Below are 57,671 nucleotides of genomic sequence, written 5' to 3' on the forward strand. Positions count from 1 at the left end.
CTAACCTGTACTAATTGCCCGTGAGGCTTAACCATACAACACCCAAGGGGTTTTAGCGGACTCCACATACGCTTGAATGTAAGCGCGAGAATAACTAGTTACTTTCCAAGATTGTATCTTCCGTCAATGACGTAAGATAAACGAATTTGCTTGGCGACCATAGCATTATGGACCCACCTGATCCCATGCCGAACTCAGTAGTGAAACGTAATAGCGCCGATGGTAGTGTGGGGTCTCCCCATGTGAGAGTAGGACATCGCCAGGCTTCCAATTTAGTGCGGAGTGGTAGTTCAGTTGGTTAGAATACCGGCCTGTCACGCCGGGGGTCGCGGGTTCGAGTCCCGTCCACTCCGCCAGTCATACTAAGCCCGAGTCGAAAGACTCGGGCTTTTTTACGTCTTTAAGATATGTTCGCCCTGCGGGCGAATGAGTCCCGCTTGTGCGCAAGCCCGGCCGCTCCGCCACTTATTAAGAAGCCTCGTCGAAAGACGGGGCTTTTTTCATATCTGAAGGTTATGTTCGCCCTTCGCTCGAACAGTCCAACGATATAATCTGCAATACCTTTCTATATTTCTTACCATACCAACGGTTTTACTGTACAGGTTATAGAGCTTAAGGAATATAATGGGCAAAAAGCTGCACAAGATATAACACCCTATTTTTCAATGAGTTATATGTATTGATTGGAGTTTAAAATCCGAAAGATCAAAATGAGCAGCTTTTGGGTTACCATGTTACTTAAAGTTGTACAGCAAAACGCAGGTTGCAGCTCGCACCAGAGAGGGCTTCAGGGTAAGATCCCGGTATGGTTAAAGCATGCAGAGCATGAAGGGAAAGGTGATGACAGTAACCACCAATGACAATACACATGTTGATAGCGATCTGCTGACGGAGATTGCCATTGCTTACTATCAGGACGGAGCGACGCAGGAGGAGATCTCGAAAAAGTTCGGGATGTCTCGTGCTAAGGTCGGACGTTTACTGCGAAGGGCCCGTGATGAAGGGGTGGTTGAGATCACCGTTAAGTACCACCCAGTTTTCAGCGAAAAGCTTGAGCAGCAGCTGATAGAAAGGTTCAACCTTAAGCGTGCTCTGATTGCTTTGGATCAGCCGGACGATGAAACCCAGCGTCAGCAAGTCGCGAGTTTAGTTTCTAGCTATTTGGCATCCACTCTGACTGATGACATGGTTGTGACGGTGGGACAGGGCAGGAACATTGCCACGATTGCCAACCATGTTGGGGTTGTGCCGCATCGCAAATGTCGTTTTGTGTGTGGGATTGGTGGTACTCACCGCTCGGGAAATGCCATTAATGCCGACCATATCTGTCGCCAACTCGCCAAGAAGTATGATGGCATCAGTGAAACCTTGTATGCGCCAGCGTATGTTGAAGACATCAAGGTAAAAGAAGCTTTCATGAAAAACGGTACGGTTAAGGAAACACTAGACCGTGCCCGCCGTGCTGATGTTGCTTTGGTCGGGGTGGGGGATATGAACGAGAACAGCCATATGGTTAAGCTGGGCTGGTTCACACCACAGGAGATTGTTGAGGCCCGTATTCGCCGGGGTGTTGTCGGTGATATTGCAGGTTATGACTTCTTTGATAGCCAGGGACAGAAAGCCGACACCATGATGAGTGATCGTGTGATTGGTTTGAGTATGGAAGAGCTGCGCCATATTCCGACGGTCGTCGTTACTGCCGCTGAAAACAGTAAGGCGCTGGCCTTGCTGGGCGCATTGCGTTCCGGGGTTGTGGATGTACTGGCAACCAGTGTGAGTAACGCACTAACAATTCTGAACCTTGATCAGCAGATGAAGTAATTTCAGGGTAATCCGTTGTTTTGCCAAAGGCTGCATTATTGCAGCCTTTGTTGTTTAGGCGTGGCTGAAAATTGGTTGCTATGCTTTTCTAATGGCATGAGGCTAGCTTTTTCCACCTTTTCTAGTTCAAGGGTATCGCGTTGAGAATTGCATGGTTATTGTTGCTGTGGTTGTTGCCACTTCAATTTGTTGTGGCTAGCCCGTGGGAGAGTATCAGCTCCCCTAGTACGGGTAAGTCGGAATCTATTGGTACCTATAATAACGGTTGCCTGGCAGGTGGCGAAAACCTGCCGTTGCAGGGAGATGGCTATCAGGTCATGCGCTCTCATCGCGGGCGTTATTACGGCCATCAGGACATGATTCAGTTTCTTCATGATCTTTCGAAAAAAACACGTCAGCTTGAACTCGGCCAGTTACTGGTGGGAGATATCGCCATGCCACGTGGTGGGCGTTTTTCCTCTGGTCACGCGAGCCATCAAACTGGTCTGGATGCAGATATCTGGCTCAAGCTGAGTGACGGGCCTTTATCTGAAGAGCAGCTCATTGATGTTCAGCCGCTGCCGATGGTTCATATCAAGGACTATAAAATTAACCAGGACAACTGGGGGCAAGAACAGGCCATGCTGGTTCAACTGGCCGCCGTCGATGAACGGGTTGCGCGAATATTCGTCCACCCGGTCATCAAGGAGCAACTTTGTAAACGAGAATGGACTGATCGAGGCTGGTTGCGAAAAGTGCGCCCCTGGTGGGGACATTACTACCATTTTCATGTCAGATTACACTGCCCGGATGGTGACACGAATTGTAAGCCGCAAAAAGCGCCACCTGCCGGTGATGGTTGTGGTGCAGAGTTGGCTTCGTGGAAACCTAAGCCTGAGCCAGACAAGGCAAAAAAGAAGAAGGAAGCCAAGAAGAAAAAACAGCCACCTAAACCACCTGATCAATGTCTGGCTCTGCTGAGAAAGTAGCTGCTCTGAGATAATTGTTGGTTCTGAAAAACAAAAAAGCGCCGTATGGCGCTTTTCTATATTGCTTACCTGAGTGGTTAAGCAAGACCTTGCAGAGTGACAAACTTTTCGAGCAGTTCGTCATCGGTCTCGACATGCTCCGGATCGGTAATAATGCAGTTGGTGATCGGGCAAACTGACTGGCAAGTCGGTTTGTCGTAGTGCCCTTTACATTCAGTGCATCGATCTGGGTCGATCTCGTAGATCTCTGCGCCCATGGTGATCGCCTCGTTAGGGCACTCGGGATCACACATGTCGCAGTTAATGCACTTACTGGTAATAAGTAGTGCCATAACGATTACTTACTGTCTTTTGGTGCGTGAGGGTTACGGGTATTCTCACCGGTATTGAGGTTGCGCATTAGCAGACCGTAATCCAGATCCATATCCTGAGGTACCGGGATAAAGACGAAGTGACCGTTGCCTTTCGCATCATCAATCGACTCAGACTTGCGGTTTTCCATCATCTCAAGGTTGAAGATCACGTTGCCTTTCGGTGTCATGACTTCAAGACTGTCACCGACAACGAACTTGTTCTTCACTTCGACTTCGGCCAGATCGCCGCGACGTTTACCGGTGAACTCACCAACAAACTGCTGGGAGTCAGAGATAGAATAACCGTAGTCATAGTTTTGGTAAGTATCATGAGTGTGGCGACGTAGGAAGCCTTCGGTGTAACCACGGTGCGCCAGGCTTTCCAGCGTACCCAACAGGCTCTCGTCAAACTCTTTGCCAGCAACGGCATCGTCGATCGCTTTACGGTACACCTGTGCCGTACGGGCACAGTAGTAGAACGACTTGGTACGGCCTTCGATTTTCAGGGAGTGAACACCCATCTTAGTCAAACGCTCAACGTGCTGCACCGCGCGAAGATCTTTTGAGTTCATGATGTAAGTGCCGTGCTCGTCTTCGAAAGCCGCCATTTTTTCTTCTGGGCGGTGAGCTTCGCTCAGCAATACGACTTCGTCTGTCGGTTTACCCAGACCAAGCGTATTGTCAGGACGCTCATCAACTTCCTGAACCTGTACCGCAGCAGCATCTTGAACTTCAACAATCTGGCCCGCATCGTTTTCGGTCGCTTTTTCGGTTTTGTATTCCCAGCGGCAAGCGTTAGTACAAGTACCCTGGTTCGGGTCACGCTTGTTGATGTAGCCAGATAGCAGGCAACGGCCGGAGTAAGCCATGCATAGCGCGCCGTGTACAAAGATTTCCAGCTCAGTCTCCGGGCAATGCTCACGGATTTCTTCGATTTCTTCCAGAGAAAGCTCACGAGACAGAATAACGCGCTCAACACCTTGGGTTGACCAGAATTTTACGGTTGCCCAGTTAACGGCATTGGCCTGTACAGACAGGTGAATTGGCATTTCCGGGAAGTTTTCACGCACCATCATGATAAGACCTGGGTCTGACATGATCAGGGCATCAGGGCCCATGTCGACGATAGGTTTCAGGTCACGAATGAAGGTTTTAAGCTTAGAGTTATGCGGCTGAATGTTACAGACCACGTAAAGCTTTTTGCCTTGTGCGTGGGCTTCATCGATACCGATTTTCAGGTTTTCGTGGTTGAACTCGTTGTTACGTACACGAAGGCTGTAACGAGGCTGGCCAGCGTAGACAGCATCTGCGCCATATGCGAATGCATAACGCATGTTTTTCAGGCTGCCGGCAGGCGATAACAATTCAGGTTTAAACATAGCTCTTATATTCCAGTGTCTGATTCCAAATCAGGCCGTATCAGTAGGGGATACGGATGTGAGGCGGGATTTTACTGTGATCACTACCACAAAGGCAACGAAAACGGATTAAAGAGGCGAGTTTAAAGTGTCGAGAGGCGAGAATGAATATCGAGAAGCGAGTAGGAAGTGGCGAGTTTCGAGAGAATGGCCCTCGGAACTCGCCTATACCATCTCGTTTTTTAATCTTTTGCTTCCAGGCCGCCCAGTACATCGAAAACATTTGGTAGGAAGGCCGAGAATTCACCACACATCAATGATAAATCGGCATCGATACGTGCAGCGACTTCTTCGCGGTCAATATCTTCATTCTGATCTTTAATTTCATCAGAGAATTTCAGGCGCTTGATACCAAGATCCGCTTCCAGGACGAAGTCGATACGATCTTGCCAGTTTAGGGCCAGTTTAGTGACTAGCTTATCGGCTTCGATGTGCGCCAGAATTTCATCACAGCTTAGGTCTTGCTGTTTGCAGCGGATCACGCCACCGTCTTCCAAAATGGCTTTAAGTTCAGCTTCTTCACCCATGGTAAAGCCGTCTGGTGAGGTGTTTGAACGTACCCATTCTGTCATGGTCAGTTCAGCTGGCTTTTCTGGCGTGACAGGGACAACTGGCAGAGAACCAATTGATTTACGTAGTAGGGCCAATAAGTCTTCCGCTTTTTTGTAGCTACCCGCGTCAACGATGATGAAACCTTCTTTCGGCATGATCAACGCATAGGTTTGCGAGTGGCGGCTGAATGCGCGAGGCAGTAAGTCCATTACGATTTCATCTTTGATGGTGTCTTTTTCGCTTTTCTTCAGCTTGCGACCCTGCTCTTGTTCCTGCATTTCAACCTTGGCATTAAGGGATTCCTTGATGACCGATGCAGGCAGCATTTTTTCTTCTTTACGTACGCAGACAAGGATGTTGTCGCCTACTACGTGTGTAAACATATCACCATGCTTACCCAGCGCGTGTACCCAACCAAACTTTTGGACATCTTGGCTACCACAAGGGGTAAAGCGGAACTCTTCCAGTTGCTTTTCAATCTGATCAGGGTTGAGGTCGATCTCTCGGGTAAAGCGGTAGGTCAGTATGTTTTTAAACCACATCATGGTAGTTACAAATCCTAGGTTGTGCATTTGGCTGACAATCTTATTGCATTGCACTGTCTTTGTCGCAATTTTTCTATCAGCGATTGGGTGGGGCGAGGTGAAAATTGCGATACAATCAATCCAGTTTTCCTGACTGGCATATACACCAATAATGAAGATCCTCCACACCTCCGACTGGCACCTTGGCCATCAGCTGCATGGCTATAGCCGTGACTATGAACATCAGGCTTTTCTGGACTGGCTGGCTGAAACGCTAGAGCAACAGCAGATCGATGCGCTGTTGGTTGCGGGCGATATTTTTGATACCGCAAACCCGCCGGCAAGTGCCTGGCGAATGCTCTATCGCTTTATGGCCCGACTGGCAAAAACTATGCCCCAGCTTAATGTCGTAATGATAGGTGGTAACCATGACTCGCCGAGTAAGCTTGATGCGCCGCATGAGCTGCTGAAAGCGTTTGATTTGCACATGGTGGGTGGAATTCACCGTGGTGAAGATGGTCAGTTGGATCACCAGCGGATGTTGGTACCACTTACCAATAGATCGGGTGAGCAGACTGCCTGGGTATTGGCGGTACCGTTCCTGCGCAGTGCAGACCTGCGAACAGACGATCTGAGTGAAGAGGATGATCGCTTGATCAAGGGTGTTGAAACCCTGTACGCCGAGATGACGCAGGCTGCCCGGGAGCTGAAAAATAGCCAGCAGGCGCTGATTGGTATGGGGCATGCGTTTATGGCTTCCGGCAAGTTATCCGAAATGTCGGAACGTCGCGTGCTCGGCGGAAATCAGCATGCACTGCCGGCCTCCATTTTTGCCGACGATATTAGCTATGTTGCGCTGGGACATTTGCACCTGGCGCAGCGGGTGGCAAAGAAAGAGCATGTTCGCTATAGCGGCTCGCCATTGCCTTTGTCGATGTCTGAGCGGGACTATAAGCATCAGGTCGTGGTCGTAGAACTAGATGGCGACCAAGTGATTGATATTGAGCCTATCACGATCCCACGTGCTGTAGACATGCTAAAAGTGCCGCGTTCTCCGGCACCGCTGGAACAGGTGCTGGAAGAGCTTGAGGCTCTGGAGGTCGATGATCTCCCTCGCGAGCAGCAGCCGTTTCTCGAGGTACATGTCCGTCTTGATAAGCCTCGGGCATTATTGCGCGAAAAAGTGCTCGCCGCACTGGATGGAAAAGCGATTAGGCTGGCCAAAATCACCCCGCACTACCAGCAGCAGGAGCGACAGGATGATCTGCGCCACCGCCGCCTGTCAGATGTTTCGCCGCAGCAGGTGTTTGCCTTGAGCTGGGGGAAAAAGTATGACGGCGAGCCGGATGAAGCGATGGCCGCAGCTTTTGAGAGTCTGCTTGGTCAACTGGAAGACAGCGAAACGGTCACAGAATAGAGTAGTGGAATAATAACGATGAAAATTCTAGCGCTACGTGGCGAGAACCTTGCCAGCTTACAACATAAATTCGAGATAGATTTTGCCCATGGGCGTCTTGGTGACGCCGGGCTATTTGCCATCACCGGCAAGACGGGAGCCGGCAAGTCCACCTTGCTTGATGCCATATGCCTGGCTCTCTTTGACCGGATCCCCCGGTTGCAGTCGAACAAGAAAAATGATGCCGAGATTGGTCGCGATGACGATGCCAGCCGCATTAAGGCTAATGATGTTCGCAGTATTTTGTCACGCGGCAAGGCTGAAGGCTTTGCCGAGGTTGATTTCGTCGCCAATGACGGCAGCCACTGGCGCGCACACTGGCATGTTCGCCGTGCCCGGGGCCGTGCCGAGGGGCGGATCCAGGCATCGGAGCAGTGGCTGGAAAACCTTGAAACCGGCCAGCGGTTTACAGGCAAGAAGCAAGAGCTGCAAGCGGAAATTGAACGTCTGGTCGGCTTGACCTTTGAGCAGTTCCGCCGTGCCGTGATGCTGCCACAGGGGGAATTTGCCGCGTTCCTCAAAGCCGGTGCTGATGAGCGTGCAGCTTTACTTGAGCGAATGACGGGAGGCGAGATTTATGGCCGCCTGTCGGTGGCAGCCTATGAGCGTGCCCGCGAGGAAAAGCAGCGCCTTGAACAACTGCAGGCCCAACTGGGGGATATCGAGATCCTGGATGAAGCCGAGCAGGCAGAGCTGAACCAGCAACTGGAGCAGGCCCGTGAGGCTTTGAGTGCAAAAGAAGAGGCGTTGGCGACCCTGAGCCAGCACCAGCAAGCGCTGGATGTAAAAGTGCAGCTTGATAGCCAGTTTTCCGAGGCCCAACTGGCACAGCAAGCCGCACAGCTTGCCATGGAAGAGGCGGCACCGCGTCATCAGCAGCTGGAGCAAATTGCCAAGGCGCAGCCGGCGCGGGGGGATTTTACCTTGTTGCAGCAGACACAGCTGCAGCTAAACAAGCTGACCAGTGCGATGGAGAAAGCAAAGACTTCGCTAAACCATGATAGCCAGCAACTGCTGAATGCTGATGGTGAAGTGGAAAAAGCCAGACAGGCCCATCATCAGCAGCAACAGCGATGGGAAGTATTGGCACCGAAACTTAAGCAGGCGGTGGTCTTAGATGAGCAGGTAGCGGCCAGCCAGCGTCAGCTTGAAGCCCTCGAGCGTGATTTTCAGGCGACTCAGCAGGAAAATCAGCAACAGCATCAGGCCTTGGTTGAAAAGCAGCAGCAACAGCAGCAGTTGGCACGTCGCCAGCAGCAGTTAATGCTGATGCTGGAGCAATACAGTGAACTGGCGGGAGTGGCCGAGCAGTATCAGCCGGTGCTGGATAACTTGGATCAGTACCTGTCTGCCCACCATACCCTGACGCGTTTATCCCGCGAGCAGCAACAGATCCACTTTGAGCAGCAAAGCCATGACCGAAATGTCGCGGTATTGAATCAGCAACAAGCGGAAGTTAACGAGCAACTGGGTTATATCAACCAGCAGCTCACGGCGCTGGATATTGATGCAGTTGAACAGGCTGTCAACGACAACCAGAAGCTTTACGCTGAAAAGCAGGTTGAGCTGGATACGCTGCGCCAGGCCATGGCGGGCACCAAAGAGTGGTCAGGGCTATTGGAGCAGCTGGACAAGCTTAATGCCGAGCACAAAGAGCTGAGTGAGATCAGCCAGAAAATTGAGCAGCGCCTGACTGAAATCCTGCCGGAAATGGGCGAGTTGCAGACCCGCTATCAAGAAGCCGAGCAGCAGCTGCAACAGAGTATGGCGGTAGTGAACCTGACAGAATACCGCAGTCAGCTAGCGCCGGATTCGCCGTGTCCGCTTTGTGGTTCACTCGAACATCCCTATGTTGACCAACACCCGGTGGTAGAAGGCTTGTTGCACAGTCAGCAACAGCGCCTGCGTGAGTTGCAGCAACAGCTGCAGGCGGGCGAGGGGGAACGCCGTCATCTGCAACAGCAGTTGCCGCAGTGTCAGCAGCGCCTGACGGTGATTGAACACGAACAGGCTCGTTTTCGTGACTACAGCGATCAGCTGGTGGAACAATTACTGACCGTGTTCAAGCAGCTGGAGGTAGAGCAGCAGTTGGCGACGACGCCATCGGCCTCTCAGCTCAATGAACAGTTACGTCAGTGGCAGCAGGAGGCCGAGCAGACCTATCGCGACATTCGCCAGTTGCAGCAGTCGATTGAACAGGCTCAGCATCAGCTACAGCTGGGGCGTCAGCTGCAGCACCAGCAGCAACAACTGCAACAGGCACAAAATGAGATCAAAGAGCACCAGCACCAACTAGAGAAGGCAGCTACGCAATGGAAGGAGCGCTTGCAGTCGATTGATACTCAGCAGCAGACTCAGCAGACGATCCTGTCATCACGTGCGGCCGCACTGAACGAGCAGCACGGTGGTGAGCAGTGGCGCGACATGCTTCACCAGCAGGGTGCCGAACAATATATCCAGCAGCTCAAGCAGCAGGTAGAGCAATATTTGGCAAACCAGAAAGCCTTGCAGGAGGTCGAGCAAGAGCGAATATCGCTGGCTCCGCAACTGGCCGAGCTGGAAACCAGCCTGGCTGCCAGCCAAAAGCAACTGCAAGAATGGCAACAAAAAGGCGAGCAGCTTCAAAAGCAGCTGCAGCAAACCTGGCAGCAGCGGGTTGAATTAATTGGCGAGCAGGAAACGCAGCTTCTGGAGCAACAGGCTCAGGCAATGCTTTCACAGGCGCAGCAGCAACTGACGGCTGCCGAACAAGCTCAGCGTCAGGCGGGCGAGGCCGTTGCCGCCGCTGATGCGGCACTAAAAGGCTTGCAGCAGCAAGAGCAGGAAACGTCGGCAGCGCACCGAAAGGTGGTGTACGACTGGGTCGGCTGGCAGGAAAAGCTGGGACTGAATGAGCATGAGCTGATGCAATTGCTCAGCAAGGATGAGGCGTGGCTGGCAACAGAACGTAGCGAGCTAAAAGCTATCGACGATGCGAACACCCAGGCACAGAGTGTCGTCAGTGAACGTCAGCGTGCTGTCGAGCAGCATAGCGATCTGGCAGGCATTGCTCGTCAGTGGTTGATCTCGCATCACATCGGTTTGCCGGTCGCACCAGGTGACGAATCCGAGGTGGCTGATGTTGATACTGAAGTGAAGTCGATCAGCGAAGTTCGCCAGCAATGGCAGCAGGATAAAACTGCATTGGATGAGCAAGTATTCCAGCTTCGCCAGCGGTTAACAGCAGCCGAGCATGCCTTGAGGCAAGCCGGTGAACTCACTGAGAAACTGGCATCCCAGCAAAAACAGACTGAACTCTGGCTACAGATGAGCGAGCTGATCGGTTCGGCCACCGGCAACAAGTTCCGTACCTTGGCCCAAGGGCTGACTCTGCAGCAACTGGTGATCCTGGCAAACGAGCATTTGCAGGATCTTGCTCCTCGCTATGCGCTTCAGCCTGTACCGGGCAGCCCGCTGGCGCTGCAGGTGATTGATCATGACATGGGCGATGAAGTCCGTAGTGTTGAATCCCTGTCTGGAGGCGAAAGCTTCCTGGTATCTCTGGCCCTTGCGCTGGCGCTGGCATCACTGGCTGCCGATACCCGCCAACTGGGATCGCTGTTTATTGATGAGGGCTTCGGTACACTGGATCCGGATAGCCTCGAAATGGCGCTGGCCTGCCTTGATGCCCTTCAGGCGGATGGCCGTCAAATCGGGGTGATTTCTCATGTCGGCACCCTGGTTGAACGAATCGGGGTGCAGGTTGCCGTCGAGGCACAGGGGGGCGGCAGAAGTAAGATTGCTATCAGAGGTTAGGCGGAAGATTGATAAGGCACTGATATAGAAAGTGTCGATATGGCACGATAAGAGAGTCGTTGCATTCATAAATGTTAAACACAGGGCGACGCTTTTATCGTGTCGGGTCACAAAAGTGTCATAATAAGAACACATAATGACGCTCGACAGACAACAACGACTAGGTATAGATCACTATGGTAAGACGGATTCTTGTAGTAGAAGACGAAGCACCAATCCGCGAGATGTTGTGTTTCGTTCTCGAACAAAAGGGATATGAGGCCATCGAGGCCGAGGACTATGATACGGCGCTGGAAAAAATCTGTGAACCTTATCCAGAGCTAGTGCTGCTGGACTGGATGTTGCCTGGTGGCTCGGGAATCAACCTGATCAAACACCTTAAGCGTGATGAAATGACACGCCAGATCCCGGTGGTCATGCTAACGGCCCGTGGTGAAGAAGAAGACAAGGTCCGTGGCCTTGAAGTCGGCGCCGATGACTATATCACCAAGCCGTTTTCACCCAAAGAGCTGATGGCTCGCCTGAAGGCCGTCATGCGCCGCGTCTCCCCCACTTCGCTGGATGATGTGATTGATGTACATGGCCTGAAGCTGGATCCGGTTTCTCACCGCGTGACGTCCAACGAAGAACCGCTGGATATGGGGCCGACTGAGTTCAAGATGCTGCATTTCTTTATGACCCATCAGGAACGTGTCTACAGCCGCGAACAGTTGCTGAACAATGTGTGGGGAACCAATGTGTACGTTGAAGACCGTACAGTCGATGTCCATATTCGTCGCCTGCGAAAAGCACTTGAAACCGGTGGACACGATAAAATGGTACAGACGGTGCGTGGCGCGGGATATCGGTTCTCCACCCGTCTGTAAGTCGTGGTTAACGAATTAGTACTGAGCTTGAAACATACACGGGAGCGAGCGAAAGCTTCCGCTGAGATGGAGTGGTAGATGGTTGAACGGCTGTCGTGGAAAAAGCTGGTCTGGGAACTGGCCTTTTTCTACTTGCCCTGGATAGGATTGGGTCTGGTTTTTGGATACATGCCCTGGTTTTTGCTGGTGGCGACCTGGATCCAGTTGATCTGGCATTTTCATAATCAGCTGAAAATGTCCGACTGGCTGTGGAAAGAGCGTAGCCTGACCCCCCCTTCCGGCTCGGGTAGCTGGGAGCCTTTGTTCAACGGTATTTACCGCCTGCAGCAACGTAACCGTCGCCGTCGTAAAGAGCTGGCAACACTGATCCGCCGCTTCCGCAACGGGGCGGAGTCGCTTCCCGATGCGGTCGTTGTCTTTCGCAGTGAAGGCAATATCGTCTGGTGTAACAAGCTGGCCCAGCACCTGTTGGGGTTCCGCTGGCCGGACGATGCCGGACAGCCTATCAGTAACCTGCTACGCAGTCCGGACTTTGTACGTTATCTGGCGAAACAGTCTTTTGATACCCCGCTGGAAATCACCTCGCCGCTCAATTATGACCGCACGCTGGAGCTGAGGATCATGCATTACACCGAGGGTGAGTACCTGATGGTGGTGCGGGATGTTTCGCAGGTCAAGCAGCTTGAGGGCATGCGCCGCAACTTCTTCGCCAATGTTTCCCATGAGCTGCGAACACCGATGACGGTGCTGCAGGGTTACCTCGAGATGTCGAAAGATCCGGAAATGTTGGCTGGCCCGATGTGGGATAAGGCGCACGGCGTCATGACAGAGCAACTGCTTCGGATGAACTCGCTTGTCGAGCAGCTATTGACCCTGTCCAAAATCGAGGCGGCGCCGAATATTGAGTTGGAAGAGACTATCGATGTGCCGTCTATGCTTGATATTCTTGAAAAAGAAGCCATCTCCCTGAGTGGGGGCGATGAGCATCTGTTTAGTTTTGATATTGATAAATCATTGAAAGTATTGGGCGATGAAGACCAGCTGCGCAGCGCGATTTCTAATCTTGTCTATAACGCCGTGAAACACACTCCGAAAAATGCCAAAGTATCGGTGCGTTGGTATTTATCCTCTGCCGGACCCCGTCTGGAAGTGACTGATAGTGGTGAGGGTATTGAGCCGCAGCATATTCACCGTCTGACAGAGCGTTTTTACCGGGTGGACAAGGCCCGCTCGCGGGAGACGGGCGGTAGCGGCCTGGGGCTGGCAATTGTCAAACATGCCCTGAGCCATCATGATTCGCAGCTGGAAATTGAAAGTGTTGTCGGTGAAGGCAGTACCTTCTCCTTTACACTTCCGCAAAGGTTAGTGGCAGAAGCGGCCTAGCCCTGCGAGCAAAATGTATTGAAGATAGCGGCCCTCGGGCCGCTTTTGTCGTTGCTGTTTCTAACGTTGTCACTACCTTGAGAGGGAATACCTGAACTTATGACAAGCCTGTACCGTAAACTTGGATATCTGCTGGCCCTGGTCGGTAGTCTGGCGGTTACTGCGGCCGATGACGAATTGGCTGAGTACCATAAGGTCCGCGGTGTTTCCGGCACTTTGTCATCGGTTGGCTCAGATACGTTTGCTAATCTGATGACCTATTGGTCTGAAGAATTCAAGCGGTTATATCCGAATGTGAATGTGCAAGTACAGGCGGCAGGCTCGTCAACGGCCCCGACGGCCTTGACCGAGGCGACCGCCCAGCTCGGGCCGATGAGCCGGATGATGAAGGCCAAGGAAATCGAGGCGTTTGAGCATGAGTACGGCTATCAGCCGACGGCTGTCAGGGTGGCGATTGATGCGCTGGCGGTTTTTGTTCATGAAGATAACCCGCTGGCGGGGATCAGCTTCAACCAGCTGGATGCTATCTATTCGCGGACTCTGCGTTGCGGTGGTACCGAGCCGATCACCCGCTGGGGACAGCTGGGCCTGAAAGGAAACTGGGCTCATCGTGATATTCAGCTATTTGGCCGTAACTCGGTGTCGGGTACCTATGGCTATTTTAAACAGCGTGCCCTGTGCCAAGGGGATTTTCGCAATAATGTTAACGAACAGCCGGGCTCGGCATCGGTCGTGCAGTCGGTATCGAGCTCCCTGAACTCGATTGGTTACTCGGGCATCGGGTATAAAACCACGGGGATCCGGGCAATTCCCGTTGCCAGGGAAGAGGGGGGTGAATACGTTGAAGCCTCGATTGAAAACTCACTTAACGGCAGCTATCCGCTGGCACGTTACCTGTACATTTATGTCAACAAGCACCCGAACAAGCCCATGCCGCAATTGGAGGCTGAGTTCATTAAGTTCATCCTTTCGCGCTTTGGTCAGGATATGGTTGAAAAAGACGGCTATGTTCCGCTCTCTGCCGCCATCGTTTCGGCTGATTTGGCGCAACTAGGGTTAATTTCCAGCGCTCAGGTTGATTAACCCCAGCTTACGAGTTTAAGGGCTAATGGCCAACTGCCAGCCGGCTTTGCTCCAATACTCTTGTTCCTGCCGTAAGTCAGCAGCCAGTAGCTTGTTACTGGCTTCCCAGTCTTCTGGTAGCGTAAGTTGCCAGCTTTCCTTGTTGGCTTCGACCATGATGTCCGGTAGCGGCTCCTCATTACGCTGGCCGTTAAGCGCCACAGCAAGGCGCAAGGTACGGATCAGCGGGTAGAGGTGCTTACGTTTGTAGATACTGAGCTCAGGCATCTCTTCCAGTTTGAGAGATTTGCGCTGAAAGCGAACCAGGGTCGCCAGCACTGTCTGTTGCTCGAGGTTAAATCCCGGCATGGTACTAAAGCGCAGCAGGTAGGCGGAATGGCGATGGAACCCGGGATAACTGATGCTAAGCCCGGCCTCATGGAGCAAGGCACCCCAGCCCAGCAGTGTCAGCAGCTCAGATTTGGTCAGCCCTGGCTGTGGCTCGATTTGGTTATAGAGATATTCGGCGGTGTCCTTGACCCGCTTGGCCTGAGCCATATCGACGTTATATTGGGTTGCCATCGCATCGGCAGTACGGGTGCGGATATCGCTGTGGCGAAACCGGTCTTCCATCTCATACAGCAGTCCTTCACGAAGCGCACCATCGGAAAAACGCATCTCGTCTATTTTCAATGAACTGAAAACCGCATCAAGGATGGCAACACCGGCGGCAAAAACCGGTTTGCGATCATCGCTCAGCCCCGGTAAATCTAACTCGTCGGCATTTTTGACGCTGAGTATTTTGTCTGTCAGCTGACCGAGACGCTTGCCGGTGATAATGCCGTCATTGTAGCCCTGACCGATCAGGACTTCCCGGATCGCCTTGATGGTACCGGATGAACCAACGGCATACTGCCAGCCTTTGTTGCGGTACTGGTTGGCTATGCTTTCCATTTTCTGCTGGGCAGCCAGTTTCGCTGTTGCCATGTTCTTGGCACTGATTTTCCCTTTGGCAAAGTAGTGCTGGTTATAGCTGACACATCCCATATGTTTGCTATAGAGCAAATGGGTGTTGAAATCTTCACCGATCACCAGTTCGGTACTACCACCACCGATATCAATCACCAGCTTGCGGCCTTTTTCCGGCTGGGTATGGGCGACACCGAGATAAATCAGGCGGGCCTCTTCGGTGCCCGGGATGATCTCGATGGGATAGGGGATGATGCTTTCGGCTCGCTTGAGGAACACATGGACATTTTGGGCCTGGCGCAAGGTATAGGTGGCAGCAATACGGACATTCTCCGGCTCGAAACCCTGCAGGCGCTCGGCAAACATGGCCAGGCAGTTGAGGCCGCGCTGGATCGCTGCCTGGTTGAGGTTGTGGTGTTCGTCGAGTCCGGAGGCTAGCTGAACCCGCTGCTTATGGCGGCTGATAATTTGCAGGCTTTGCCCGATCACTCGGGCAACAACCATGTGGAAGCTGTTAGAGCCAATATCGATAGCCGCTATCTCGCGTGGACGTGGATTATCAGTCATTATTAACCATCGCTTTCTCAGCTTTTTTTCTGAGCTGTTTTTCGGAGTGCTTCAGGTAATCATAGATCGCAATTTGTGAACGGATCTTGCGACGGTTACCCCGGGGCACATATTGGTTGCTCATTTCTTTATCGATAACCCGTGCCTTGACCGTATCGGTTAGCTGGATATTCAGGATATCGATGATTCTCATTTTCAGTGCCGGATCCCGGATCGGACAGCCGACTTCTATTCGATTATCGATGTTACGGGTCATCCAGTCGGCCGATGAAATCATCACGTCCGGATCGCCGTTGTTCTCAAATACCACCACACGCGGGTGTTCGAGGAAACGGTCGACAATACTGATGGCGGTAATATTTTCACTGATCCCCTTGATGCCGGGGATCAGGGAGCACATCCCGCGAATGATCAGTTTAATGGTCACACCGGCACTGCTGGCCTGATAAAGCATGTTAATCAAACCTTTATCGACCAGATTGTTCACCTTAAGTGTAATACCCGATGGCAAGTTTTGCTTGGCATGGGCAATCTCCCTGTCTATCAAATCATACAGTCGCGAGCGGGAGTTACGCGGCGAGACGATTAAATGATGGAATTTAACCGGGCGATAAGGGTTTTCGATATACCCGAAGACCTGCCGTACCTCATTGGTAATTTCGTCGTCACAGGTCATCAGCGAGAAGTCGGTATAGAGCCGGGCAGTATTTTCATGGAAGTTGCCAGTACCGATATGGGCATAGCGGACCAGCTTGTCACCTTCACGCCGGGTGATCAGGCACAGTTTGGAGTGAATTTTCAGCCCCGGGACACCAAATACAACGTGAACCCCGGCTTCGGTCAGGCGGCGGGCCCAGATAATATTGGCTTCTTCGTCAAAGCGGGCCTGCAGCTCGACCACGACGGTTATCCGTTTGCCGTTATTGGCGGCATCTATCATCGACTCAATGATGCGGGAGTTTTTGGCCACCCGGTAGATATTGATTTTAATACCACGGACCTTGGGGTCGTAGGCAGCCTGGCGAACCAGCTCGGTCATGTGGTTAAAGGTATGGTACGGATAGTACAGCAGAATGTCCTGTGCCTTGATGGCGTCAAAGGCATTGCGGGCAGAGGAGAAGTGGTAGCTTTGGATCGGCGGCAGGGGCTTGTTTTCCAGATAGTTGCGACCGACATTGGGAAAGCCAATAAAGTCCTTGAAGTTATGGTACCGCCCGCCGGGAATAATACTGTCATAGCTGGAGACTTTCAGCAGCCCGCAGAGGACATCAATCATATCGCCTGGCATATCGCGCTGGTAGACGAAGCGAACCGGCATGGCCGTGAGGCGCTGGTTCAGACCTTCAGACATTTGTTCCAGCAAGCTGTGTTCCACTTCCAGACTGAGATCGTATTCGGCGTCCCGGGTCATCTTCATCGAGTAGGCGGCCAGGCTGTCGTATTCGAAGAAGCCGCTGAAGATATCGTCGAGACAAAAACGAATAATGTTATCAAGCAGGATAAGGGTTTTGCGTCTTTTTCCTTTCGCCTCGGGCAACTGGATAAAGCGCGGTAGCTGATCAGTCGGAATCTCGATCAGGGCATGGCCCTTCTTTTCTCCCTGCTGCATTTCGACGGTCAGGTAAGAATATTCGTCTTTGAGAAATTCAAGCAGATCGATATCCGGTGTGAGAAGGATGGGCGTGATATGGGGCAGAATTGCATTGCGGAAATATTTTCGAAGCCAGTTCTGCTGATGCTCGTCGAGCTGTTGCTCATTGACCAGGAAAATATGGCGCCGTGCCATTTCCAGCAAAATCTCGTTATAGAGGCTGTCGAAGTCCTGGTTGAGTTTCAGGACACGGCTCTGGATTTTGCTGAGTAGCTGTTTGGCACTGTCATCGCCGCCTTGTTCCTGGCTGATCAGTATCTGGCGTTTTACATCGGCAAAACGAACTGAATAAAATTCATCGGTATTACTGGAGAAGATTCCAAGAAAACGGACGCGTTCAATCAGCGGCACGGATTTGTCTGCCGCCTCTTGAAGTACACGTTCGTTAAATGATAGCCAGCTTAATTCTTTTTCTATATAGAGAGATTCCGTACTCATTGTATTCCTATTAGATAAGCTATGGGCTAAAAGTTATGCCTCTTCGTTAATTGTCATCGACATCGATATTGAGATCATCGGACAGTTGTTCCAGCTCGTCCTGAACAGTTTCCAGGGCCAGCTCAGATGGTAGCTCAAGCTGAAAATTTGCCGAGAAAATCGGGTAACCCCAGTTAGGTGCGCTTTGGGTATCAGTTTTGAGCTTATTGATATTGATCCCAAGCTGGTTGAGCTTGGCTGTGACTTCTTTGACGATGCCGAGACGATCGTTACCGGTGACGGTGAGGTTGTGCAGCGTTGTGACCGGAACGGCCTTGCTGTCATCTTCGACAATATGGATTTGTAACCCATTCAGCTTCGACAGGCTCTGACTCAATACAGGGATATATTGGTCGGCGACTTCAATCTGCAAGATACCGGCAAACTGCCCGGCAAGTTTACTAAGGCTGCTGGCCAGCCAGTTACCGTGGTTCTGGTATACCGTGTCTGAGAGGGTTTCAACCAGGCCTGGTCGGTCTTTACCAATTACAGTAATAACGAGGTGCTTCATAACGACTTCCTTATTCGCAGTAGGCTTGTTCATTATGTGAGCATGTGCAATATCTGTCCAGAAGCAACGAGAGAACGGCCAATGAAATCAGTTAATAGTCATAAATCATTAAGACTAATGACCTTTTATTGCAATTTTATGTCACTCTAATAGATTAGCCCAAGGAATCGAAAGGAGTGTTGGCCTCACTCGTACTGGCTGTCATATAATTGTCATCTAAAAGAAATATTATTGATAAACGTATAAATCCTATGAGGTAATAATGGCAGACGCCAGCGCATTTTTGAGTGGGGACAGCCCTGGCCGCCGAGTTAAAGACAAGCTCGCACGCTATGGGGTAACCGCTGGTGGTATTTCTGTTCTTATTACTCTTGTCCTGATTTTCTTCTATCTGCTGTATGTGATCATGCCGATCTTTGCCTCGGTTAACGTCACATCGAAGCAGGCATTCTCCATTGATTTTTCAGACAACCCTGCCGCTATTTATCTCAACGAGCAGAACAACATTGCCTATAGGATGTCCCTGCAGGGCTATTTGACCTTCATAAACCTTGCTCCGAAGAATGTCGGCGAACTTATGGGTGAGCATCAGCTTATGGCAAGCCCTGTCAGCTTTGCCCGTACCCTGCCGAGTGAAGAAGTATTTGCCTATGGCGGCCGCTCTGGCGAAGTGGTGGTATTTAAACCCACTTTCAGGATTTCGTTTACAGGGGAGATGAAGCAGACAACACCGGATATTGCCTACCCGTTGGGAGTGAGTCCGCTGCAACTGGACCCTGAGGGGCACGCAATTAGCCAACTGGCGGTATCGGTGCGCGCCGAGCAGGCCGTCGTGGCTGGAGTAACGGCTGATCAGCGAGTTAGAGTAATGACTTTCAGCCACCAGGATGCGCTGCCTGGTCAGGCATCGGATTGGCAGGCGATATCGTTCGGGATTGAGGGGCTGCCCGACACTATCAGTGCGCTGGCCGTAACACCGGATGCCCGCACGCTGTATGTGCTGAGCGGTAATAATTTGTATGTGGTGGCGCTGAACGGGGACAACTCGGTGATCCGCGATGTTGTCGATGTCAGTTCAGCTCAGGGAGAGCCGCAGCATTTGACGTTACTGTCGGGCGCGAACTCCTTGTTGATCACAACCAGTGACAATGCAGTATCGCAGTGGTTCGAAGTACTTCGCGAGGGCAAGCGAACACTGGTCAAGGCGCGGCACTTTGCACTGCCTGATAGCCCTGTGGTGCAGCTTGTTCCTGAGTATGCCCGCAAAGGTTTTTTTGCGGTACACCAAAACGGTGAACTCTCGGCGTATTACACGACAATCAAAGGATATATCTACAACGAGCCGTTGCTGGCTGAGGTACCCGACTGGGTTGCTATCTCTCCTCGGGCAGACCGTTTGCTGACCGTGAACGGTGACAACTGGCAGCTATACAAGGTGGATAACCGCCACCCTGAAATCGGTTTTTCATCTCTGTGGCAGAAAATTTGGTATGAAGGCTATCCTGAGCCTGAATACGTTTGGCAATCGACATCCGCCAGTGATGAGTTCGAGCCGAAACTCAGTTTGGTGCCTGTCGTATTCGGTACCCTTAAAGCCGCCGTCTATGCGATGTTTTTTGCTATTCCGATGGCTTTGGCCGGGGCAATTTATACCGCTTATTTCATGTCTTCCAAAATGCGACGGGTGATCAAGCCGACGGTCGAGATTATGGAGGCATTGCCGACGGTGATCCTGGGCTTTCTGGCTGGCATTTGGCTGGCCCCTATCGTTGAAGAGTACCTGCCCGGTATTGCAATGGTTATTGTGGTCTTCCCCTTGATGATGATGCTGGTCGGGATCGGCTGGTCCTTGCTTCCGGGGCCGTGGCGTCACCGTTTGCCAAACGGACTGCATATCATATTGCTGATGCCGGTGATTGTGCTGCTGGTCTATGCCTGCCTGGAAGTCAGCCCGTATGTCGAGCAATGGCTGTTTGACGGTGATATACGTATGTACCTGACTAACGAGTGGGGTATAGGTTATGACCAGCGCAATACGCTTGTTGTCGGGATCGCGATGGGCTTTGCGGTGATTCCGACAATATTTACGATTGCCGAAGATGCGATTTTTTCGGTACCGGGACATTTGACCAGCGGTTCCTTGGCACTGGGCGCGACACATTGGCAGACGTTGACCCGTGTTGTGTTGCTAACGGCCAGTCCGGGGATTTTCTCCGCCATTATGATGGGGCTTGGTCGTGCGGTCGGTGAAACCATGATTGTGCTGATGGCAACGGGTAACACTCCGATCATGGACTGGAACATACTGGAAGGTTTGCGAACCTTGTCGGCAACCATTGCGATTGAGATGCCGGAGACCGAGGTAGGAAGTTCGCACTACCGGGTATTGTTCCTGGCTGCGTTTGTGCTGTTTGTGTTTACCTTTATTTTCAATACGATTGCAGAACTGGTTCGTCAGCGGCTAAGAGAAAAGTACAGCTCGCTGTAATGTGAGCGCACACTAACTGACAGATAAAACTAACCGATAGATAAAATGAAAATGCAAAGTGATGGGTAATTGGTTTAAATCGGGTTCTCCATGGATATGGTTGACGGCTGGCGCAGTTAGCCTGAGCCTGGTTGCCGTGCTGGGATTGTTGCTATTGATAGGCTGGAAGGGGCTGAGTTACTTCTGGCCGGCACCTGTGTACCAGTTTGATGTTGATATCAATGGCAACAGGCAGGCCATTATCGGTGAAATCTATGAGACCAAGTCGGTATCGGTACGCCAACTGGCAGAAGCCGGCGTGGATGTGTCGGCAATCGAGGGAGAGCGGGTTTTTCGCTACCTGATCAAAACCGGGAACCGCGAAAGGGTCGAACTCGATTTTATTACCTTGCTTGAGACGCAGATCACCAGCAAGACGCTGGCCGATGATATTGCCGTCATCGACCGGATCAAAAACGGCAAGTTTTATGGCTATCCGGTTAGTTTTATCGATGATGGCCAGAGTAAGTCGCTTGCAGAGCTGGAGCAAGGGCTGCAGGATGCCGATCGGGTTCGTGGTGAAATTGACTCGCTGCTGAAAACGAATGTGGCGGCCATTAACCACCAGCTTGATCAGCTGCGTCAGCAAGAGCGTCAACAGGGTAAGCAGCCAGCCATTACGGCTCAGCGGCTTCAGCTGGAACAGCGCTATGCTGATATAGAGCAGCGCATGTTGGCACTGCGCAAACTGCTGGACCAAGATGCGCTGCTGGTGCGCGATATGGCCGGTACCATGGTGAAACTGCCCCTCGAACAGGTGCTGGATATCTGGTATCCGAACAATTTAACGACAATAGAAAAAGTGGCCCACTGGGGGCGTCAGATTGGCAAGTTTGTCAGCGAGGATCCCCGAGAGGCCAATACCGAAGGCGGGGTATTCCCGGCGATTTTCGGTACTGTGTTTATGGTGCTGCTGATGAGTGTCATTGTGACTCCACTTGGCGTGATGGCTGCGATCTATTTGCATGAGTACGCAGGAAAAAACCGATTTACCAAGTTAATCAGGGTTGCCGTTATCAACTTGGCTGGTGTGCCGTCTATTGTTTACGGCGTATTTGGTCTGGGCTTTTTTGTGTATATGGTCGGCGGAACGATTGATGAAATCTTTTTCTCTGATCAATTGCCGGCTCCCACTTTCGGTACACCGGGTATTTTATGGTCGGCTCTAACACTGGCTATTCTGACGTTGCCTGTTGTGATTGTCTCGACCGAGGAAGGTTTGGCGAGGATCCCGAGTTCGGTTCGTCACGGTTCGCTGGCACTGGGCGCAACCCAGGCTGAAACCCTATGGCGAATTGTATTGCCGATGGCGAGCCCGGCTATAATGACAGGACTTATTCTGGCGGTCGCCAGAGCCGCGGGTGAAGTGGCCCCTTTGATGTTGGTCGGGGTAGTCAAAATGGCACCGACGTTACCGGTTGATAACCTTTTTCCCTATTTGCATCTGGATCGCAAGTTTATGCACCTTGGCTATCATATTTATGATGTCGGCTTTCAAAGTCCCAATGTCGAAGCTGCCCGGCCATTGGTGTATGCCACCTCGTTTTTATTGGTGACGGTGATTGTAGGGCTAAACCTGACGGCGATTGGTATTCGAAACCACTTACGGGAAAAGTACCGCTCTTTGGAACAATAACGGGGATACAGTAACTTACATGTTTTCAATTAATTCGACCATGGGGCTGTTTCAGCCTCAAGATTTAACAAAGTTACCCGAAGAGAAAACGGCCATGTCGATTGAGGGGCTTGATCTGCATTATGGCAAGCAACAGGCTCTGTATAATATCAATATGCGGATAGCCAAGGGGCAGGTTACTTCGTTTATCGGTCCGTCCGGTTGCGGCAAGTCGACCTTGCTGCGTTGTATCAACCGGATGAACGAGCTGGTCGAGGGCTGCACCGTCGAAGGCAAAATCATGCTACATGGGCAGAACATCTATGACAGCAAGGTGGATGTGGCCTCTTTGCGCCGTCGGGTCGGCATGGTGTTCCAGCGGCCGAATCCGTTTCCTAAATCCATCTATGAGAATGTGATTTATGGCTTGCGCCTCCAGGGGATCAAGGAGCGCCGTGTGCTTGATGATGCCGTCGAAAACTCCCTGCGTGGCGCTGCACTGTGGGACGAGGTCAAAGACCGCCTCCATGAAAATGCGTTCGGACTTTCAGGGGGCCAGCAGCAGCGGCTGGTTATTGCCCGGGCGATAGCGATTGAGCCGGAGGTCTTGCTGTTGGATGAGCCGACATCGGCTCTGGATCCGATCTCGACCCTGACCATCGAAGAGCTGATCAATGAGCTCAAGACCAAGTACACGGTGATAATTGTTACCCATAACATGCAGCAGGCTGCGCGGGTGTCGGATAATACGGCATTTATGCATATGGGCGAGCTGGTGGAATATGCCAATACCAATGATATTTTCACCACGCCCAAAGAGAAACGAACAGAAGACTACATCACGGGTCGATACGGTTAAGGAACCAAACCATGTTGGATAATTTAAGTCTTGGCCGTCATATTTCCGGCCAGTTTAACGCGGAGCTGGAAAGTATCCGTACCCATGTGCTGGCAATGGGTGGCTTGGTCGAGCAGCAACTGGCCGATGCACTCAAGGCGATGCACAAGCAGGATGCAGAGCTGGCCAAGCGGGTGATCAAAGATGATCACAAGGTCAATGCGATGGAAGTGGCGATTGATGAAGCCTGCACCCGGATCATTGCCAAACGTCAGCCGACAGCCAGCGATCTGCGTCTGGTGATTGCGATCATCAAGACCATTACCGATCTGGAGCGGATCGGTGATGTTGCAGAAAGCATCGCCAAGGTGGCATTGGAGAACTTCACCAACAAGCAATATAACCTGCTGGTATCACTGGAAGCGCTGGGGCAGCATGCTGTTCGAATGCTGCACGAGGTGCTGGATGCCTTCGCCCGAATGGATGTTAAGGCGGCCATTGAGGTCTATCAGGAGGATGACCGGATAGACCGCGAATACGAAGCTATTATTCGTCAGTTAATGACTTATATGATGGAAGATCCGCGTTCAATCCCGAATGTACTGCAGGTGATGTGGTCAGCCCGCTCCATTGAACGGGTTGGTGACCGATGCCAGAATATTTGCGAATACATCATCTATTTCGTCAAAGGCAAGGATATTCGCCATACCAGCCAGGAAGAGATAGAGAGTATCCTGAAGTAACCTTCCCTTGTGTATTCTGTCTCAGTATTCCTCTGTTAAGTGCTCTCCGGTTTTGATTTTGAGCCGGAGAGAATTAGAGGTGAACCTAATACTCGATTCGAGCTAATCTTTGCTAAACAAGTTCGGAACAAATGTCTGGCTGTCAGCTGGTGCTCTGACATACCCTTCTTTATTGACCTCGGGGAGATCGATATGAGGGTAGTGGAGCTCTTCATAGGGAATGTGGGACAGCAAATGGGAGATACAGTTGATGCGTGCTTTTTTCTTGTCGTCGGCATCGACCACCCACCATGGACACTGTTTGGTATCGGTGTAGGCAAACATACGGTCTTTGGCGGCTGAATATTCTGCCCAGCGATCGCGGGACTCAAGATCCATCGGGCTGAATTTCCAACGCTTTATCGGCGTATGAATACGTTCGAGAAAGCGTGCTTCCTGTTCTTCGTCAGATACCGAGAACCAGTATTTTAGCAATATAATTCCCGAGCGTTGCAGCATACGCTCAAACTCGGGGCATGAACGAAGAAACTCTTCGTATTCGTTGTCGGTGCAAAAGCCCATTACTTTTTCGACCCCGGCGCGGTTATACCAGCTGCGATCAAACAGAACCATTTCACCGGCCGAAGGCAAATGAGCGGCATAACGCTGAAAATACCACTGGGTTTTCTCTTTTTCGGTCGGAGCAGGCAAGGCAACAATACGACAAACCCGTGGGTTGAGCTTTTCGGTGATCCGCTTGATGACGCCGCCTTTCCCTGCCGCATCTCGGCCTTCAAAAATAACCGCTACCTTTAAACCACTGTGCTTTATCCATTCTTGCAATTTAACGAGCTCAACCTGCAGGCGTTTTAGTTCATTCTCATAGTCTTTCTTCTTGAGCTTTTTGACGGTTTTGTCTGAGGTCATTTCGCACTCCATTTGCTGGTGACTGTATGGTTTTACTTTCTTAAGAATAATCCTGAATTATGAACATGACGAATGAACTTGTTTGCGGTTGCTAGCTTGCTCGGTTCTTGTTGAATGAAATGTGACCAAAGGACAAAATATCACAATTGTCCTATTTATGTCTGAAATGCACTGGTTGGATGTCATTGATATTAATATCTAATTGTGTTCATATTCGGCGGATGGGATAAAAACGTTTCAATTTATTGATTAGAAAAATAAAAAAGGAAAAAAGATGTACAGGAAAACGCTAGGTTTATTAGTTAGCCTTTTGTTGGCTGGATGTGGTGGCGGTGGAGGTGATAACCAGTTTGCCAAGGATAACTACGCGACGCAGACTTGCCCTTCTAATATGACTTGCAGCTTTATGAAAGCACCGAAAGATTATAATAATCCGAATGGTGAGCAGGTTGATATTTATTATGGTGTACATAAAGCCAATGATCCTGCCAATCGAATCGGGGCGCTATTGCTTAACTTCGGAGGCCCGAGTGCGGAGGCGGTGAGTGGGGCTGGGTACATGGTTGAGAAGGAATTGCCAAAGGAAATCCTGGATCGCTTTGATATTGTTGGCATGGATCCTCGCGGCACCGGCCAGAGTGTTTTTGCCAAAGAGTTAACTGACTGTGCCGTTGCGCAAAGCAATAAACAGGGCGATTGTTCTGCTACTTATTCTCAAGTTGCGCCATTTTTAGGTAGTAACACTGTTGTGAAAGATATGGATATGCTGCGGAACCTGCTAGGCGATGAAAAGCTGACGTTCCTGGGTTATTCATACGGTACTCGGCTTGGTTCACTGTATGCGCATACTTTCCCCGACAAGGTGCGTGCTATTGTGCTTGATTCATCAATGTCGCCATTGGATGATAACTACATCGAAATGCGGGTTGATAATACGGCTGGCTATGGAAAGGCTGCTGATTACCGTTTAGGGCATGACTTCGCACTCAGTAGCCGCTATCAGACTATCGTTGATAGCCTCTTTGCTAACTCAACGTACTCAGCCAATGATGTGGATCTAACGCTAGCAGAAGGGAGCTTTACACTTGGCTTGACAGTAGCTCGGGAAACATCGGGAGACTGGCAAAAAATAAAGCCCGGACTAATGACGTTATTGGTTCAAGACAGTGCCGCGCCGATAAAAAAAGCGTTGTCGGATAATGATGATTGGCCATTTGTTTCACACCTCTCAAAATCACCTGATGATCTTCGTGGTAGTGCGTTATTTAAGGCCGTGGTTTGTACTGATGAGAGTTCTCCTCTAACAACTAATGAGATAGTTAACTCAAAAGATCGCTATATTCTAGCTTCAGCGCTTTATGGTCTGGACACATATTACTCTACAGCGGGTATGTGCATTGATTGGCCAGCCAAACGGGATCCTATTGCAACTGTTTCAAATATGGAATCAGCGCTTGGAGGTCAGCAGATCCTTATCATTGGTGGTCAATATGATCCGGCTACTCCGTATAGCTGGGCTGAGGAGATGGTTGATGCTTTTGGTAATTCGGCATCACTGATTACCGTTGATAATTATGTTGATCATGGTTTCAGCTACAGTAATATTAGCTGTGTTGACCAAAAGACAACTGCATATCTGCTGGATCCGGACACCAAGATTTCTGATGAGACATGTGATGCAAGCGCACTTTCACAGAATAAGTCATTTATGATTGCTTCTGACACTTCGCATCCTGCCAAAGATGTTATTGGTTGGTAATTAAAGCGGATAACAAGTTAGTCAAACAGCCTGTCTTAGCGCAGGCTGTTTACATTGCAGTTATTTTTTTAGAGAGCGAATGACTGCCGCAATTTTTTCTGCGGAGGTAACGGGGATTGTAAAGTCATCGACATTGCTACTGCCCATATGGGCCTGATTTGCATACTGAAGCATTTGGCTTGGCCGGGTGCTTTTCCCTGACAAATGTATTTCCTTTACTCCGCTTTTTCGAACAATCTCGGCCACGTTGTCTGCCGTGATACCGGCACCGGCCATAATATTGAGGCTGTCTCCACAATGTTTGACCATCTCCGCTAGCATTTCAGCACCATCCAAGGCTTTGGCCTGCAAACCAGATGTAAGCACTCGCTCGCAGCCTGCGCTCATGATGCTATCGAGGGCGGTCATCGGGTCAATGCACTGGTCAATAGCACGGTGGAAGGTTACGCCTAGCCCGCCGGCTTCCTTTATCAAACTGCGCAGACAGCTTTCGTCCACCAGGCTGTGGGCATCGAGCACACCGACGACTACGCCTTGTAAGCCAGCTTGCTTGGCGGCATGAATGTCTGCCAGCATGATTTCTATATCATCACTCGAAAATAAAAAATCCCCCTGGCGTGGCCGAATCATGGCATAGACGGGAATAGAGGCGTGCCTGGCTGCTTGTTTCATAAAGCCGATACTTGGGGTTAGGCCACCAAGTGCAAGCGATGAACACAGCTCGATACGGGTTGCCCCGCCTTGCTGGGCGTAATGCAGCGATTCGATATTATCGATACAAACTTCTAGGTGTTGAATTTTCATGACGATTAATCAGGGAGGTAGATGATGGAAGCAGTGTAGTGGATCTTTGCTTGCCGGAGGGTTAATCAGATCAAGAATATGAAGAGATAAGAGATAAGAGATAAGAGATAAGAGATAAGAGATAAGAGATAAGAGATAAGAGATAAGAGAAATAAAAAGGGCCCGGTGTGTCCGGGCCTCATTCTATTTTTGCCTATTGGCTGACTTTGGCTTTACGCTATTGCGTTTGTTGCCTAATTAACACCGTGAGCATGGTGTTAATGGGTAATTACTTACCTAGGTCTGCAGTGTGCTCAGATAGGTAGTCAGCAACACCTTTTGGCGATGCATCCATACCTGCTTTGCCTTCTTCCCACTGTGCAGGGCAAACTTCACCGTTCTTCTGGTGGAAGTTTAGTGCATCAACCATGCGTAGCATCTCATCGATGTTACGGCCTAGTGGTAGGTCGTTAACTACCTGGTGACGTACAAGACCGTCTTCGTCGATTAGGAAAGAACCGCGGAAAGCAACGCCTGCTTCTGGGTGCTCTACATCGTACGCTTTGCAGATTTCGTGCTTAACGTCAGCGATTAGAGGGTACTTAACCTGACCGATACCGCCGTCTTCAACAGCAGTGTTACGCCATGCATTGTGAGAGAACTGAGAATCGATAGAAACACCGATTACTTCAACGCCTTTTGCCTGGAAATCTTCGAAACGCTTGTCGAAAGCGATTAGCTCAGATGGGCAAACGAAAGTGAAGTCTAGTGGGTAGAAGAAAACTACCGCTTTTTTACCTTTAGTAAACTCTGCAAAGTTGAAGTTATCAACGATTTCGCCGTTACCTAGAACAGCTGCAGCAGTAAAATCTGGTGCTTGACGACCTACTAGTACCATTATGGTGCTCCTGAAATATTCGGTTGTTGCCGACCTTCTTGGTTGGCTCCGTGTTTGGACGAGACAAACTATAACGAAACTGTTAGATTGGAAAAAGCGGAATAAATAGATTGATGTAATCGAAAAATACGATGAATAAATTTCCTTCTCTCAAGCAGCTACATTATTTAGTAACTTTATTTGAAACCCGTCATTTTGGTGAAGCCGCCAAGAAGTGCTTTGTCAGTCAGTCGACATTAAGCTCGGGGGTTCAAAACCTCGAGGAACTCATTGGTTGCCAGCTGATCGAACGTGATAACAAGTCTCTGGTGTTTACCTCTATGGGTGAAGACGTAGTGATCCGAAGCCGGGAACTGCTTGCCCGCAGCCAGGACTTGATGGAGCTGTCAAATTGTACTGGCGACGGTATGGACGGCCAGCTACGGGTTGGCTGTATTCCCACCATTGCTCCTTTCTTATTGTGTGATCTTGTCCAGGAAGTGAATCGCCTGCACCCAAGCCTTAATCTGTTATTGCGTGAAGATACGACCACCAACCTGCTGGCAGCCCTTCGCAATGGCGAGATGGATGTACTGATATTGGCATTGCCGGTTGAAATCAACGGAATGCACAGTCAGACAGTGGGACGTGATGCCTTTAAGATGGTTATCAGCAAGAATCAGGCGGAGCAGGTCAATGTGCCGTTACGCTATGCAGACTTACCGGATGAGTCGGTATTTTTGCTAGAGAAAGAGCACTGCCTGACTGAGCACGCAGTTTCTGCCTGCAAGCTGACCAGTAAGGAGAAGATAAATCCGTTTACAGCCACTAGCCTACACACCTTAGTTCAAATGGTTGCGAATGGATTGGGGACGACCTTCATTCCACAGATGGCCATCGATCATGGGATTTTGGATAACCAGAACCTGGTGATCATTGAACCACCTGGCCAGGAGGCATACCGAGAAATCGGCCTTGTCTGGCGTCCTACCTCGAGTCGCAGTCGTACCTTCCATCGACTTGCCGAGATTGTTGAGGGGCTTTTGTAGCCTTACCGACAATGTGCTGGCAGATTTTTCGTTCTGTCAGCACTTTATTCTAAACCCTGCACTTCAAACGATATATTTAAATCCCATTTTTTCCTTTATAAACAAGGCTTTTTGTAGGTTTATTCTGTTTCGTTTTGCGAATAAATGAAATTGATTGATTACGCAACTATTCCACCAATGTATAAAAGTAGTTTCACACTGTCGAATAACTGGTTGTTATTTAATCGATAGTAGCCCGTCTTTAGCACATTGCCATGTTTGAAACGCCTTTTTACACAGGGGTTTGAATAGCCTTGTTTTGTAATTAAATTACGTAACTGGTTACATTTTGCTGCCAATTTGTCTTTCCTGCCAAAAACCGAGCATTTCCCTGAAAATTGTTTTAATTCAGTGTTTTGAGTTATTGCTCTATTTTTATTAAGTTGTTGATTTTAATTGGTTAGCTGGTAAATGTCCTTTGGCCTCATAAACAGGGTTATTTGCAATTGCCAATTTGTTGCGGCAACGTAAATAAAGCGTTAAGACAACGAGTGTCAGAATACCCCTGATACTGACTGCTGATAAAAGTGGTGATTAAGTTACAGCTGCAAGGGAGCGAAAAATGACGGATACACAAACGCCACCTAACCATGAAGTAAAGCTATCTCTGCAAACGCTATTAACTGAGCAGCAGAAAGAGATTTTAAATGAAGATGCCTTTCAGTTCGTGGAGCGATTGGTGCAGCGCTTTGCGTTACGTATCCCGGAGCTGATGGCGGCCCGAGAGCGTCGACAGCTGGCCATAGATGCTGGCGGCTTACCGGACTTTCTTGAAGATACCGCTGATATTCGCACTGGGAATTGGACCATCCGTAATATCCCGGACGATCTCCAGGATCGCCGGGTTGAAATTACCGGGCCGGTTGATCGCAAGATGGTGATCAATGCTCTCAATGCCAACGTCAAAGTGTTCATGGCTGACTTTGAAGACTCGTTTGCACCGGCCTGGGATGAAGTATTGGAAGGCCAGCGAAACCTGCGTGATGCCGTCAACGGCACGATTGCCTATACCAATCCGGAAACAGGGAAGGAGTATCAGCTCCATGATGATCCGGCTGTTTTGATTTGCCGGGTCCGAGGCCTGCACCTGCCGGAGAAGCACCTGTTGTGGCAGGGCGAGCCAATTCCCGGATCTTTATTTGATTTTGCTTTGTACTTTTACCATAACTACAAGCAGTTATTGGCAAAAGGCAGCGGCCCTTACTTTTATCTTCCCAAGCTGCAGGCCTATCAGGAGGCTGCGTGGTGGAGCGATGTATTTAGCTTTACCGAAGATGAGTTTGGTTTGCCGCGAGGGACGATAAAAGCCACGGTGTTGATAGAAACGCTGCCAGCGGTATTTGAGATGGATGAGATCCTATACAGCCTGAAAGATCATATTGTCGGTCTGAACTGCGGGCGCTGGGACTATATCTTTAGCTACATAAAGACACTGCGGAACCACCCGGATCGGATTTTGCCGGACCGCCAGGTGGTGACGATGGAGAAACCGTTTCTGAACGCATATTCCCGGTTGCTGGTCCGTACCTGTCACCGCCGAGGCGCGTTTGCAATGGGAGGAATGGCCGCCTTTATCCCGTCGAAAGATCCGGAGCGCAATGAATGGGTGCTCAACAAGATCCAGACCGACAAGGCACTGGAAGCCAACAACGGCCATGACGGCACCTGGGTTGCTCATCCCGGCCTGGCGGATACAGCCCGTGCTATTTTCGATGACACATTGGGTACAAGGCAAAATCAGCTGGATGTCAGTCGTGAAGACGACGCGCCGATTACTGCTGAGGAGTTACTGGAACCGTGTGACGGAGACCGGACCGATGAGGGCATGCGCCATAACATTCGAGTCGCGGTGCAATACATTGAAGCCTGGATTTCCGGCAACGGCTGTGTGCCAATTTATGGTCTGATGGAAGATGCTGCCACGGCGGAAATCTCCCGGGCGTCGATTTGGCAGTGGATCAAGCACGGTAAGGCATTGAGCAATGGGGAAGTGGTTACCAAGTCCTTATTTGAGCAGATGCTAAGCGAAGAAATGGTCGTGCTCGAACAGGAGTTGGGCACTGACATGTTCAATCAGGGGCAATACCAGGAAGCGGCGATGTTGATGTCGCAGCTAACGACCAGTGACGAGCTCGTGAACTTCCTGACTCTGCCGGGTTATGAATATTTGAAGTAGCAGAAAGACAGTAATTAACAGGGAACTGCTTATTTGTGCTGTTGGCAGGGCCCGAAAGCCTGAGAAAAGAAGTCTACCGATAACGAAAACGTTAAACGGATTATCGCCAAATGAAACGAGGGACATCATTATGACATTGACTCGCCAGCAACAAATTGAAGCTATTGAAAAAGATTGGGCCGAGAATCCACGTTGGAAAAACGTAAAGCGTACCTATACGGCCGAAGAGGTGATTAACCTGCGTGGTTCTTTTGCACCGGCCAACACAATCGCTCAGCGCGGCGCTGACAAGCTTTGGGATCTGGTCAATGGCTCGGCGAAGAAAGGATATGTAAATTGCCTGGGGGCGCTGACTGGCGGCCAGGCGGTCCAGCAGGCGAAAGCAGGTATAGAGGCCATTTATCTGTCAGGGTGGCAGGTCGCTGCCGATAACAACACGGCTTCGACCATGTACCCTGATCAGTCATTGTATCCGGTTGACTCGGTGCCGGCAGTGGTGAAGCGCATCAATAATTCCTTCCGCCGTGCTGACCAGATCCAGTGGTCGAACGGTGGTAGCCCGGAAGACGGTATTGATTACTTCCTGCCGATTGTTGCCGATGCCGAGGCTGGTTTTGGTGGCGTTCTCAATGCCTACGAGCTGATGCGCAATATGATTGATGCTGGTGCCGCAGGGGTGCACTTCGAAGACCAGCTGGCATCGGTGAAGAAATGTGGCCATATGGGCGGCAAGGTGCTGGTGCCTACCCAGGAGGCGGTACAGAAACTCGTGGCAGCCCGCTTGGCGGCGGATGTGGCAGGCACAACCACGCTGGTTATTGCCCGAACTGATGCCAATGCGGCTGACTTGCTGACCTCGGACTGTGACCCGTATGACAAGGACTTTATTGAAGGTGAGCGTACCGCAGAAGGTTTCTACCGGGTTCGCGCCGGTATTGATCAGGCGATAGCTCGTGGTCTGGCCTATGCACCGTATGCAGATTTGATTTGGTGTGAAACGGCAACGCCTTGTCTCGAAGAGGCGCGCAAGTTCGCCGAAGCGATTCATGAACAATACCCGGATCAGTTACTTGCCTACAACTGCTCGCCATCGTTTAACTGGGAGAAAAACCTGGATGCTGAAACTATCGCTAAGTTCCAGCAGGAACTGGCAGATATGGGCTATAAGTACCAGTTCATTACGCTGGCCGGTATCCATAATATGTGGTTCAACATGTTCGAGCTGGCTCACGACTATGCCCAGGGTGAAGGGATGCGTCACTATGTCGAGAAAGTACAGCGCCCTGAGTTCGAGGCGGCCGAGAAGGGGTATACCTTCGTTGCTCACCAACAGGAGGTCGGTACGGGGTATTTCGATAAGATGACCAATACCATTCAGGGGGGCCAGTCTTCCGTGACAGCTCTGACAGGGTCGACAGAGGAAGATCAGTTTTAAATTCGCTTTATCCTAGCAACTCGTTGTTATTTTTGGGTTATCCGTAGCTATTGCTACAGAGATTGATGTGACACATAACTATAGAAAGACCTCTTCTTATGTTATGACCTCGGGAGCGCCTTGGCGCTCCCTTTTTTTGTCTGATAGGGGCTACTGCTGCGAACGGTAAGTGTGTGTCGCCCGGATCACTTGCGGGTAAATTGCATGGAATCGCAGCTCAAGGGTGTCGTAATGCTTGTCTATCAGCTCAGGGCAATTCGCCAACTGGTGTAGTTTGGGGCGCCGGAGAGCCATTCGTTCCAGCGCTGTGGTGATTGTGCGTTGGTCCCGGTACTGCAGCAACCATTGTTGCTGCCACATACGCGACATGGTCAGTCGATAGCTGTCGGGCAGGTTATCCTGATATTGCTCAACCTGCTGCCGGGCCTGTGAGACGAAATCCGGGAGCGCGAGGGGATGATAGAGCGGCCAGTGTTTGGCCAGAAAGTGATCCCAGGCAATATCGAGGGCTATACCGCTAACTCGCCTGGTATCAGTGGTGAAGAGCTGCCGACACTGCAGCACTTCAGGCATGGCGTCGATGTAACTGTCCACAAAGCGGTGGAGCTTGATGCCGTCAGCGACCGCCAGGGGGTACTGTTGATAGGGATCGCCGCGGACAAAATCAGCCAGCAAATTGCCCGCCATATGGCTGCAGCAGCGATCGGCAAGGTGGAGATGCGCAAGAAAATTCATACCATCCTAATAGAAGTTGGCGTCACCTTGTTCAGTCGGCTCCACTTCCTCTTGTATCTCAAGCAAATTGATTGCAATAGAAACAAAATCAGAATCTGTGATGATCCCGACCAGTTTATTTTGGTGCAAAACCGGTAAACAGCCAATTTTATGTTTTTGCATATAGATTGCGGCTTCTTTTAGCCCGGCATGCGGTTCAACATTGCTGAGGTTTCTGTGCATACATTGCTCGAGAGGAATATCAAGCGCAGAGATAAAGCTTGATTGATGAGTTTGCTCAAGGCTCGACTCTTGAGCAGAAAGAATATCACGCTGGCTGACAAGACCTATCAGGTGGTTGTCTTTGTCCGTAACGGGGACGTGATGAATTCCTTTCTCTTCCATGAGTTTTTTTGCATCGGCCAAAGTATGGGCAGAGGTTAGGGTATGCGGGTGCGGTGTCATCATATCTGCGACAGTAAACATATAAGCCTCCGTAGCGACTAGTTATTCATCCATTTATCGTCAACTTACCGGTTTCACTTAGCTTGCTCTTTGAATGTAGCTAATCCCTGCCTCACTACCTATGACGCTAGTCAAATATTTCACAAGTTATAGCGATGTTTCATATATGTGTTTCTCGGGTTAAACGCCAAATTGTGTCATATAATCATTAAACAACATTCCACATAGGTATTAATTGATGCGTATGCTATTGATAAGATTGTTGTTATGTTGGACTGTATTGCTGCCTTTTCAGGCGGTCGGCATTGAAGCCGAAGACAATGAAAATAAGGTGACAGCCAAAATTATCGGCGGTATTGAGTCTGCTGATAATGAAATCCCCTGGCAGGCATATTTGAACCTAACGTTTCCTAACGGGGAAGGAGGGGAGAGCACCTTTGTCTGTGGCGGTGTGGTGATCAGCGATGATCTAGTGTTGACAGCAGCACACTGCCTACGAAATGGTTCATCGGTGGTCACCCCGGATAAGATCAAAGTATGGGGCGGCATCATCAGTATTTTTGCTGCGGGCAACTCGAATGCAACAGCTGTGACTGACTTCGTTATTCACCCTTCCTATAACTCCTCCCGTTTTACCAATGATATTGCGTTACTTAAATTGGCAAGCCCGCTGCCCAGCTCGGCAATCCCCATTCAGGTGGCGGATAGAAGCACTCAGGACAGGGTTGATACGGCGTTTGATAACGGTTGGGTTGCCAATGATGTGAGGGAAGCAAACCTGCTTGTCTCCGGCTGGGGAACAACCGACCCGGAGGATCCTAACTCTGGCGCTACTCGGTTGAGACAGACACTGATGTCAGGTGTTCCTGATATAACTTGTGATGGTCATTGGGGCGCTAACATGAATACCAGTGATTACCCCATCTTCCTTTGTGCGGGCTCGACTTCACCTGATTTGGCCCGAGACAGCTGCTTCGGGGATTCGGGGGGACCTCTGATATGGCAGGATCCGCAAGCAGCCAGTGATAGTGACTTTGGCTTGCGCCTTGTCGGGCTTGTCAGCTTTGGGAACGGTTGTGCCGGTCCGGTACCCGGTGTCTATACTGAAGTGGCCGATTATATCAGCTGGATAGAAGGCGAGGCCGGAATATCGGTGCGGAGCTTAACTGTGCCAGTGTTTGAAGTTAACCCGTTTTCTAGTGATTTAGCCAATGCCGGTTCTGACATCGAGGTTCCAGCATCTACCGATAGTGGTGATAGTGGGGGAGGCGGAAGTGTGGGTTGGACCGTATGGTGGTTCTTGCTGCTTGCTGGGTATTTACGACGTCTCAGCACGGCTTAGGTGAAAAGCGTACGATTGCGCTCTTGAACGCTATCATCTTTGCTTGATATTGCAGTCGGGCAGCCTATACTAGCTGCCTGCTGTAATTTAGGGCCCGAATGATGCAAGTATCTGATTTCCACTTTGACCTTCCTGACGAGCTAATTGCTCGCTATCCACAACCTGAGCGTACTGCCAGCCGTTTGCTTCAGCTGACCGGTGATACCGGTGAGGTGCAGCACAAAGGCTTTAAAGATGTGCTGGATTTGGTTCAGCCTGGTGATTTATTGGTATTTAACAATACTCGGGTGATCCCGGCCCGGCTGTTTGGTCGCAAGGCATCTGGTGGCAAATTGGAAGTCCTCGTCGAGCGTATGCTGGATGACAAGCGTATTTTGGCTCATGTGCGTGCATCCAAGTCGCCGAAGCCGGGTACCGAGTTACTGCTGGGCGAGAATGATGATTACCAGGCAGAAATGGTGGCACGTCATGATGCGCTGTTTGAAATTCGTTTTGACAGTGACAAGACGGTGCTGGAAATTCTCGAAGAGGTTGGCCATATGCCGTTGCCACCTTATATCGATCGCCCTGATGAAGATGCAGACAAAGAGCGCTACCAGACGGTGTATAACGCCAAGCCTGGTGCAGTAGCCGCGCCGACTGCCGGGCTGCACTTTGACGATGAAATTCTTGAGGCCATAAAGGCCAAGGGGGCAAACTTTGCGTTTGTTACCTTGCATGTCGGAGCGGGCACCTTCCAGCCGGTACGAGTAGATAATATCAATGACCACCATATGCATGCCGAATATGTCGAAGTACCTGAAGAGGTTGTTGCGGCGATCAACGAAACCAAGGCTAACGGTGGCCGTGTTGTTGCTATCGGCACAACGTCTGTACGCTCGCTGGAAAGTGCGGCGCAGGATGCAGTGAAGAACGGTACTGAGCTGAAACCATTTTTCGGTGATACTGATATTTTCATTTTCCCTGGTTATGAATTCCAGCTGGTGGATGTACTGGTTACCAATTTCCACCTGCCGGAATCGACGCTGATCATGCTGGTCAGTGCCTTTGCCGGTTACGAGCACACAATGAATGCCTATCAGCAGGCTGTTGAAAATAAATACCGTTTCTTTAGTTACGGTGACTCGATGTTTATCACTCGTAAGAATAAATAACTGAACTTAATTGGTTAAGTCAGTGTCTCTTAAGGCTGCTTTTGTTAAAATTGCAGCCTTTGTCGGCTCTATAGAACAGACAAGATGTCGCGGCAGATCCGGGTGTGACTTGTCATGATACTATTTTCTTTCGCTAGGCTATATGGCGTGGCGAGAAATGCAAAAGAGGCGCATTAGGCAAATGGCCCATTGTGCTTGAATCCCACTATGGGAATTGATGTCAGATTGTTTCTCTGGCTTTTGGAGGCTTTGTGAAATTTGAATTAGATAAAACTCAGGGGCGTGCTCGTCGCGGTCGCCTGCAGTTTGAACGCGGTACTGTTGAAACACCAGCATTTATGCCAGTCGGCACGTACGGCACGGTAAAAGGTATGACACCTGAGGAAGTTCAGGATACCGGTGCTCAGATTATTCTGGGTAATACTTTCCACCTTTGGCTGCGTCCGGGTCAGGAAGTGATGAAAATGCATGGTGATCTGCATGACTTCATGCAGTGGCAGGGCCCGATCCTGACTGATTCAGGCGGCTTCCAGGTATTCAGCCTTGGCGATATTCGTAAAATTACCGAGGAAGGTGTTCACTTCCGTAACCCGGTGAACGGCGACAAGATTTTCATGGATGCCGAGAAGTCGATGGAAATCCAGAAAGATCTGGGCTCCGACATCGTGATGATCTTCGATGAGTGTACGCCGTACCCGGCGACACACGACGAAGCGAAGAAGTCGATGGAGATGTCTCTGCGCTGGGCACAGCGTAGCCGCAACCATTTTGACAAACTTGGTAACAAAAATGCGCTATTCGGTATCGTACAGGGTAGTGTATATGAAGACTTGCGTGATGTTTCTGTTGAAGGTCTGACTAACATCGGTTTTGATGGCTATGCCGTAGGCGGCCTGGCTGTTGGTGAACCGAAAGAAGATATGCACCGTGTGCTTGAGCATACGTGTCCTCAGCTACCGGAAGACAAGCCTCGCTATCTGATGGGAGTTGGCAAGCCGGAAGACTTGGTCGAGGGTGTTCGTCGCGGTATCGATATGTTCGATTGCGTGATGCCGACCCGAAATGCCCGTAATGGTCACCTATTTGTAACCGGTGGTGTGATCAAGATCCGCAATGCGAAACATAAAACAGATACAACCCCTCTCGATCCGCACTGTGACTGTTACACTTGTCGCAACTATTCGAAGGCGTATCTGTATCACCTGGATAAGTGTAATGAAATTCTGGGTGCGCGCCTTAACACAATCCACAACTTACGTTACTACCAGCGTTTGATGGCAAGTATCCGTAAGGCGATTGAAGAAGATCGTTTCGATGCCTTTGTAGAAGAGTTCTACGCGCGTCGAGACCGTGAAGTTCCACCGTTGAAAAACGCTTAACAATAAACGAGGACGTTAATAAATGAGTCTTTTCATTTCTCAGGCACATGCCGCGGCTGAAGGTGCACCACAGGGCGGCGGTATGCAGCTATTCATTATGCTGGGTCTGTTCGCAGTTATCTTTTACTTCATGATTTACCGTCCGCAGGCGAAGCGCGTTAAGGAGCATAAGAACCTGATGTCTTCCATGGGCAAAGGTGACGAAGTGCTAACCAATGGTGGTCTGGTGGGTAAAATCACTAAGGTCTCCGACGAGAACGACTACATTGTTATTGCGCTGAATGACACGACTGAAGTAACAATCAAAAAAGATTTCGTTTCTGCAGTTCTGCCAAAAGGCACAATGAAATCTCTGTAATTTTTTGCTCTGAAGGATCACAGCAGTGTTAAACCGTTATCCCTTGTGGAAGAACCTGATGGTGGTGTTTACACTGCTCATCGGGCTGCTATATGCGCTTCCCAATGTTTACGGTGAAGATCCGGCAATTCAAATCTCCGGGGCGCGTGGCGCCTCGGCAGATATGTCAACGCTGGATGCAGTCACCGAAGATTTAAATCAAAATCAACTCTCTTACAAATCTGTCGCTTTCGAAAACGGTACTGTACTTGTCCGCTTTAACGATACTGATACTCAGATCAGTGCCCGCGATATTCTCAATGAACAGCTTGGTGATGACTTCGTCGTCGCACTAAACCTTGCAGCATCCACTCCTGACTGGCTTGAATCCATCGGCGCCACCCCAATGAAACTGGGTCTGGACTTGCGCGGCGGTGTGCATTTCCTGATGGAAGTCGATATGGATGCAGCAATGGACAAGTTGCTGGGTCAGCAGGAAGAAACCTTCCGAACTGAGCTGCGCGAAGCGAAAATCCGTTACCGTGCTATCAGTAAGACCGATACCTCGGTTGAGGTTCGCCTGCGTAATGCAGAGCAGCTGGCTCAGGCTAAAATCGAGCTGTCCAAGCTTCATCCGGATATGTTGTTCACCGATAGCGACAGCAATGGCCGTTTTGTGCTTTCGGCTCAGTTTACTGAGGCGCGCCTTCAGGAAATTCGCAACTACGCCGTTGACCAGAACATCACCATTCTACGTAACCGTGTAAACGAGCTGGGTGTTGCCGAGCCACTGGTACAGCGTCAGGGTGCAAACCGCATCGTTGTCGAGCTACCGGGTGTTCAGGATACTGCGCGCGCGAAAGAAATTTTGGGTGCGACAGCAACACTGGAATTCCGCGAAGTGGATAGTACTGCAGATGTGGCTGCTGCTGCTTCTGGCCGTGCACCGGCAGGTAGCGAGGTGAAATACACCCGTGACCAGCGTCCGGTCGTGCTGAAAAAGCGTGTGATCCTATCCGGTTCTCATATTACTGACGCAAGCTCAAGTGCTGATGAATATGGCCGTCCTCAGGTTAACATCTCGCTCGATAGCGAAGGTGGCAGCAAGATGACAGCCTTCTCGCGTAATAACGTGGGCAAGCTGATGGCGACCGTGTTTACCGAGTACAAAGACAGCGGCGATCGTGATGCCAGCGGCAAAGTGATTCTTGAGAAACACGAAGAAGTGATCAACCAGGCGACCATTCAGACGGCACTGGGTCGTAACTTCCGTATTACTGGTATCGACTCTCAGTCCGAAGCGCACAACCTGGCATTGCTACTGCGTGCCGGTGCCTTGATTGCGCCGATTTCAATTGTCGAAGAGCGAACTATCGGTCCGTCAATGGGTCAGCAGAATATCGATATGGGTATTCAGGCAATGATCTGGGGTATGGTTGCCGTTATGCTGTTTACACTGGTGTACTACCGTCGTTTTGGCTTGTTTGCCAATATGGCCCTGCTGATGAACCTGGTGATGATTATCGGTGTGATGTCGATGATCCCGGGGGCAACCATGACCCTGCCGGGTATTGCCGGTATTGTTCTGACCGTCGGTATGGCCGTCGATGCCAACGTACTGATCTTTGAGCGTATCCGTGAAGAGCTTCGTGAGGGCCGCAGTCCTCAGCATGCGATTCAGCAAGGTTATGCCAACGCATTGAGTACGATTGCCGATGCCAACATTACCACCCTGATCACGGCAATCATTCTGTTTGCTGTGGGTACAGGGGCGATTAAAGGCTTCGCGGTGACCCTGTCTATCGGTATTCTGACGTCGATGTTTACGGCGATCGTCGGAACCCGTGCGATGGTCAACCTTGTTTACGGCGGTAAGCGCGTCGATAAACTGTCGATCTAAGGAGACGCTGACATGTTTCAAATAATGAAAGCGGATAAAGTGATCGACTTTATGCGCTGGTCGAAAGGCACTTTTGTCCTGTCGATTATTATGATTGTTGCGGCAATCGCGACGGTTACCACCCAGAAGCTGAACTGGGGCCTCGACTTTACCGGCGGTACACTGATCGAAGTGGGTTTCGAACAGCCTGCTGATCTGGTCAAAATTCGTGATTCACTGGAAAGTGCCGGTTTTGGTGATGCGATTGTGCAGAACTTCGGTACAGCACGAGATGTGATGGTTCGCCTGCAGCCGCGTGAAGATGCACAGGGCGAGAAGCTGGGCAACCAGATCATTGATGCACTGAAGGTTGGCACCGGCCAGAACGTTGAAATGCGCCGTATAGAGTTCGTTGGTCCGAATGTCGGTGACGAACTGGCAGAAGCCGGTGGCCTGGCGATTCTTGTTTCGCTGATCTGTATTCTGCTGTACGTCTCAATGCGGTTTGAATGGCGTCTGGCGGCGGGGGCGGTACTGGCGTTGGCACACGACGTGATCATCACCATCGGTATCTTCTCGTTTACTCAGATTGAGATCGACCTGACAATTGTTGCGGCCTTGCTGACGGTAGTCGGTTACTCGCTCAACGATACCATTGTTGTATTTGACCGTATTCGTGAGAACTTCCGCAAGATGCGTAAGGGCGGGCCAATCGAGGTGATGAACAGCTCGGTTACCCAGACTCTGAGCCGTACTTTGATCACCTCGGCAACAACGCTATTTGTGGTTATTGCCTTGTTCCTGAAAGGCGGTAGCATGATCCACGGCTTTGCCGCGGCGTTGCTGATCGGTATCACTGTCGGTACGTATTCCTCTATCTACGTTGCTTCGGCGCTGGCGCTTAAACTGGGTATTACCCGTGAGCACCTGATGCCACCGCAGGTAGACAAAGAAGGTGAAGAGTTCGACGCGATGCCGTAAGGTATTGTGTGAAACACAATGAATGAAAAACGGAGCCGCAAGGCTCCGTTTTTGTATCTGCGGCTCAGTCTTTGCGAACCCTTATTTGGCCTGCCACTCACTGACCGGACGTTGCTTGCCACCGTTCATTGGATTCCCTTGCTCTAGCAGCTGGTTGAGCTTTGTATTGTGGGAGAGATCCAGGGCGGTCAGGGCGTTGTTTCTGACATTGAGTTCAGTCAACGCAGGATTGTTCGATAAGTCCAATGTTTGCAGCTCGTTGTCAGCAACAAGCAGTGCACGTAGCTTGGGAAGCTGGGATACAGTCAATGTGTCGAGTTCATTGTCATTCAGGAACAGCTTTTCCAGTCGCTCGGACTGAGGGAGTTCGAGGGTATCAATGTCATTATCGCTTAGCCGTATTTCACGCAGGGCATGGTTTTCTGACAGGTCCAGGGCGTTGAGCTGGTTATCGCTGAGGTCGAGGTAGCGTAGCTCGGGATTATCAGACAGATCCAGAGAATTGATCTGGTTGTCACCGAGTGACAGTTTACGAAGGTTCTCGAAGTACTTCACCTCGGCAGCCGAGCGGATGTTAAGGTCTTCACATTCGAGCTCGGTGATATCGTCGGGGTAGCTCTCGCCAGTTTCCAGCACGCAGGCACGGAAGTTTTGGTCAGCGAAGGGGATTGCTTCGAGCGTATCGTAATGCTGCTCGCAGCCAGTTAGCAGCAAGAGTAGCGAACAGGCCAATAGGCTGCTGATTAGCAGGGGGCGTGTGTTGGGGGCGGGCATCAATGTCACCTAATAGAATACAGTTTTCTTAATAGGGGCAGAGTATCATAAAGAGGTCGTTATACTGTATATCTAACTGTATGAAATGAAAGCACTTAACTTCTGAAAAAGAAAAGCCCCGTCAGCATCGCTGGCGGGGCTTGTTTTTGGTCAGTAACCAAAAATTACTTAGTCAGTGCTTCGCTGCCGTGTTCACGGATCTTGGCAAGCATTGGCTTAACGACACGAGCGTTACCAGCAACGATGTTGCCAGACGTCAGGTAGTTAGTGTTACCGGTAAAGTCAGTACAGATAGCACCTGCTTCACGTGCGATTAGTTCACCTGCTGCCAGTTCCCAAGGCTTCTGGCCTAGCTTGAAGACACCGTCAACGCGGCCAGCTGCCAGGTAGCAAAGATCCAGTGCTGTTGAACCACACTGACGCATGTCGTCACATTCGATGAACAGCGCGTTTTGGATCTTCATGTAGCTTTCAGCGTGTTGCTTGGCTGCAAAAGGAAGGCCTGTTGCCAGTGTTGTACCGCTTAGATCTCGTGGCTGGGAAGCACGAACGCGCTGGCTGTTAAGCTGAGCGCCAGAGCCGCGGGTTGCGGTGAATAGTTCGTTACGAGCTGGGTCGTAAACAGCAGCAACTTCTGTACGACCACGCATGCGTAGTGCTACAGAGATTGCGAAGTGAGGTAAACCGCGAACGAAGTTTTTGGTGCCATCCACTGGGTCGATGATCCACTGACACTCTTTGTCTTTGCCCTCTTTGTTACCAGTCTCTGCACCAATGATGCAGTGATCAGGGTAAGACTTAAGAATAGTGTCGATAATGATAGCTTCAGCTTCTTGATCGATGTTGGTAACAACATCATTACCTTTGTTGGCAACTTCGATTGCCTGAGGTTTTTCTAGAGATTTAATGACATGGTCACCAGCCTTTCGCGCAGCGCGAATGGCGATATTAAGCATCGGATGCATAGGATCTTCCCAACGGATGTTAAAGAACTAAAAAGCGGCGGCGAGTATATCAGAGCTAGGGCAAAAAGGAAGTGGTTATTTTTTGCCCGGAACGGTTTTTCCTTTCTGCGTTAGTACAAAAAGGAATAAAATACTGGTCATAGATATAATGTTTTTACATGTTTTCTCCATTTTTGGAGAGGGTGTGTTAAAATCCTCCCGCTTTAAGAATTCGTCGGATATAGCTTTTTCATGTTAGATAAAATCAGTGTTGTTTTAGTGGGTACCTCTCATCCGGGTAATATCGGCTCGGCTGCCCGAGCGATGAAAGTGATGGGCCTGACCAATTTGGTATTGGTCGATCCGGCTTGTGAAATCGATGAGAAGTCGTATGCGCTGGCTGCCGGTGCAGCTGATATTGTCGAAAATGCGAAAATTGTCCCGACCCTGGATGAAGCGATTGCTGATTGTGGCCTGGTTGTTGGTTCGAGCGCACGTTCTCGTACCCTGGAGTGGCCGCAGCTCGATCCGCGTGAGTGCGGGATCAAGTCGATTGCCGAGGCCAGCAGCCATAATGTCGCTATTTTGTTCGGTCGTGAACGTACCGGTCTGACTAATGAAGAGCTGCAAAAGTGTCATTGTCATGTCTATATTCCGGCTAACCCGGACTACAGTTCGCTGAATCTGGCGATGGCTGTGCAGACGGTCAGCTACGAGATCCGCATGGCGTACCTCGAGCAGCAAAAATACGATGGTGAGAGCAAGGTAGAAGAATACCCGCGCGCTAAAGAACTGGAAATGTTCTACGAGCACCTTGAAAAAGTCACTACGCAGACCCAGTTTATTAATAAGAAACATCCGGGAATGGTGATGGCGAAGCTGCGTCGACTATTTACCCGTGCTCGCCCTGAGCAGCAGGAGTTGAATATCCTGCGAGGTATCTTATCCTCAGTCGAAAAATCGCTAGAAAGTCGCGACAAATAGACGTATAAACCCTATGGTTAAAAGCTTGACTAAAACAGTCAGGTAAATACTTGACCGTTTTAGTCGGGTATGCGACACTCCTCCCATACATATAAGTGGGTAGCGGTGTGTTATGAGATTGACATCAAAAGGAAGATACGCAGTAACAGCCATGCTGGATGTGGCTCTGCATTCTCAAGATGGTCCTGTTCCTCTGGCTGATATTTCAGAGCGCCAGGGAATTTCACTGTCTTATTTGGAACAGCTTTTCTCTCGCCTGCGCAAGGCTGGCCTGGTTGCCAGTGTTCGTGGTCCCGGTGGTGGTTACCGCCTGGGTGAAGATGCGGACAGCATTGCAGTAGGTATGGTCATTGCAGCTGTTGATGAATCGGTTGATGCCACCAAGTGCCACGGAAAAGGGGATTGTCAGGGCGGTGTACGCTGTCTGACACATACTCTATGGCACGACCTGAGCTCCCGGATCAGCGGCTTTTTGAACAACATCACTCTTGGTGAGTTGATGAAAGACAATGATGTACAGGAAATTTCTGATCGACAGGATCATGGTCGACATAAAGCATCATTTGTAAATAATAATACACACGACAGCGCCACTATAGGTGTCGATGTTCGCTCCTAGAGACTATACGTCCGTGTTTTCGGAGAAGAAGATGAAACTGCCAATATATTTTGATTATTCCGCTACTTGCCCAGTAGATCCCCGTGTTGCCGAGAAGATGATGCAATGCCTGACTATGGATGGTAACTTCGGTAACCCGGCTTCTCGTTCTCACCGTTATGGTTGGCAGGCAGAGGAAGCAGTCGATACGGCACGTGAAAATATTGCCGATTTGCTCAATGCAGATCCGCGTGAAATCGTCTTTACCTCAGGTGCTACTGAATCTGACAACCTGGCTATTAAGGGTGCTGCGCACTTCTATGGTAAGAAAGGTAAACACGTTATTACCTGCAAGACAGAGCACAAAGCGGTTCTGGACCCATGCCGTCAGCTTGAGCGTGAAGGCTATGAAGTCACCTACCTTGAGCCAGAGGCAAACGGCCTGATTGATCTGGCGAAGCTACGTGATGCAATGCGCGAAGACACGGTGTTGGTGTCTATCATGCACGTGAATAACGAAATTGGTGTTATTCAGGACATCGCGGCTATCGGCGAGCTGTGTCGTGAGAAGAAAGTCATTTTCCACGTGGATGCCGCCCAGTCTGCCGGCAAACTGCCAATCGACGTTCAGGAAATGAAAGTCGACCTGATTTCGCTGTCTGCGCACAAAATTTACGGCCCTAAGGGTATCGGTGCACTGTATGTGCGTCGTAAGCCACGTATCCGCCTTGAGGCACAAATGCACGGTGGCGGTCATGAGCGTGGTTTCCGTTCTGGTACTCTGGCGACCCACCAAATCGTTGGTATGGGCGAAGCTTTCCGTGTAGCCAAAGAAGATATGGACAAAGATTACCAGCACGCGCTTGCGCTGCGTAATCGTCTGCTTGAAGGTGTCAAAGACATCGAAGCGATGACCATCAATGGTGATATGGAGCAGCGTCTGCCGAACAACCTGAACATCAGCTTTGCTTTCGTTGAAGGTGAATCCCTGCTGATGGCACTGAAAGATCTTGCGGTGTCCTCTGGTTCGGCGTGTACGTCTGCCAGTCTGGAGCCTTCGTATGTATTGCGTGCGCTGGGTCTGGATGATGAACTGGCACACAGCTCAATTCGTTTCTCTTTCGGTCGATTCACGACGGAAGAAGAAGTAGACTATGCAGTTTCGCAAATCCGCGGTGCGGTTGAGAAATTGCGTGAAATGTCTCCGTTGTGGGATATGTATAAAGAAGGCATTGACCTGAACACAGTCGAGTGGGCACACCACTAATCTTGCGGTCATAACGTATTCGAGGAGATATATCATGGCATATAGCGAAAAAGTCATCGATCATTACGAGAACCCGCGTAACGTGGGCTCATTTGACAAAAACGACAAGAGCATCGGTAGCGGCATGGTGGGTGCACCAGCGTGTGGCGATGTGATGAAACTTCAGATCAAAGTGACTGAAGAAGGCATCATTGAAGATGCGAAGTTTAAAACATACGGTTGTGGTTCGGCGATTGCGTCAAGCTCTCTGATCACCGAGTGGGTGAAAGGCAAGAGCCTGGACGAAGCGGCTTCAATCAAGAACTCGGCGATCGCAGAAGAACTTGAACTGCCACCGGTAAAAGTTCACTGCTCGATTCTTGCTGAAGATGCAATCAAAGCCGCAGTTAGCGATTACAAGAAGAAACACGAAGAAAATTAATCTCCTGAGGGTTGTTGTATGGCCATTACTATTACTGAAGCGGCGGCAAGTCGCGTAGCTACTTTCCTAGAGAACCGAGGCAAAGGCATTGGCCTGCGTTTAGGTGTCCGTACTTCAGGGTGTTCAGGAATGGCTTATGTCCTTGAGTTCGTAGATGAACTGAATGAAGAGGATACGGTATTCGAAGAGAAGGGCGTAAAAATCATTATTGATGCCAAGAGCCTTGTTTATCTCGATGGTACCGAGCTGGATTTTGCCAAAGAAGGGTTAAATGAAGGCTTCCAATTCAACAACCCGAACGTTTCAAGCGAGTGCGGTTGTGGTGAGAGCTTCAACGTCTAATCGCTGTTTCAACTGAACCTGGTAGCTGTTTAGTTATCAGGTTCGGTCTCTATAGATATCAGACGCTATATGAATCATTTCGAATTATTTGGGCTACCTTTCCAGTTTGAACTGGATGGTAGCCTTCTTTCAACTCAGTTCCGGGAACTGCAACGTCGTTTCCACCCTGACAATTTCGCAGTCGCCTCTGAGCGAGACCGTTTAATGGCGGTCCAGAAAGCTGCGCAAATTAACGATGCCTTTCAAACGCTGAAAAGTCCTATTGCTCGTGCAGAATATATGCTCTCTGAGAAGCATGTGGATATTCGCGGCGAGAACAAGACATTGCAAGACCCAGAATTCTTGATGCAGCAGATGGAACTGCGTGAAGCTCTGGAAGAAATCCCTGATGCCACTGATCCTGAGTCGGCGCTGTTCGACTTTGAACAGCAGGCGTCGGCGATGTACAAGTCGCAGTTGGCGGATCTAGAGCAATTATTAAATAATGAAAGCTGGGAACAAGCAGCGGATGCCGTGCGCAAGCTGAAGTTTATTGATAAGCTGCGTAACGAAGTTGAGCGCCTTGAAGAAACGTTGTTCGACTGATCCTTTCCCGATTCCAGCACTAACTCCACAGGAACGATAATGGCACTGTTACAGATTGCTGAACCAGGTCAAAGTGCAGCACCGCACCAACACAAACTGGCGGTGGGTATTGATCTGGGTACCACAAATTCTCTCGTGGCTGCGGTTCGCAGCGGCGTTCCGGAAACGTTACAGGATGCGCAGGGCCGGGCTATTTTGCCGTCGGTGGTGCATTACGGCGAAGACGACGCAGTACTGATTGGCCAGGAAGCAAGGGCGTTGGCTCAGCAGGATCCTGAAAATACGATTTTCTCCGTAAAACGTATGATGGGCCGTTCTCTGGCTGATATTCAGCAACGCTATCCGCAGCTACCTTACCAGTATCAGGCAACCGATAACGGCCTGCCTCAGCTTGTTACTCGCAGCGGACTGGTGAACCCTGTCCAAGTCTCGGCAGAGATCCTGAAGACGCTCAGTGAGCGTGCCAAGGAGACGCTGGGCGGTGATCTGGAAGGGGTGGTGATCACGGTGCCTGCCTACTTTGATGACGCCCAGCGTGCCGGTACCAAAGATGCGGCCAAGCTGGCAAACCTGAACGTTCTGCGTCTGCTTAACGAGCCGACAGCGGCAGCGATTGCCTACGGTCTGGACTCTGGCCAGGAAGGTGTGATTGCGGTCTACGATCTTGGTGGTGGTACGTTTGATATTTCTATCCTTCGCCTGTCGAAAGGTGTGTTCGAAGTGATGGCGACAGGCGGTGATTCAGCTCTGGGCGGCGATGATTTCGACCATCTGCTGGCTGAGTGGATTGCTGAGCAGGCCGGTTTTGACGGTCAGCTTTCTGCGCAGCAGTCGCGTGCTCTGCATGATGCAGCGACGGCGGCCAAGATCGCCCTGACCGATGCCGGTGAAGCCGAGATTGACGTGCTGGACTGGCAGGGAACGGTTAGCCGCGAGCAGTTCAATGCGCTCATTCAGCCGTTGGTGAAGAAAACCCTGATGGCTTGCCGCCGTGCAATCAAGGATGCAGCGATTGAAATCGACGAAGTGATTGAAACGGTCATGGTCGGTGGTTCGACGCGTGTGCCGCTGGTCCGTGAAATGGTTGGTAGTTACTTCGGTAAAGATCCGTTGACCTCGATTGACCCGGATCAGGTGGTTGCAATTGGTGCCTCTATCCAGGCGGATATTCTGGCGGGCAACAAACCGGACTCTGACATGTTGCTGCTTGATGTTATTCCGCTGTCACTGGGTATCGAAACCATGGGCGGAATGGTCGAGAAGATTATTCCTCGCAATACCACTATCCCTGTTGCCCGTGCGCAGGAGTTTACCACCTTCAAAGATGGTCAGACAGCAATGTCAGTGCATATTGTTCAGGGTGAACGTGAAATGGTGAGTGACTGCCGATCGCTGGCTCGTTTTACCCTGCGTGGTATTCCTGCCATGGCAGCGGGTGCGGCGCATATTCGTGTGACCTACCAGGTTGATGCTGATGGCTTGCTATCGGTTACGGCAATGGAAAAGAGCAGCGAAGTGCAGTCATCCATTCAGGTGAAGCCGTCATACGGTCTGACGGATGATGAAATCGCCACTATGATCCGTGAGTCGATGACCCATGCGCAGGAAGACAAAGATGCCCGCACACTTGCCGAGCTGCAGGTTGAAGCGGACCGCGTTCTCGAAGGATTGATCACTGCGCTGGCAGCAGACGGTGATACCCTGCTGACAAAAGAAGAGCGTGACGAGCTAGAAGCTGTCATGATGGAGCTGGTTCAATTGCGTCAGGGCACCGATCCGCATGCGATTGAACAAGGTATTAAGAAAACAGATAAAGCTAGCCAGGAGTTCGCCTCTCGCCGAATGGACAAGTCTATTCGTCAGGCACTGGCTGGTCATTCGATTGATGAGGTTTAGGCATGCCTAAAATTGTTGTACTACCCCACGAAGAACTTTGCCCGGAGGGCGCAGTACTAGAAGCAGAGAGCGGCCAAACCGTCTTGGATGTTGCGCTGAAAAATGGTATCGGCATTGAGCACGCATGTGAGAAATCCTGTGCCTGCACTACTTGCCATGTGATTATTCGTGAAGGTTTTGACTCTCTGGAAGAGAGTGAAGAGCTGGAAGACGATATGCTGGACAAGGCCTGGGGCCTTGAGCCAGAGTCACGCCTGGGTTGCCAGGCGGTGGTGGCTGACGAAGACTTGGTGGTGGAAATTCCGAAATACACCCTGAATCTGGCGTCGGAAAACCACTAAGGCCTCGGCCAGTCTGTCTGTTCATTGATGCTTCATCAGTGGGCAGACAGGCTACAATATAGTATTCCTTCTTGGTTGATAAAAGGTGAATGTGATGGGTTTGAAATGGATTGACTCGCAAGAGCTGGCCATTGAGCTAGCTGAACAGTTTCCGGATATTGACCCGGCCACCATCCGGTTTACCGATCTCAGGGAGTGGATATTAGCGTTGGAAGACTTTGATGACGACCCTGAGCACTGTAACGAGCGTATTCTCGAAGCGGTGCAGATGTGCTGGATCGAAGAAGCAAACTGACCATTCGATAACTCCCGCCTTTTTTAATATTGTTTCTTACCCGGCTCATTATTCAACAAGTCGCATCTGCAACACGATCTCGCTCTTACTCTTGATGTAAACACCTTGTTTATTTCGATATGCCAAGGCAAAGTAACGAAAATTTCTGAATATTTGGTTTTTCACAAAATGATTAACCATGATATCGAGAATTAGCGGGCTTAATGGCCTGCTTTGTTATGTTACAGCCGATAACTCCCTTGCAATACAAGACTATGCCCCCATAACTTCTCTAGGTGTGGTAACAGTGATGTCATCATTTTGTTGCCTGAGCACGAAACAGAAGTTGGGGCTGAGTCGGTTTTCAGAGTCGGCTATACCCTATAATTGGTATTCATTGAGCAGTGGCCCGATCATTGCGGTGAATAGCAGAACTCAAGGAGTAATTCATGTCTGCCAATATGTTCGTATTTTTATCCCAGGAAGTTGCCGATGAGAAGTGGGGCAAAAATGCACTTGTGACCTTTGAAGCCAAAGGGGCAATGGTTCATTTGACGGCTGAGAACCCGTTGGCCGCGATTCAGCGCGCAGGACGGAAGCTGGATGCACAGGGTATCAAGCAGGTTACGTTGGCAGGGGATGAATGGGATCTGGAGAGTATCTGGGCATTTATTCAGGGGCACCGCAATGCCAAGTCGGGCAACGAAGTGGTATGGAGCGGACTGGGCGAGGAAGAAGAGGCTGAGCTTCAGGCTCGCCTGACTGCGACTAACTGGGTACGTGAAATTATCAACCAGCCGGCTGAAATTGTCCGCCCTTCACAACTTGCCGCGCGTGCGGGTGAATTTATCAAGTCACTGGCGCCGGAGCATGTGACCTACAAAATCATCAAGGGCAATGATTTGCTCGACGAGGGGTGGAACGGTATCCATACCGTGGGCCGCGGCTCCGAGCGCTCTTCGGCGATGCTGCGCCTCGACTATAATCCGACAGGTGATGCCGATGCGCCGGTACACACTTGCCTGGTGGGTAAAGGGATTACTTTTGACTCTGGCGGCTACAGCCTGAAACCATCTGGCGGTATGACGGCGATGAAGGCCGATATGGGCGGCTCTGCCATGGTAACCGGCGGTTTGGCACTGGCGATTGCCCGCGGCACCCAAAAACGTATTAAGCTAATTCTGTGCTGTGCCGAGAACATGGTATCTGGCCGAGCCTTCAAGCTAGGCGATATTATTACTTACAAGAACGGTAAAACGGTAGAGATCCTCAATACCGATGCCGAAGGGCGACTGGTACTGGCTGACGGCCTGATTTATGCCAGCTCGCAGAACCCTGAAGTGATCATTGACTGTGCGACCCTGACCGGGTCGGCGAAAAATGCGCTGGGTAACGACTATCATGCATTGTTCAGCTTTGACCACGATTTGGCCCAGCGTGCCTTGATGGCAGCCAGTGATGAGCTGGAAGGGCTATGGCCGCTGCCGCTGGCCGATCATCACCGTGCCATGATGCCATCGAACTTTGCTGATTTGTCGAATGTGTCGATGGGGGATTTCCTGCCGGGTGCAAGCACCGCGGCCGCATTCCTGTCGTATTTTGTTGAAGATTACAAAAACGGCTGGATGCACATTGATGCCAGCGGTACATACCGCAAAACGGCCAATGACAAGTGGGGGGCTGGTGCCACAGGCATGGGCGTACGCACTCTGGCAAACATCCTCAGCGACGAAGAATAAGCCATAGCGTCGTTACATTAACTTGTTGGCAAATCACCGCTACGAAGCTCGTGGCGGTGATTTGTTACTTATAACGGAAAGAGAGTTTATGTTAAGGATTTCACTTTCGGCAGAGCCAAGCGCAGGAGCGTGGGGCGAGAAAGCGCTGCTGTCGTATCAAGAAGGTGGTGCCGTGATCCACTATAGCGGCGACTACCCGCTACGTCGTATTCAGCAGGCCGCTCGCCAGTTGCAATCCCAGGGAGCCACCCAAGCTAGCCTTGAAGGTGATGGCTGGAGCTACGAGCGCCAATGGGCCTTCTATTGCGGTTTTGCCGCCACGATGAAGCCTGTAGAGCTGAAGTGGGCATCCATTGACGAAGACGAGCTTGAGTTGCTCAATGCCCGTCGCCAATGTAGCGACTGGGTGCGCCAGGTGGTTAATGCGACCCCGGAAGATATGTACCCGGAAAAATTGGCCGCGGATGCGGTTGAGTTTCTTACTTCCATTGCCGGAGACAAAATCAGCCATGAACTGCTGGTTGGCGAGCAGCTACTGGAGCATGGCTGGATTGGAACTCACAGCGTCGGCCGTGCCAGCAGCCGTCCGCCGGTGATGCTGACGCTGGACTTCAACCCGACAAGCGATCCTGATGCGCCGGTTGCAGCGTGTCTGGTGGGCAAGGGGATCACTTTTGATTCTGGCGGCTACAGCCTGAAATCAAGTGCCGGCATGGTGACCATGAAGTGCGATATGGGCGGTGCAGCTACCGTCACAGCGGCACTCGGTTACGCGATTGAGCAAGGTTTGCGTCAACGTGTGAGGTTGATCCTGTGTTGCGCAGAAAACATGGTCGCGGGTAACGCCTATAAGCTGGGGGATGTGTTAACGTACAAGAATGGGCTGACCGTAGAAGTGGTCAATACCGATGCTGAAGGACGTTTGGTATTGGCCGACGGGTTGATAGCAGCCAGCGAGACCAAGGCGCCGCTGATTATCGATGCCGCAACACTTACCGGTGCGGCGATGATGGCAGTCGGAACCGATTACAATGCCTTGTTCGGTCTTGATAAGGACTTGTTGCAACATGCGCAGCAGTTGTCAGAGCTAGTTAGCGAACCGGCCTGGCCACTTCCGCTGGAAAAGTGGCACCAGGCAAACTGCCCGTCCTACTATGCCGATACGGCCAACAGCCGGGCACAGAAGGGCGGCGGGATGGGAGGGGCATCGAATGCTGCCGCCTTCCTGTCACGTTTTGTTGATACCGATTCAAGCCGCTGGATCCATTTTGATCTGGCTGCGTGTTTCCGGGATAGCGCAGATAGTCGCTGGGCGGCCGGAGCAACCGGTCTCGGGGTTGCTAACATTGCAGCCTTGCTGCTATAGCGGTATTGTGAAGGGGGAGTTGTTCGTGTCTCCCCCCAAGATTCACGTCACATTGATGAACAGATTCAAAAGGAAGAATAATAATGACAATTGAAAGAACGTTTTCCATCGTTAAGCCTGATGCGGTAAAGCGTAACTTGATTGGGGCGATTTATCAGCGCTTTGAGAATGCCGGGTTGAAAATTGTTGCTGCCAAGATGGTGCGTCTCAATGCAGAAAAAGCGCAAGGTTTTTATGCCGAGCATGAAGGCAAGCCTTTCTTTGATGATTTAGTCGCATTTATGACATCAGGTCCTGTGCTGGTACAGGTACTGGAAGGAGAAGATGCGATTGTGCGTTACCGTGAGCTAATGGGTAAGACCAACCCGGATGAAGCTGCATGCGGGACAATCCGTTCTGACTTTGCTCTTAGCCTGCGTCATAACTCAGTCCATGGCTCAGATAGCCCTGAATCCGCCGCGCGCGAAATTGCTTATTTCTTTGCCGAGGATGAAATTTGTCCTCGTGATTAATATACGCGGTTAAATTTTAATCAAAACAGATTATTAACGGGAAGCCTAGGCTTCCCGTTTGTGTTTTTGTCCCCTAAGTTGACGCGGTTGCTAGAATATCCTTATAGGTAACAAGTGGAAACCATGTGACAAAGGCTGTACAATTTCGCGCCTTGAATTGTCCTGTTACATGCAACCTCCCTACTTTAGGTTGCCAAGGCGCAGAATCAGTCATTTTTTAGTGAGGCAACAACCGATGACAACAGTCAAAACTAATCTGCTGGATTTCGATCGCAAGGGTCTGCGTAAGTATTTCGCCGACGAGCTTGGTGAAAAACCATTCCGTGCTGATCAGATCATGAAGTGGATCTACCATTTCGGTTGTGACGACTTCGATCAAATGACAAACATCAACAAGAAGCTGCGCGAAAAGCTAAAGCGTGTCGCTGAAATCCGTGCGCCATATGTCTCTGAGGCCCAGCACTCGTCTGACGGTACAATTAAGTGGGCGATGCGTGTGGGTGATCAGGATGTCGAAACGGTTTATATTCCGGACGAAGACCGTGCAACGCTGTGCGTTTCTTCTCAGGTAGGCTGTGCCCTGGAATGTAAGTTCTGCTCAACGGCGCAGCAAGGCTTTAACCGTAACCTGCGTGTGTCAGAAATTATTGGCCAGGTTTGGCGTGCGGCCAAAGAGATCGGGGTCGAGAAGGAAACCGGTCGCCGTCCAATTACCAACGTCGTTATGATGGGGATGGGCGAGCCGCTACTGAATATGAAGAACCTGATCCCGGCATTGGAAATCATGCTCGATGACCTGGGCTTTGGTTTGTCCAAGCGTCGCGTAACAGTATCGACATCCGGTGTTGTTTCTGGTCTTGATCAGATGACGGGTAACATTGATGTGGCACTGGCCATTTCGCTGCACGCTCCGACTGATGAGCTGCGCTCGGAAATCATGCCGGTTAATGATCGTTGGAACATCGAGACGTTTCTTGAGTCGGTGCGTCGTTATGTTGATTCAACGAATGCAAACCGTGGCCGTGTCACCGTTGAATATGTGCTGTTGGATCATGTCAATGACGATATGGACCACGCGCGTCAGCTGGCCGAAACACTGAAAGACACCCCGGCGAAAATTAACCTGATCCCGTTCAACCCGTACCCGGGCTCGCCATACAAGAAACCAAGCAACTCGCGTATTGATCGCTTCATGAAAACCCTTATGGAGTATGACTTTACCGTGACCGTACGTAAAACCCGCGGCGATGATATCGACGCGGCATGCGGACAATTGGTTGGTGATGTGATTGACCGCACGAAACGAACAAAAGTCAAGCAACAAAATGGTGAACAAATCCCTGTAAAAGCAGTCTAATTGCAAAGGCCGATACCCGGTGGCTACTCGCTCGCCTCGCGTATCGGTGCAACATGGACGTTAGCTTGGGGAAAATATGGTACGGTGGACGATGTCCCCTCTATTGTGTAGCTTGTTAATAGGCTGTGTCACAGTCGATGAAGCCGGCAATAGAAATGAGATAGATAAAATTGAAGTGTCTGAGGCCAGGATCTCTCTTGGCCTTAGCTATCTGGAATCTGGGCAATGGCAGCGTGCTCGTGATAACCTTGAGCTGGCGCTTGACTACGCGCCGCGGTATTATCGGGCACAAAATGCAATGGCCTATTATTATCAGCAAGTTGATGAACCGGCTGCCGCTGAGAAAATGTATAAGCAGGCACTGCGTGATTCGCCGAAAAATGGCGATGTACTGAATAACTATGGTGTATTCTTGTGTAGTCAGCAGCGTTACGATGACGCTATCGCTGTCTTTGAGAAAGCCATCGAACAACCTAATTACTACCAAACTTCGGCCAGTTATGAAAATGCCGCTTTTTGCAGTCTTAAAGGCGGCGATAAACTGCAAGCCAAAGGGTACTTTGAAAAGGCTCTGGCTTATGAGCCTTTTCAACCGAAATCAATGTTACAGCTGGCGCAGCTTGAAATAGACTCCCACAATTTGAATGATGCGCGCGCCATGCTTTTTAAATTTAATAAGAGGTATGGGTACAATGCAGACAGCCTGTTGCTGCTGCTTCAGCTTGAAAGTGAGGCCGGACGCTTAACTTATGTCGAGAAGTATGCCAGTCTGCTCAAAGAGCACTACCCAAACTCACAGCAATATCAAAAATATCTAGCCAATGAATACTGAACAGAACGAAGATCTATCAACAGAAGAAGTCATTCGTCCGGGGGATATGCTACGTCAGGCTCGTGAACAGCTTGGCTATTCACAGAAGGATATTGCCAACCGGTTGAGGCTTCGCCTCTCGGTGATCAATGACATCGAAGACAATAATTTTGAACAGTCACAGCTTGCCACGTTCACGCGTGGCTATGTTCGCTCCTACGCCAAGTTTGTCGGACTGGATGAAGCCGACGTGCTGGCCAAGCTTGATCAGCACGGCCATGCTCAGCACCAAGACCATGAGATGCAGAGCTTTTCCCGTCGCACCAAACGGGAAGCCCATGATAACCGTATCATGCGCCTGACCTGGGCGCTGGCGATTATCTTTGTCGGTCTGACCGGCATCTGGTGGTGGCAGAGCTTACAGATGGAGCAAGAGACAGAGGCACTGAACCTTGCCGAACAACAGGGGCAGCCGCTGGATGAATCCCTTGCCAGTGCAAACTCATCGGCAATCAGCAATGCCGAGCTGTCTTCCGCCGATATTAGTGTCGCGGCAGAAGGGGCAGTTATCGAGACGATAGAGCCTGTTGACACGGTTGTCGTGAATGAATCCGTAGAGCCGATAACCAGTTTTGATGATAGCTTCAGCAACGAACCCGAGGCGAACAATGTTGAAGAAACCGACAGCGCAGATAGCCTGGCTTCACTTCAAACGCCCGAGACAACAGCAGAAGATGCTGAAGTGGCGGTTGTTGAGTCAGATTTGATCCTGACATTCAGTGCCGATTGCTGGGTCGATATCCGTGATGCCAACGGCAAGCGACTCGATACCGGCATCAAGAAGTCGGGTGATGTGCTGAATTTAGATGGCCCAGCGCCATTTAAACTGGTGCTAGGTGCGCCGGGTGCTGTTAAAATAAGCTACAAAGGTGAGCCGGTGGATCTAAGCAAGTACCCGGTTGGTAAAGTAGCCCGATTGAAGCTGCCGCAGTAAACAGAGTAAATGTAATGCATAACGAATCTCCAATTAAACGTCGTCAGTCAACCCGGATTTATGTCGGGGATGTCCCAATTGGTGATGGCGCCCCAATAGCTGTTCAGTCGATGACCAACACGCGTACGACTGATGTTGAAGCCACTGTTGCGCAGATCAAATCCCTGGAAAACGTTGGTGCGGACATCGTCCGTGTTTCGGTGCCGACCATGGATGCTGCCGAAGCATTCAAGCAGATCAAACAGCAGGTTAATATCCCGCTGGTCGCCGATATCCATTTTGACTACCGTATCGCCCTGAAAGTGGCGGAATATGGAGTTGATTGTCTTCGTATTAACCCGGGCAATATCGGTCGTGAAGACCGTATCCGTGCCGTGGTTGACTGTGCACGCGATAAGAACATTCCGATCCGTATCGGGATCAATGGCGGTTCGCTGGAAAAAGACATCCAGCAGAAATACGGAGAGCCGACGCCGGATGCCCTGGTGGAATCGGCGATGCGCCATGTCGATATTCTTGATCGCATGAACTTTGACCAGTTCAAGGTTAGCGTCAAGGCCTCGGATGTTTTCCTGGCCGTTGAATCCTACCGTAAGCTGGCGGCACAAATTAAGCAGCCGCTGCACCTGGGGATCACCGAAGCCGGTGGCCTGCGTGCCGGGTCAGTGAAGTCTGCGGTTGGCCTGGGTATGCTGCTGTCCGAGGGCATCGGTGATACATTGCGTGTCTCACTGGCTGCCGATCCGGTTGAAGAGATCAAGGTCGGTTTTGATATCCTCAAGTCTTTGCGCATTCGCTCTCGCGGCATCAACTTTATTGCCTGTCCGACCTGCTCGCGCCAGGAGTTCGATGTGATCGGCACCGTGAACGAGCTGGAGCAGCGCCTGGAAGATATTACGATTCCAATGGATGTCTCTGTCATTGGCTGTGTGGTTAACGGCCCGGGCGAAGCCGAGGTCTCGCACCTGGGTATTGCCGGCGGTAACCGCAAGAGCGCCTTCTATGATGACGGTGTTCGTCAGAAAGAGCGTTTTGACAACGACAACGTGATTGATCAGCTAGAGACTAAGATCCGTGCAAAAGCATCAATGCTAG

At 50.6% G+C, this 57,671-nt stretch carries 50 protein-coding genes, 1 tRNA gene and 1 rRNA gene (1 of these 52 running past the window's edge); 39 read left to right on the forward strand and 13 right to left on the reverse strand.

The window, feature by feature from the left end; genetic code table 11:
• The first annotated feature begins 149 nt into the window (after positions 1 to 149).
• From rrf to mepA, 4 genes are all read left to right on the forward strand, one after another.
• Positions 150 to 265 (forward strand): 5S ribosomal RNA (gene rrf, locus BIT28_RS11055).
• Positions 266 to 279: 14 nt separating this feature from the next.
• A tRNA-Asp gene (locus BIT28_RS11060) sits at positions 280 to 356 on the forward strand.
• 484 nt (positions 357 to 840) lie between these two features.
• On the forward strand, positions 841 to 1,821 hold the full coding sequence (locus tag BIT28_RS11065; protein ID WP_075763606.1) for a sugar-binding transcriptional regulator: 981 nt from the start codon (positions 841 to 843) through the stop codon (positions 1,819 to 1,821).
• Positions 1,822 to 1,961: 140 nt separating this feature from the next.
• Complete coding sequence (mepA, locus tag BIT28_RS11070) at positions 1,962 to 2,789, forward strand: penicillin-insensitive murein endopeptidase (protein ID WP_425439630.1); 828 nt, start codon at positions 1,962 to 1,964, stop codon at positions 2,787 to 2,789.
• A 77-nt stretch (positions 2,790 to 2,866) separates the two neighbouring features.
• Here the strand turns inward: mepA and BIT28_RS11075 are convergent, their stop codons facing one another.
• The 3 genes from BIT28_RS11075 to rdgC form a co-directional block, all read right to left on the reverse strand.
• A complete protein-coding gene (locus BIT28_RS11075) occupies positions 2,867 to 3,121 on the reverse strand; it encodes a YfhL family 4Fe-4S dicluster ferredoxin (protein WP_075763607.1) in 255 nt (84 codons plus the stop codon).
• 5 nt (positions 3,122 to 3,126) lie between these two features.
• Positions 3,127 to 4,521, reverse strand: a complete 1,395-nt coding sequence (gene trhP, locus BIT28_RS11080) for a prephenate-dependent tRNA uridine(34) hydroxylase TrhP (protein WP_075763608.1) — start codon at positions 4,519 to 4,521, stop codon at positions 3,127 to 3,129.
• A 221-nt stretch (positions 4,522 to 4,742) separates the two neighbouring features.
• On the reverse strand, positions 4,743 to 5,654 hold the full coding sequence (gene rdgC, locus BIT28_RS11085; protein ID WP_175577522.1) for a recombination-associated protein RdgC: 912 nt from the start codon (positions 5,652 to 5,654) through the stop codon (positions 4,743 to 4,745).
• 154 nt (positions 5,655 to 5,808) lie between these two features.
• Between rdgC and BIT28_RS11090 the strand changes: the two genes are divergently transcribed.
• The 5 genes from BIT28_RS11090 (at position 5,809) to BIT28_RS11110 (ending at position 14,219) form a co-directional block, all read left to right on the forward strand.
• On the forward strand, positions 5,809 to 7,053 hold the full coding sequence (locus BIT28_RS11090; protein WP_075763610.1) for an exonuclease SbcCD subunit D C-terminal domain-containing protein: 1,245 nt from the start codon (positions 5,809 to 5,811) through the stop codon (positions 7,051 to 7,053).
• An 18-nt stretch (positions 7,054 to 7,071) separates the two neighbouring features.
• Positions 7,072 to 10,887 (forward strand): AAA family ATPase, encoded by a 3,816-nt coding sequence (locus BIT28_RS11095; protein WP_075763611.1) that lies wholly within the window; start codon positions 7,072 to 7,074, stop codon positions 10,885 to 10,887.
• Positions 10,888 to 11,063: 176 nt separating this feature from the next.
• Positions 11,064 to 11,753: a phosphate regulon transcriptional regulator PhoB gene (gene phoB, locus BIT28_RS11100; RefSeq protein ID WP_075763612.1), complete on the forward strand. Its 690-nt coding sequence runs from the start codon at positions 11,064 to 11,066 to the stop codon at positions 11,751 to 11,753.
• A gap of 78 nt (positions 11,754 to 11,831) precedes the next feature.
• Positions 11,832 to 13,136 (forward strand): phosphate regulon sensor histidine kinase PhoR, encoded by a 1,305-nt coding sequence (gene phoR / locus BIT28_RS11105; RefSeq protein ID WP_075763613.1) that lies wholly within the window; start codon positions 11,832 to 11,834, stop codon positions 13,134 to 13,136.
• Positions 13,137 to 13,235: 99 nt separating this feature from the next.
• Positions 13,236 to 14,219 carry a PstS family phosphate ABC transporter substrate-binding protein gene (locus BIT28_RS11110; RefSeq protein WP_075763614.1) on the forward strand — a complete coding sequence of 328 codons (984 nt, stop codon included), beginning with the start codon at positions 13,236 to 13,238 and terminating at the stop codon, positions 14,217 to 14,219.
• A 15-nt stretch (positions 14,220 to 14,234) separates the two neighbouring features.
• Here the strand turns inward: BIT28_RS11110 and ppx are convergent, their stop codons facing one another.
• From ppx to BIT28_RS11125, 3 genes are read right to left on the reverse strand one after another with little or no spacing between them, the layout of a single operon-like run.
• Positions 14,235 to 15,734, reverse strand: a complete 1,500-nt coding sequence (gene ppx / locus BIT28_RS11115; RefSeq protein ID WP_075763615.1) for an exopolyphosphatase — start codon at positions 15,732 to 15,734, stop codon at positions 14,235 to 14,237.
• Positions 15,727 to 17,823, reverse strand: a complete 2,097-nt coding sequence (ppk1, locus tag BIT28_RS11120; RefSeq protein WP_075763616.1) for a polyphosphate kinase 1 — start codon at positions 17,821 to 17,823, stop codon at positions 15,727 to 15,729. The genes ppx and ppk1 overlap by 8 nt, the downstream gene beginning before the upstream one ends.
• 46 nt (positions 17,824 to 17,869) lie before the next feature.
• Positions 17,870 to 18,373 (reverse strand): glycine cleavage system transcriptional repressor, encoded by a 504-nt coding sequence (locus BIT28_RS11125; RefSeq protein WP_075763617.1) that lies wholly within the window; start codon positions 18,371 to 18,373, stop codon positions 17,870 to 17,872.
• 262 nt (positions 18,374 to 18,635) lie between these two features.
• On the opposite strand from BIT28_RS11125, the gene BIT28_RS11130 reads away from it, so the two are divergent.
• From BIT28_RS11130 to phoU, 4 genes are all read left to right on the forward strand, one after another.
• The gene (locus BIT28_RS11130) at positions 18,636 to 20,861 is read left to right on the forward strand and encodes an ABC transporter permease subunit (protein ID WP_075763618.1); all 2,226 of its coding nucleotides are present in this window, start codon (positions 18,636 to 18,638) and stop codon (positions 20,859 to 20,861) included.
• A 61-nt stretch (positions 20,862 to 20,922) separates the two neighbouring features.
• A complete protein-coding gene (pstA, locus tag BIT28_RS11135; RefSeq protein ID WP_075763619.1) occupies positions 20,923 to 22,536 on the forward strand; it encodes a phosphate ABC transporter permease PstA in 1,614 nt (537 codons plus the stop codon).
• 19 nt (positions 22,537 to 22,555) lie between these two features.
• Entirely contained in the window at positions 22,556 to 23,374 is an 819-nt protein-coding gene (pstB, locus tag BIT28_RS11140; protein ID WP_075763620.1) for a phosphate ABC transporter ATP-binding protein PstB, read from the forward strand.
• Between the two features lie 11 nt (positions 23,375 to 23,385).
• Entirely contained in the window at positions 23,386 to 24,096 is a 711-nt protein-coding gene (phoU, locus tag BIT28_RS11145) for a phosphate signaling complex protein PhoU (RefSeq protein WP_075763621.1), read from the forward strand.
• 102 nt (positions 24,097 to 24,198) lie between these two features.
• Here the strand turns inward: phoU and ppk2 are convergent, their stop codons facing one another.
• Positions 24,199 to 25,002: a polyphosphate kinase 2 gene (ppk2, locus tag BIT28_RS11150; protein ID WP_075763622.1), complete on the reverse strand. Its 804-nt coding sequence runs from the start codon at positions 25,000 to 25,002 to the stop codon at positions 24,199 to 24,201.
• A 274-nt stretch (positions 25,003 to 25,276) separates the two neighbouring features.
• Between ppk2 and BIT28_RS11155 the strand changes: the two genes are divergently transcribed.
• Positions 25,277 to 26,761, forward strand: a complete 1,485-nt coding sequence (locus BIT28_RS11155; RefSeq protein WP_075763623.1) for an alpha/beta hydrolase — start codon at positions 25,277 to 25,279, stop codon at positions 26,759 to 26,761.
• Positions 26,762 to 26,821: 60 nt separating this feature from the next.
• On the opposite strand, the gene BIT28_RS11160 is transcribed toward BIT28_RS11155, so the two are convergent.
• The gene (locus BIT28_RS11160) at positions 26,822 to 27,565 is read right to left on the reverse strand and encodes a copper homeostasis protein CutC (protein WP_075763624.1); all 744 of its coding nucleotides are present in this window, start codon (positions 27,563 to 27,565) and stop codon (positions 26,822 to 26,824) included.
• 268 nt (positions 27,566 to 27,833) lie between these two features.
• A complete protein-coding gene (locus tag BIT28_RS11165) occupies positions 27,834 to 28,442 on the reverse strand; it encodes a peroxiredoxin C (protein ID WP_075763625.1) in 609 nt (202 codons plus the stop codon).
• Between the two features lie 131 nt (positions 28,443 to 28,573).
• On the opposite strand from BIT28_RS11165, the gene BIT28_RS11170 reads away from it, so the two are divergent.
• The 3 genes from BIT28_RS11170 to aceA all read left to right on the forward strand — a co-directional run bounded on the left by BIT28_RS11170 (position 28,574) and on the right by aceA (position 33,120).
• Positions 28,574 to 29,470, forward strand: a complete 897-nt coding sequence (locus BIT28_RS11170; RefSeq protein WP_075763626.1) for a hydrogen peroxide-inducible genes activator — start codon at positions 28,574 to 28,576, stop codon at positions 29,468 to 29,470.
• Between the two features lie 601 nt (positions 29,471 to 30,071).
• Entirely contained in the window at positions 30,072 to 31,685 is a 1,614-nt protein-coding gene (gene aceB / locus BIT28_RS11175) for a malate synthase A (protein WP_075763627.1), read from the forward strand.
• A 130-nt stretch (positions 31,686 to 31,815) separates the two neighbouring features.
• On the forward strand, positions 31,816 to 33,120 hold the full coding sequence (gene aceA, locus BIT28_RS11180) for an isocitrate lyase (RefSeq protein ID WP_075763628.1): 1,305 nt from the start codon (positions 31,816 to 31,818) through the stop codon (positions 33,118 to 33,120).
• 150 nt (positions 33,121 to 33,270) lie between these two features.
• On the opposite strand, the gene BIT28_RS11185 is transcribed toward aceA, so the two are convergent.
• Together BIT28_RS11185 and BIT28_RS11190 are read right to left on the reverse strand one after the other, a co-directional pair.
• The gene (locus BIT28_RS11185) at positions 33,271 to 33,855 is read right to left on the reverse strand and encodes an acyl carrier protein phosphodiesterase (RefSeq protein ID WP_075763629.1); all 585 of its coding nucleotides are present in this window, start codon (positions 33,853 to 33,855) and stop codon (positions 33,271 to 33,273) included.
• A 6-nt stretch (positions 33,856 to 33,861) separates the two neighbouring features.
• Positions 33,862 to 34,320: a CBS domain-containing protein gene (locus BIT28_RS11190; protein ID WP_075763630.1), complete on the reverse strand. Its 459-nt coding sequence runs from the start codon at positions 34,318 to 34,320 to the stop codon at positions 33,862 to 33,864.
• Between the two features lie 217 nt (positions 34,321 to 34,537).
• On the opposite strand from BIT28_RS11190, the gene BIT28_RS11195 reads away from it, so the two are divergent.
• The 6 genes from BIT28_RS11195 (at position 34,538) to secF (ending at position 41,371) form a co-directional block, all read left to right on the forward strand.
• Complete coding sequence (locus BIT28_RS11195) at positions 34,538 to 35,641, forward strand: S1 family serine peptidase (RefSeq protein WP_075763631.1); 1,104 nt, start codon at positions 34,538 to 34,540, stop codon at positions 35,639 to 35,641.
• 101 nt (positions 35,642 to 35,742) lie between these two features.
• A complete protein-coding gene (gene queA / locus BIT28_RS11200) occupies positions 35,743 to 36,795 on the forward strand; it encodes a tRNA preQ1(34) S-adenosylmethionine ribosyltransferase-isomerase QueA (protein ID WP_075763632.1) in 1,053 nt (350 codons plus the stop codon).
• A 251-nt stretch (positions 36,796 to 37,046) separates the two neighbouring features.
• On the forward strand, positions 37,047 to 38,174 hold the full coding sequence (tgt, locus tag BIT28_RS11205) for a tRNA guanosine(34) transglycosylase Tgt (protein ID WP_075763633.1): 1,128 nt from the start codon (positions 37,047 to 37,049) through the stop codon (positions 38,172 to 38,174).
• A gap of 22 nt (positions 38,175 to 38,196) precedes the next feature.
• The gene (gene yajC, locus BIT28_RS11210) at positions 38,197 to 38,532 is read left to right on the forward strand and encodes a preprotein translocase subunit YajC (RefSeq protein ID WP_075763634.1); all 336 of its coding nucleotides are present in this window, start codon (positions 38,197 to 38,199) and stop codon (positions 38,530 to 38,532) included.
• A 25-nt stretch (positions 38,533 to 38,557) separates the two neighbouring features.
• Positions 38,558 to 40,411 (forward strand): protein translocase subunit SecD, encoded by a 1,854-nt coding sequence (gene secD / locus BIT28_RS11215; protein ID WP_075763635.1) that lies wholly within the window; start codon positions 38,558 to 38,560, stop codon positions 40,409 to 40,411.
• Between the two features lie 12 nt (positions 40,412 to 40,423).
• Positions 40,424 to 41,371: a protein translocase subunit SecF gene (gene secF / locus BIT28_RS11220; protein WP_075763636.1), complete on the forward strand. Its 948-nt coding sequence runs from the start codon at positions 40,424 to 40,426 to the stop codon at positions 41,369 to 41,371.
• Positions 41,372 to 41,452: 81 nt separating this feature from the next.
• Here secF and BIT28_RS11225 read toward each other — a convergent pair whose 3' ends face one another.
• Both BIT28_RS11225 and suhB read right to left on the reverse strand, forming a co-directional pair.
• Positions 41,453 to 42,145 carry a leucine-rich repeat domain-containing protein gene (locus tag BIT28_RS11225; protein ID WP_075763637.1) on the reverse strand — a complete coding sequence of 231 codons (693 nt, stop codon included), beginning with the start codon at positions 42,143 to 42,145 and terminating at the stop codon, positions 41,453 to 41,455.
• 164 nt (positions 42,146 to 42,309) lie between these two features.
• Positions 42,310 to 43,110 (reverse strand): inositol-1-monophosphatase, encoded by an 801-nt coding sequence (gene suhB / locus BIT28_RS11230; protein ID WP_075763638.1) that lies wholly within the window; start codon positions 43,108 to 43,110, stop codon positions 42,310 to 42,312.
• Positions 43,111 to 43,341: 231 nt separating this feature from the next.
• On the opposite strand from suhB, the gene trmJ reads away from it, so the two are divergent.
• From trmJ to ispG, 16 genes are all read left to right on the forward strand, one after another.
• Entirely contained in the window at positions 43,342 to 44,073 is a 732-nt protein-coding gene (gene trmJ, locus BIT28_RS11235) for a tRNA (cytosine(32)/uridine(32)-2'-O)-methyltransferase TrmJ (RefSeq protein WP_075763639.1), read from the forward strand.
• 112 nt (positions 44,074 to 44,185) lie between these two features.
• On the forward strand, positions 44,186 to 44,692 hold the full coding sequence (iscR, locus tag BIT28_RS11240) for a Fe-S cluster assembly transcriptional regulator IscR (protein WP_075763640.1): 507 nt from the start codon (positions 44,186 to 44,188) through the stop codon (positions 44,690 to 44,692).
• Positions 44,693 to 44,723: 31 nt separating this feature from the next.
• Positions 44,724 to 45,938: an IscS subfamily cysteine desulfurase gene (locus BIT28_RS11245; RefSeq protein WP_075763641.1), complete on the forward strand. Its 1,215-nt coding sequence runs from the start codon at positions 44,724 to 44,726 to the stop codon at positions 45,936 to 45,938.
• 34 nt (positions 45,939 to 45,972) lie between these two features.
• Positions 45,973 to 46,359, forward strand: coding sequence for a Fe-S cluster assembly scaffold IscU (gene iscU, locus BIT28_RS11250; protein WP_075763642.1), 387 nt, complete (start codon positions 45,973 to 45,975; stop codon positions 46,357 to 46,359).
• Between the two features lie 18 nt (positions 46,360 to 46,377).
• Positions 46,378 to 46,701: an iron-sulfur cluster assembly protein IscA gene (iscA, locus tag BIT28_RS11255; RefSeq protein WP_075763643.1), complete on the forward strand. Its 324-nt coding sequence runs from the start codon at positions 46,378 to 46,380 to the stop codon at positions 46,699 to 46,701.
• A gap of 69 nt (positions 46,702 to 46,770) precedes the next feature.
• Positions 46,771 to 47,286 carry a co-chaperone HscB gene (gene hscB / locus BIT28_RS11260; protein ID WP_075763644.1) on the forward strand — a complete coding sequence of 172 codons (516 nt, stop codon included), beginning with the start codon at positions 46,771 to 46,773 and terminating at the stop codon, positions 47,284 to 47,286.
• Between the two features lie 39 nt (positions 47,287 to 47,325).
• On the forward strand, positions 47,326 to 49,182 hold the full coding sequence (hscA, locus tag BIT28_RS11265; RefSeq protein ID WP_075763645.1) for a Fe-S protein assembly chaperone HscA: 1,857 nt from the start codon (positions 47,326 to 47,328) through the stop codon (positions 49,180 to 49,182).
• A gap of 2 nt (positions 49,183 to 49,184) precedes the next feature.
• Entirely contained in the window at positions 49,185 to 49,523 is a 339-nt protein-coding gene (gene fdx, locus BIT28_RS11270) for an ISC system 2Fe-2S type ferredoxin (RefSeq protein ID WP_075763646.1), read from the forward strand.
• A gap of 94 nt (positions 49,524 to 49,617) precedes the next feature.
• Complete coding sequence (iscX, locus tag BIT28_RS11275) at positions 49,618 to 49,818, forward strand: Fe-S cluster assembly protein IscX (RefSeq protein WP_075763647.1); 201 nt, start codon at positions 49,618 to 49,620, stop codon at positions 49,816 to 49,818.
• A gap of 428 nt (positions 49,819 to 50,246) precedes the next feature.
• A complete protein-coding gene (gene pepB, locus BIT28_RS11280) occupies positions 50,247 to 51,536 on the forward strand; it encodes an aminopeptidase PepB (RefSeq protein WP_075763648.1) in 1,290 nt (429 codons plus the stop codon).
• Between the two features lie 88 nt (positions 51,537 to 51,624).
• On the forward strand, positions 51,625 to 52,902 hold the full coding sequence (gene pepB / locus BIT28_RS11285) for an aminopeptidase PepB (protein WP_075763649.1): 1,278 nt from the start codon (positions 51,625 to 51,627) through the stop codon (positions 52,900 to 52,902).
• An 83-nt stretch (positions 52,903 to 52,985) separates the two neighbouring features.
• Entirely contained in the window at positions 52,986 to 53,414 is a 429-nt protein-coding gene (gene ndk, locus BIT28_RS11290) for a nucleoside-diphosphate kinase (RefSeq protein WP_075763650.1), read from the forward strand.
• Positions 53,415 to 53,649: 235 nt separating this feature from the next.
• Complete coding sequence (gene rlmN / locus BIT28_RS11295) at positions 53,650 to 54,771, forward strand: dual-specificity RNA methyltransferase RlmN (protein ID WP_075763651.1); 1,122 nt, start codon at positions 53,650 to 53,652, stop codon at positions 54,769 to 54,771.
• A 76-nt stretch (positions 54,772 to 54,847) separates the two neighbouring features.
• Complete coding sequence (pilW, locus tag BIT28_RS11300; protein ID WP_075763652.1) at positions 54,848 to 55,603, forward strand: type IV pilus biogenesis/stability protein PilW; 756 nt, start codon at positions 54,848 to 54,850, stop codon at positions 55,601 to 55,603.
• On the forward strand, positions 55,593 to 56,576 hold the full coding sequence (rodZ, locus tag BIT28_RS11305; protein WP_075763653.1) for a cytoskeleton protein RodZ: 984 nt from the start codon (positions 55,593 to 55,595) through the stop codon (positions 56,574 to 56,576). Before pilW ends, rodZ begins: the two co-directional genes overlap by 11 nt.
• 14 nt (positions 56,577 to 56,590) lie before the next feature.
• Positions 56,591 to 57,671, forward strand: partial view of a flavodoxin-dependent (E)-4-hydroxy-3-methylbut-2-enyl-diphosphate synthase gene (ispG, locus tag BIT28_RS11310; protein WP_075763654.1) — the 5' portion only. 35 nt of this gene lie beyond the right edge of the window; 1,081 of the gene's 1,116 nt are visible here — the first part of the coding sequence; it begins with the start codon at positions 56,591 to 56,593; its stop codon lies beyond the right edge, outside the window.

Source organism: Photobacterium proteolyticum (genome assembly GCF_001939735.1).
GTDB classification, from domain to species: Bacteria; Pseudomonadota; Gammaproteobacteria; order Enterobacterales; family Vibrionaceae; genus Photobacterium; species Photobacterium proteolyticum.

Coding starts and splice junctions, on each gene's coding strand:
- BIT28_RS11065 (WP_075763606.1), top strand. CDS start 841: ATGACAGTAACCACCAATGACAATACACATGTTGATAGCGATCTGCTG.
- BIT28_RS11075 (WP_075763607.1), bottom strand. CDS start 3,121: ATGGCACTACTTATTACCAGTAAGTGCATTAACTGCGACATGTGTGAT.
- trhP (WP_075763608.1), bottom strand. CDS start 4,521: ATGTTTAAACCTGAATTGTTATCGCCTGCCGGCAGCCTGAAAAACATG.
- rdgC (WP_175577522.1), bottom strand. CDS start 5,654: ATGTGGTTTAAAAACATACTGACCTACCGCTTTACCCGAGAGATCGAC.
- BIT28_RS11090 (WP_075763610.1), top strand. CDS start 5,809: ATGAAGATCCTCCACACCTCCGACTGGCACCTTGGCCATCAGCTGCAT.
- BIT28_RS11095 (WP_075763611.1), top strand. CDS start 7,072: ATGAAAATTCTAGCGCTACGTGGCGAGAACCTTGCCAGCTTACAACAT.
- phoB (WP_075763612.1), top strand. CDS start 11,064: ATGGTAAGACGGATTCTTGTAGTAGAAGACGAAGCACCAATCCGCGAG.
- phoR (WP_075763613.1), top strand. CDS start 11,832: ATGGTTGAACGGCTGTCGTGGAAAAAGCTGGTCTGGGAACTGGCCTTT.
- BIT28_RS11110 (WP_075763614.1), top strand. CDS start 13,236: ATGACAAGCCTGTACCGTAAACTTGGATATCTGCTGGCCCTGGTCGGT.
- ppx (WP_075763615.1), bottom strand. CDS start 15,734: ATGACTGATAATCCACGTCCACGCGAGATAGCGGCTATCGATATTGGC.
- ppk1 (WP_075763616.1), bottom strand. CDS start 17,823: ATGAGTACGGAATCTCTCTATATAGAAAAAGAATTAAGCTGGCTATCA.
- BIT28_RS11125 (WP_075763617.1), bottom strand. CDS start 18,373: ATGAAGCACCTCGTTATTACTGTAATTGGTAAAGACCGACCAGGCCTG.
- BIT28_RS11130 (WP_075763618.1), top strand. CDS start 18,636: ATGGCAGACGCCAGCGCATTTTTGAGTGGGGACAGCCCTGGCCGCCGA.
- pstA (WP_075763619.1), top strand. CDS start 20,923: ATGGGTAATTGGTTTAAATCGGGTTCTCCATGGATATGGTTGACGGCT.
- pstB (WP_075763620.1), top strand. CDS start 22,556: ATGTTTTCAATTAATTCGACCATGGGGCTGTTTCAGCCTCAAGATTTA.
- phoU (WP_075763621.1), top strand. CDS start 23,386: ATGTTGGATAATTTAAGTCTTGGCCGTCATATTTCCGGCCAGTTTAAC.
- ppk2 (WP_075763622.1), bottom strand. CDS start 25,002: ATGACCTCAGACAAAACCGTCAAAAAGCTCAAGAAGAAAGACTATGAG.
- BIT28_RS11155 (WP_075763623.1), top strand. CDS start 25,277: ATGTACAGGAAAACGCTAGGTTTATTAGTTAGCCTTTTGTTGGCTGGA.
- BIT28_RS11160 (WP_075763624.1), bottom strand. CDS start 27,565: ATGAAAATTCAACACCTAGAAGTTTGTATCGATAATATCGAATCGCTG.
- BIT28_RS11165 (WP_075763625.1), bottom strand. CDS start 28,442: ATGGTACTAGTAGGTCGTCAAGCACCAGATTTTACTGCTGCAGCTGTT.
- BIT28_RS11170 (WP_075763626.1), top strand. CDS start 28,574: ATGAATAAATTTCCTTCTCTCAAGCAGCTACATTATTTAGTAACTTTA.
- aceB (WP_075763627.1), top strand. CDS start 30,072: ATGACGGATACACAAACGCCACCTAACCATGAAGTAAAGCTATCTCTG.
- aceA (WP_075763628.1), top strand. CDS start 31,816: ATGACATTGACTCGCCAGCAACAAATTGAAGCTATTGAAAAAGATTGG.
- BIT28_RS11185 (WP_075763629.1), bottom strand. CDS start 33,855: ATGAATTTTCTTGCGCATCTCCACCTTGCCGATCGCTGCTGCAGCCAT.
- BIT28_RS11190 (WP_075763630.1), bottom strand. CDS start 34,320: ATGTTTACTGTCGCAGATATGATGACACCGCACCCGCATACCCTAACC.
- BIT28_RS11195 (WP_075763631.1), top strand. CDS start 34,538: ATGCGTATGCTATTGATAAGATTGTTGTTATGTTGGACTGTATTGCTG.
- queA (WP_075763632.1), top strand. CDS start 35,743: ATGCAAGTATCTGATTTCCACTTTGACCTTCCTGACGAGCTAATTGCT.
- yajC (WP_075763634.1), top strand. CDS start 38,197: ATGAGTCTTTTCATTTCTCAGGCACATGCCGCGGCTGAAGGTGCACCA.
- secF (WP_075763636.1), top strand. CDS start 40,424: ATGTTTCAAATAATGAAAGCGGATAAAGTGATCGACTTTATGCGCTGG.
- BIT28_RS11225 (WP_075763637.1), bottom strand. CDS start 42,145: ATGCCCGCCCCCAACACACGCCCCCTGCTAATCAGCAGCCTATTGGCC.
- suhB (WP_075763638.1), bottom strand. CDS start 43,110: ATGCATCCGATGCTTAATATCGCCATTCGCGCTGCGCGAAAGGCTGGT.
- trmJ (WP_075763639.1), top strand. CDS start 43,342: ATGTTAGATAAAATCAGTGTTGTTTTAGTGGGTACCTCTCATCCGGGT.
- iscR (WP_075763640.1), top strand. CDS start 44,186: ATGAGATTGACATCAAAAGGAAGATACGCAGTAACAGCCATGCTGGAT.
- BIT28_RS11245 (WP_075763641.1), top strand. CDS start 44,724: ATGAAACTGCCAATATATTTTGATTATTCCGCTACTTGCCCAGTAGAT.
- iscU (WP_075763642.1), top strand. CDS start 45,973: ATGGCATATAGCGAAAAAGTCATCGATCATTACGAGAACCCGCGTAAC.
- iscA (WP_075763643.1), top strand. CDS start 46,378: ATGGCCATTACTATTACTGAAGCGGCGGCAAGTCGCGTAGCTACTTTC.
- hscB (WP_075763644.1), top strand. CDS start 46,771: ATGAATCATTTCGAATTATTTGGGCTACCTTTCCAGTTTGAACTGGAT.
- hscA (WP_075763645.1), top strand. CDS start 47,326: ATGGCACTGTTACAGATTGCTGAACCAGGTCAAAGTGCAGCACCGCAC.
- fdx (WP_075763646.1), top strand. CDS start 49,185: ATGCCTAAAATTGTTGTACTACCCCACGAAGAACTTTGCCCGGAGGGC.
- iscX (WP_075763647.1), top strand. CDS start 49,618: ATGGGTTTGAAATGGATTGACTCGCAAGAGCTGGCCATTGAGCTAGCT.
- pepB (WP_075763648.1), top strand. CDS start 50,247: ATGTCTGCCAATATGTTCGTATTTTTATCCCAGGAAGTTGCCGATGAG.
- pepB (WP_075763649.1), top strand. CDS start 51,625: ATGTTAAGGATTTCACTTTCGGCAGAGCCAAGCGCAGGAGCGTGGGGC.
- ndk (WP_075763650.1), top strand. CDS start 52,986: ATGACAATTGAAAGAACGTTTTCCATCGTTAAGCCTGATGCGGTAAAG.
- rlmN (WP_075763651.1), top strand. CDS start 53,650: ATGACAACAGTCAAAACTAATCTGCTGGATTTCGATCGCAAGGGTCTG.
- pilW (WP_075763652.1), top strand. CDS start 54,848: ATGGTACGGTGGACGATGTCCCCTCTATTGTGTAGCTTGTTAATAGGC.
- rodZ (WP_075763653.1), top strand. CDS start 55,593: ATGAATACTGAACAGAACGAAGATCTATCAACAGAAGAAGTCATTCGT.